The sequence below is a fragment of the Actinomyces sp. oral taxon 849 str. F0330 genome (assembly GCF_000239715.1).
Lineage (GTDB): Bacteria > Actinomycetota > Actinomycetes > Actinomycetales > Actinomycetaceae > Actinomyces > Actinomyces johnsonii.
This window is the reverse complement of record NZ_JH470351.1, coordinates 88,989-144,793: the sequence shown is the minus strand read 5'-3', so window position 1 is coordinate 144,793 and position 55,805 is coordinate 88,989. Positions and strand designations below refer to the sequence as shown.

General features: G+C 67.0%; 53 protein-coding genes (1 of these 53 only partly in view). 22 read left to right on the top strand and 31 right to left on the bottom strand.

What is annotated here, in order from left to right:
- A protein-coding gene (locus HMPREF0975_RS06475; RefSeq protein WP_009233335.1) for a sensor histidine kinase crosses the window boundary here: on the top strand, positions 1-458 show its final stretch. The gene continues 871 nt to the left of window position 1, outside the view; only the last 458 of its 1,329 coding nucleotides appear in the window; its start codon lies off the left edge, out of view; it ends in the stop codon at positions 456-458.
- Positions 455-1,174: a response regulator transcription factor gene (locus HMPREF0975_RS06470; RefSeq protein ID WP_009233334.1), complete on the top strand. Its 720-nt coding sequence runs from the start codon at positions 455-457 to the stop codon at positions 1,172-1,174. Before HMPREF0975_RS06475 ends, HMPREF0975_RS06470 begins: the two co-directional genes overlap by 4 nt.
- Positions 1,175-1,189: 15 nt before the next feature.
- On the opposite strand, the gene HMPREF0975_RS06465 is transcribed toward HMPREF0975_RS06470, so the two are convergent.
- Entirely contained in the window at positions 1,190-1,699 is a 510-nt protein-coding gene (locus tag HMPREF0975_RS06465; protein WP_009233333.1) for a GtrA family protein, read from the bottom strand.
- Between the two features lie 115 nt (positions 1,700-1,814).
- Complete coding sequence (locus HMPREF0975_RS06460) at positions 1,815-2,381, bottom strand: ribonuclease H family protein (RefSeq protein WP_009233332.1); 567 nt, start codon at positions 2,379-2,381, stop codon at positions 1,815-1,817.
- 135 nt (positions 2,382-2,516) lie between these two features.
- Here HMPREF0975_RS06460 and HMPREF0975_RS06455 point away from each other — a divergent pair, with 135 nt between their 5' ends.
- The 3 genes from HMPREF0975_RS06455 (at position 2,517) to HMPREF0975_RS06445 (ending at position 5,351) form a co-directional block, all read left to right on the top strand.
- Positions 2,517-4,235: a sodium:solute symporter family protein gene (locus HMPREF0975_RS06455; protein ID WP_009233331.1), complete on the top strand. Its 1,719-nt coding sequence runs from the start codon at positions 2,517-2,519 to the stop codon at positions 4,233-4,235.
- Positions 4,236-4,265: 30 nt separating this feature from the next.
- Complete coding sequence (locus tag HMPREF0975_RS06450; RefSeq protein WP_009233330.1) at positions 4,266-4,496, top strand: hypothetical protein; 231 nt, start codon at positions 4,266-4,268, stop codon at positions 4,494-4,496.
- Positions 4,497-4,658: 162 nt separating this feature from the next.
- Positions 4,659-5,351 carry a DUF6891 domain-containing protein gene (locus tag HMPREF0975_RS06445; RefSeq protein ID WP_009233329.1) on the top strand — a complete coding sequence of 231 codons (693 nt, stop codon included), beginning with the start codon at positions 4,659-4,661 and terminating at the stop codon, positions 5,349-5,351.
- 352 nt (positions 5,352-5,703) lie between these two features.
- Here HMPREF0975_RS06445 and HMPREF0975_RS06440 read toward each other — a convergent pair whose 3' ends face one another.
- Both HMPREF0975_RS06440 and HMPREF0975_RS06435 read right to left on the bottom strand, forming a co-directional pair.
- Positions 5,704-5,970 carry an HPr family phosphocarrier protein gene (locus HMPREF0975_RS06440; protein WP_009233328.1) on the bottom strand — a complete coding sequence of 89 codons (267 nt, stop codon included), beginning with the start codon at positions 5,968-5,970 and terminating at the stop codon, positions 5,704-5,706.
- A gap of 169 nt (positions 5,971-6,139) precedes the next feature.
- Complete coding sequence (locus HMPREF0975_RS06435; protein ID WP_009233327.1) at positions 6,140-7,264, bottom strand: GuaB3 family IMP dehydrogenase-related protein; 1,125 nt, start codon at positions 7,262-7,264, stop codon at positions 6,140-6,142.
- A gap of 135 nt (positions 7,265-7,399) precedes the next feature.
- On the opposite strand from HMPREF0975_RS06435, the gene HMPREF0975_RS06430 reads away from it, so the two are divergent.
- Positions 7,400-8,182 carry an exonuclease domain-containing protein gene (locus tag HMPREF0975_RS06430; RefSeq protein ID WP_009233326.1) on the top strand — a complete coding sequence of 261 codons (783 nt, stop codon included), beginning with the start codon at positions 7,400-7,402 and terminating at the stop codon, positions 8,180-8,182.
- A gap of 33 nt (positions 8,183-8,215) precedes the next feature.
- Here the strand turns inward: HMPREF0975_RS06430 and guaB are convergent, their stop codons facing one another.
- On the bottom strand, positions 8,216-9,778 hold the full coding sequence (guaB, locus tag HMPREF0975_RS06425) for an IMP dehydrogenase (RefSeq protein ID WP_009233325.1): 1,563 nt from the start codon (positions 9,776-9,778) through the stop codon (positions 8,216-8,218).
- Between the two features lie 380 nt (positions 9,779-10,158).
- Here guaB and HMPREF0975_RS06420 point away from each other — a divergent pair, with 380 nt between their 5' ends.
- On the top strand, positions 10,159-10,461 hold the full coding sequence (locus HMPREF0975_RS06420) for a WhiB family transcriptional regulator (RefSeq protein ID WP_003781130.1): 303 nt from the start codon (positions 10,159-10,161) through the stop codon (positions 10,459-10,461).
- A 182-nt stretch (positions 10,462-10,643) separates the two neighbouring features.
- On the opposite strand, the gene groES is transcribed toward HMPREF0975_RS06420, so the two are convergent.
- Positions 10,644-10,940: a co-chaperone GroES gene (gene groES, locus HMPREF0975_RS06415; protein WP_009233324.1), complete on the bottom strand. Its 297-nt coding sequence runs from the start codon at positions 10,938-10,940 to the stop codon at positions 10,644-10,646.
- A 250-nt stretch (positions 10,941-11,190) separates the two neighbouring features.
- On the bottom strand, positions 11,191-12,003 hold the full coding sequence (locus HMPREF0975_RS06410; protein WP_009233323.1) for a SanA/YdcF family protein: 813 nt from the start codon (positions 12,001-12,003) through the stop codon (positions 11,191-11,193).
- Between the two features lie 169 nt (positions 12,004-12,172).
- Between HMPREF0975_RS06410 and HMPREF0975_RS06405 the strand changes: the two genes are divergently transcribed.
- The gene (locus HMPREF0975_RS06405; protein ID WP_009233322.1) at positions 12,173-13,471 is read left to right on the top strand and encodes a class I SAM-dependent methyltransferase; all 1,299 of its coding nucleotides are present in this window, start codon (positions 12,173-12,175) and stop codon (positions 13,469-13,471) included.
- Between the two features lie 52 nt (positions 13,472-13,523).
- Positions 13,524-14,753 (top strand): glutamate--cysteine ligase, encoded by a 1,230-nt coding sequence (locus tag HMPREF0975_RS06400; protein ID WP_009233321.1) that lies wholly within the window; start codon positions 13,524-13,526, stop codon positions 14,751-14,753.
- Positions 14,754-14,908: 155 nt separating this feature from the next.
- Here the strand turns inward: HMPREF0975_RS06400 and HMPREF0975_RS06395 are convergent, their stop codons facing one another.
- Positions 14,909-15,184, bottom strand: a complete 276-nt coding sequence (locus HMPREF0975_RS06395) for a hypothetical protein (RefSeq protein WP_009233319.1) — start codon at positions 15,182-15,184, stop codon at positions 14,909-14,911.
- A 359-nt stretch (positions 15,185-15,543) separates the two neighbouring features.
- On the opposite strand from HMPREF0975_RS06395, the gene HMPREF0975_RS06390 reads away from it, so the two are divergent.
- The 3 genes from HMPREF0975_RS06390 to HMPREF0975_RS06380 all read left to right on the top strand — a co-directional run bounded on the left by HMPREF0975_RS06390 (position 15,544) and on the right by HMPREF0975_RS06380 (position 17,583).
- Positions 15,544-16,152, top strand: a complete 609-nt coding sequence (locus HMPREF0975_RS06390; protein WP_009233318.1) for a hypothetical protein — start codon at positions 15,544-15,546, stop codon at positions 16,150-16,152.
- A gap of 216 nt (positions 16,153-16,368) precedes the next feature.
- Complete coding sequence (locus tag HMPREF0975_RS06385; RefSeq protein WP_009233317.1) at positions 16,369-16,899, top strand: hypothetical protein; 531 nt, start codon at positions 16,369-16,371, stop codon at positions 16,897-16,899.
- A gap of 57 nt (positions 16,900-16,956) precedes the next feature.
- Positions 16,957-17,583 (top strand): hypothetical protein, encoded by a 627-nt coding sequence (locus HMPREF0975_RS06380; RefSeq protein ID WP_009233316.1) that lies wholly within the window; start codon positions 16,957-16,959, stop codon positions 17,581-17,583.
- Between the two features lie 51 nt (positions 17,584-17,634).
- On the opposite strand, the gene HMPREF0975_RS14805 is transcribed toward HMPREF0975_RS06380, so the two are convergent.
- Positions 17,635-21,429 (bottom strand): ABC transporter ATP-binding protein, encoded by a 3,795-nt coding sequence (locus tag HMPREF0975_RS14805; RefSeq protein WP_009233315.1) that lies wholly within the window; start codon positions 21,427-21,429, stop codon positions 17,635-17,637.
- 118 nt (positions 21,430-21,547) lie between these two features.
- On the opposite strand from HMPREF0975_RS14805, the gene HMPREF0975_RS06365 reads away from it, so the two are divergent.
- Entirely contained in the window at positions 21,548-22,276 is a 729-nt protein-coding gene (locus HMPREF0975_RS06365) for a TetR/AcrR family transcriptional regulator (protein ID WP_009233314.1), read from the top strand.
- On the opposite strand, the gene tsaD is transcribed toward HMPREF0975_RS06365, so the two are convergent.
- Positions 22,260-23,306, bottom strand: coding sequence for a tRNA (adenosine(37)-N6)-threonylcarbamoyltransferase complex transferase subunit TsaD (gene tsaD / locus HMPREF0975_RS06360; protein ID WP_009233313.1), 1,047 nt, complete (start codon positions 23,304-23,306; stop codon positions 22,260-22,262). The two genes, HMPREF0975_RS06365 and tsaD, sit on opposite strands and share 17 nt — an antisense overlap.
- A 148-nt stretch (positions 23,307-23,454) precedes the next feature.
- Here tsaD and HMPREF0975_RS06355 point away from each other — a divergent pair, with 148 nt between their 5' ends.
- The 3 genes from HMPREF0975_RS06355 to HMPREF0975_RS06345 all read left to right on the top strand — a co-directional run bounded on the left by HMPREF0975_RS06355 (position 23,455) and on the right by HMPREF0975_RS06345 (position 26,010).
- Complete coding sequence (locus tag HMPREF0975_RS06355) at positions 23,455-24,066, top strand: DNA-3-methyladenine glycosylase I (protein WP_009233312.1); 612 nt, start codon at positions 23,455-23,457, stop codon at positions 24,064-24,066.
- Between the two features lie 105 nt (positions 24,067-24,171).
- Positions 24,172-25,245 carry a hypothetical protein gene (locus HMPREF0975_RS15550; protein ID WP_009233311.1) on the top strand — a complete coding sequence of 358 codons (1,074 nt, stop codon included), beginning with the start codon at positions 24,172-24,174 and terminating at the stop codon, positions 25,243-25,245.
- A gap of 81 nt (positions 25,246-25,326) precedes the next feature.
- Complete coding sequence (locus HMPREF0975_RS06345) at positions 25,327-26,010, top strand: HAD-IA family hydrolase (protein WP_009233310.1); 684 nt, start codon at positions 25,327-25,329, stop codon at positions 26,008-26,010.
- An 80-nt stretch (positions 26,011-26,090) separates the two neighbouring features.
- Here HMPREF0975_RS06345 and HMPREF0975_RS06340 read toward each other — a convergent pair whose 3' ends face one another.
- The 9 genes from HMPREF0975_RS06340 to HMPREF0975_RS06300 form a co-directional block, all read right to left on the bottom strand.
- Complete coding sequence (locus HMPREF0975_RS06340) at positions 26,091-26,861, bottom strand: succinate dehydrogenase/fumarate reductase iron-sulfur subunit (protein ID WP_003785183.1); 771 nt, start codon at positions 26,859-26,861, stop codon at positions 26,091-26,093.
- Complete coding sequence (locus HMPREF0975_RS06335) at positions 26,858-28,858, bottom strand: fumarate reductase/succinate dehydrogenase flavoprotein subunit (RefSeq protein WP_009233309.1); 2,001 nt, start codon at positions 28,856-28,858, stop codon at positions 26,858-26,860. Before HMPREF0975_RS06335 ends, HMPREF0975_RS06340 begins: the two co-directional genes overlap by 4 nt.
- A gap of 12 nt (positions 28,859-28,870) precedes the next feature.
- Positions 28,871-29,590, bottom strand: a complete 720-nt coding sequence (locus tag HMPREF0975_RS06330) for a succinate dehydrogenase cytochrome b subunit (protein WP_198009151.1) — start codon at positions 29,588-29,590, stop codon at positions 28,871-28,873.
- Between the two features lie 392 nt (positions 29,591-29,982).
- Entirely contained in the window at positions 29,983-30,555 is a 573-nt protein-coding gene (locus HMPREF0975_RS06325) for a GNAT family N-acetyltransferase (protein ID WP_049939534.1), read from the bottom strand.
- 18 nt (positions 30,556-30,573) lie between these two features.
- Entirely contained in the window at positions 30,574-31,356 is a 783-nt protein-coding gene (gene tsaB, locus HMPREF0975_RS06320) for a tRNA (adenosine(37)-N6)-threonylcarbamoyltransferase complex dimerization subunit type 1 TsaB (RefSeq protein WP_009233306.1), read from the bottom strand.
- 9 nt (positions 31,357-31,365) lie between these two features.
- Positions 31,366-32,439, bottom strand: a complete 1,074-nt coding sequence (locus HMPREF0975_RS06315; protein ID WP_009233305.1) for a hypothetical protein — start codon at positions 32,437-32,439, stop codon at positions 31,366-31,368.
- Complete coding sequence (gene tsaE / locus HMPREF0975_RS06310) at positions 32,436-33,074, bottom strand: tRNA (adenosine(37)-N6)-threonylcarbamoyltransferase complex ATPase subunit type 1 TsaE (protein ID WP_009233304.1); 639 nt, start codon at positions 33,072-33,074, stop codon at positions 32,436-32,438. The genes HMPREF0975_RS06315 and tsaE overlap by 4 nt, the downstream gene beginning before the upstream one ends.
- Before the next feature lie 80 nt (positions 33,075-33,154).
- Entirely contained in the window at positions 33,155-34,498 is a 1,344-nt protein-coding gene (gene alr, locus HMPREF0975_RS06305; RefSeq protein ID WP_009233303.1) for an alanine racemase, read from the bottom strand.
- A 114-nt stretch (positions 34,499-34,612) separates the two neighbouring features.
- Positions 34,613-36,598, bottom strand: coding sequence for a bifunctional ADP-dependent NAD(P)H-hydrate dehydratase/NAD(P)H-hydrate epimerase (locus HMPREF0975_RS06300; protein WP_009233302.1), 1,986 nt, complete (start codon positions 36,596-36,598; stop codon positions 34,613-34,615).
- Between the two features lie 172 nt (positions 36,599-36,770).
- Between HMPREF0975_RS06300 and HMPREF0975_RS06295 the strand changes: the two genes are divergently transcribed.
- Positions 36,771-37,250, top strand: coding sequence for a holo-ACP synthase (locus HMPREF0975_RS06295; RefSeq protein ID WP_049939531.1), 480 nt, complete (start codon positions 36,771-36,773; stop codon positions 37,248-37,250).
- Positions 37,251-37,327: 77 nt separating this feature from the next.
- Here the strand turns inward: HMPREF0975_RS06295 and glmS are convergent, their stop codons facing one another.
- Entirely contained in the window at positions 37,328-39,232 is a 1,905-nt protein-coding gene (gene glmS, locus HMPREF0975_RS06290) for a glutamine--fructose-6-phosphate transaminase (isomerizing) (RefSeq protein ID WP_009233300.1), read from the bottom strand.
- 230 nt (positions 39,233-39,462) lie between these two features.
- On the opposite strand from glmS, the gene coaA reads away from it, so the two are divergent.
- Positions 39,463-40,446: a type I pantothenate kinase gene (gene coaA, locus HMPREF0975_RS06285; RefSeq protein WP_009233299.1), complete on the top strand. Its 984-nt coding sequence runs from the start codon at positions 39,463-39,465 to the stop codon at positions 40,444-40,446.
- A gap of 536 nt (positions 40,447-40,982) precedes the next feature.
- Here coaA and HMPREF0975_RS14800 read toward each other — a convergent pair.
- Positions 40,983-42,059, bottom strand: a complete 1,077-nt coding sequence (locus HMPREF0975_RS14800; RefSeq protein WP_232212475.1) for an alpha/beta fold hydrolase — start codon at positions 42,057-42,059, stop codon at positions 40,983-40,985.
- Between the two features lie 16 nt (positions 42,060-42,075).
- The gene (locus HMPREF0975_RS14795; RefSeq protein WP_010614554.1) at positions 42,076-42,516 is read right to left on the bottom strand and encodes a helix-turn-helix domain-containing protein; all 441 of its coding nucleotides are present in this window, start codon (positions 42,514-42,516) and stop codon (positions 42,076-42,078) included.
- Positions 42,517-42,796: 280 nt separating this feature from the next.
- Between HMPREF0975_RS14795 and HMPREF0975_RS06280 the strand changes: the two genes are divergently transcribed.
- Positions 42,797-43,819, top strand: coding sequence for a ketopantoate reductase family protein (locus tag HMPREF0975_RS06280; protein WP_009233297.1), 1,023 nt, complete (start codon positions 42,797-42,799; stop codon positions 43,817-43,819).
- 192 nt (positions 43,820-44,011) lie between these two features.
- Entirely contained in the window at positions 44,012-44,788 is a 777-nt protein-coding gene (locus HMPREF0975_RS06275; protein ID WP_009233296.1) for a transposase family protein, read from the top strand.
- A gap of 18 nt (positions 44,789-44,806) precedes the next feature.
- Here the strand turns inward: HMPREF0975_RS06275 and HMPREF0975_RS06270 are convergent, their stop codons facing one another.
- The 3 genes from HMPREF0975_RS06270 to HMPREF0975_RS06260 all read right to left on the bottom strand — a co-directional run bounded on the left by HMPREF0975_RS06270 (position 44,807) and on the right by HMPREF0975_RS06260 (position 46,259).
- Positions 44,807-45,298, bottom strand: coding sequence for a hypothetical protein (locus tag HMPREF0975_RS06270; protein WP_049939528.1), 492 nt, complete (start codon positions 45,296-45,298; stop codon positions 44,807-44,809).
- On the bottom strand, positions 45,295-45,684 hold the full coding sequence (locus HMPREF0975_RS06265) for a helix-turn-helix domain-containing protein (RefSeq protein WP_009233295.1): 390 nt from the start codon (positions 45,682-45,684) through the stop codon (positions 45,295-45,297). The genes HMPREF0975_RS06270 and HMPREF0975_RS06265 overlap by 4 nt, the downstream gene beginning before the upstream one ends.
- A gap of 95 nt (positions 45,685-45,779) precedes the next feature.
- The gene (locus tag HMPREF0975_RS06260; RefSeq protein WP_009233294.1) at positions 45,780-46,259 is read right to left on the bottom strand and encodes a hypothetical protein; all 480 of its coding nucleotides are present in this window, start codon (positions 46,257-46,259) and stop codon (positions 45,780-45,782) included.
- Between the two features lie 199 nt (positions 46,260-46,458).
- Here HMPREF0975_RS06260 and HMPREF0975_RS06255 point away from each other — a divergent pair, with 199 nt between their 5' ends.
- Positions 46,459-47,496 (top strand): daunorubicin/doxorubicin resistance ABC transporter ATP-binding protein DrrA, encoded by a 1,038-nt coding sequence (locus tag HMPREF0975_RS06255; RefSeq protein ID WP_009233293.1) that lies wholly within the window; start codon positions 46,459-46,461, stop codon positions 47,494-47,496.
- Positions 47,493-48,329, top strand: a complete 837-nt coding sequence (locus HMPREF0975_RS06250; RefSeq protein WP_009233292.1) for an ABC transporter permease — start codon at positions 47,493-47,495, stop codon at positions 48,327-48,329. The genes HMPREF0975_RS06255 and HMPREF0975_RS06250 overlap by 4 nt, the downstream gene beginning before the upstream one ends.
- A gap of 16 nt (positions 48,330-48,345) precedes the next feature.
- Here HMPREF0975_RS06250 and HMPREF0975_RS06245 read toward each other — a convergent pair whose 3' ends face one another.
- The 6 genes from HMPREF0975_RS06245 to rplM all read right to left on the bottom strand — a co-directional run bounded on the left by HMPREF0975_RS06245 (position 48,346) and on the right by rplM (position 55,349).
- The gene (locus tag HMPREF0975_RS06245) at positions 48,346-51,543 is read right to left on the bottom strand and encodes an ATP-binding protein (protein WP_009233291.1); all 3,198 of its coding nucleotides are present in this window, start codon (positions 51,541-51,543) and stop codon (positions 48,346-48,348) included.
- Positions 51,544-51,641: 98 nt separating this feature from the next.
- Complete coding sequence (locus HMPREF0975_RS06240) at positions 51,642-52,103, bottom strand: hypothetical protein (RefSeq protein ID WP_009233290.1); 462 nt, start codon at positions 52,101-52,103, stop codon at positions 51,642-51,644.
- Positions 52,100-52,486 (bottom strand): DUF7718 family protein, encoded by a 387-nt coding sequence (locus HMPREF0975_RS17300; protein ID WP_442852328.1) that lies wholly within the window; start codon positions 52,484-52,486, stop codon positions 52,100-52,102. Before HMPREF0975_RS17300 ends, HMPREF0975_RS06240 begins: the two co-directional genes overlap by 4 nt.
- A 226-nt stretch (positions 52,487-52,712) precedes the next feature.
- On the bottom strand, positions 52,713-54,074 hold the full coding sequence (glmM, locus tag HMPREF0975_RS06235) for a phosphoglucosamine mutase (RefSeq protein ID WP_009233288.1): 1,362 nt from the start codon (positions 54,072-54,074) through the stop codon (positions 52,713-52,715).
- A 293-nt stretch (positions 54,075-54,367) separates the two neighbouring features.
- A complete protein-coding gene (gene rpsI / locus HMPREF0975_RS06230; RefSeq protein WP_009233287.1) occupies positions 54,368-54,862 on the bottom strand; it encodes a 30S ribosomal protein S9 in 495 nt (164 codons plus the stop codon).
- Positions 54,863-54,905: 43 nt separating this feature from the next.
- Positions 54,906-55,349 (bottom strand): 50S ribosomal protein L13, encoded by a 444-nt coding sequence (gene rplM / locus HMPREF0975_RS06225; protein WP_009233286.1) that lies wholly within the window; start codon positions 55,347-55,349, stop codon positions 54,906-54,908.
- Between the last annotated feature and the right edge of the window lie 456 nt (positions 55,350-55,805).

The following is a 55,805-nucleotide window of genomic DNA, read 5'->3' as shown; positions in this document are numbered from 1 at the left end:
AAGTCGTCGCAGACGTACGCGGCTGGGATCAGCTGGGGGACCTGCTGACCACGGTACGAGCGACCGGCCTCAGCGCGGCCCTGACCGAGACCGGCCGGCGCCCCAGTAACACGGCCGTGGGCCGAGCACTCGGGGAGCTTGTCTACATCGTCATCCGGGAGGCTCTCACCAACGTCATGCGGCACGCCGAGGGCGCCACGCGTGTTGTCGTCTCCCTGGACCACACCGGCTCATCCACCCGGGTCACCGTATCCGATGACGGACAGGTCACCGTCCACGCCGACTCCTCGCAGGACTCCCATGAGCCATCGACCGGCCACGGACTGACCAATCTGGCCTCCGTGATCCAAGAGCGTGGCGGTGCGCTTGAGGTCGGCCCCAGCATCGCCCCAGGATCCGGCGGGTGGGTGCTGCGTGCCGTCGTCCCGGTCTACGTTCCTATTCAGGAGGGAGCATGACACCTATCTGCTCTCCTTCCTCCCCGCTCCCCCTGGGGCGTCCTGCCCCGATCGGGGTCATGATCGTCGATGACCAGAGGGCGACCCGCATGGGTCTGTCGCTCATCATCAACCGGGCCGACGACCTGAAGGTCGTGGCCGAGGCGGTCCATGGCCAGGACGCCCTCGACCAGCTCGTCGTCCTGTTTCAAGAGCGCCGGCCGCTTCCCGACGTCGTCCTCATGGATGTGCGTATGCCGGTTCTCAACGGGATCGACGCCACAGCGCGCATCACCCAACTCTACCCCTCGATCCGGACACTGGTGCTGACCACCTACGACCAGGACGAGTTCGCCTTCGGGGCGCTGTCCGCGGGCGCCTCGGGCTTCCTGCTCAAGGACACCCGCACGGCCGAGCTCCACCAGGCGCTGCGGGCGGTCAACTCCGGGGACGCGATCCTCACCCCGCGCATCACCCGCGAGCTGCTCAACCGGCACATGCTCAGGCCCGTCGCCTCACCCCAACAGCGCGCGGCGCGGCGACGTCTCAACCATCTCAGCCCGCGTGAACGAGAGGTGTCCGAGCTGGTGGCCGAGGGACTGACGAACGCGGAGATCGCTCAGCGACTCGTCCTGGCCCCGGACTCGGTCAAGAAGAACGTCACCCGGATTCTGACCAAGCTGGACCTGCGCGACCGGGTCCAGCTCGTCATCCTCATGCGCGACGCCCAGTCCTGAGCCGTAGTCGGCTCCTCAGGCCGCTGTCGCCAGAGCCTGCACCGGTACGGGCCGCTCTGCCGGGGCCGGAGCCCGGTAGACGAGGCGGGACTGGGCCAGGTAGTTGACGATGAAGAGCGTGGAGTCCACCAGCACCTTGGCCAGCCACAGGGGCGCCCCTGCCCCGGCGAGGACCGCGATACCGGCGTACGACGTCGCCGCGACCCCGCCCTGAACCGCCGCATAGCCGCCGGCCGAGCGCCAGAAAGTCTCCGGAGCAGCCCGGAACAGGCGCCGGTTGAGCAGGAATCCCAGGGTGCAGGAGACAACCCGGGCTCCGACGACGGCGTAGAGGACCGAGCCGGTCAGCGAGTTGAGGATGAGCACCAGGGCGTAGTCGATCGTCCAGCCGGAGAAGGACACGGCGGCGAAGAGGACAACCGTCGGAATGCGAGAACGCAGGCTCGCCAACCGGTTCAGGACGGTGGGTCGGGAGAAGGGAAGGTCGGCCGATGCGGGGAGGGCGGGGCTCGTCGTCGTCGTCATGGCGATAAGCCTGGCTGCAGGCCTCATGCCACCTGTTTGACGTGCCTGTGCTGTTCCTGTGAGGGTGTGCGGTGATGGTTCCGGGGAACGGGGAAGAGGCCTCCGGAGCCGCGACTCAGAACAGGGCGTCGGTCCGCGGCGCGCCGCCAGGAGCGCTCGACGGCGCCGCGTCCAAGACCACGTCGGGTGCCGCTTCCTGTGCACGGCCTGCCCGGGTCCAGCCGGGTCCGGAGGGCACCGGGCGACCCTGCTGGTAGGCGGTCGCGGCGCCGCGGGCCCGAGAGTCGGCGGCCTCGTTCATGGGATGGCCGACGTGCCCGCGCACCCACTCGAAACGCACCGTGCGGCCCGCGAGCGCGGCGTCGAGGTCCTTGACGAGGTCGGCGTTGAGGACCGGCTTGCCGTCGGCCTTGCGCCAGCCGCGTTTCTTCCACCCGTGGCGCCACTTGGTCAGGGAGTTGATGACGTACTGGGAGTCGCACTGAATGAGGAGCTCCTCGCCGGCGAGTCCAGCGGCCTCGGTGGCCCGCAGGAGTTCCAGGACGGCGGTGAGCTCGCCGCGGTTGTTGGTCGAGCTCTCCCAGCCTCCGGCGGCCCAGCAGTCATCGTCCACGTACCAGGCCCAGCCGGCCGGTCCCGGGTTACCCAGGGAGGAGCCGTCGGCAGCAGCAATCAGAGTCATGGAAAGCACTCTACCCAGCGACGCCGATGGCCCCGGGCAGGCACAATCATCTATGCCGATGTCGCCGTCGTGCTAGTCTGCCAAGCAGCAAGAATGAGCTTGCTCACCTGAAACAGATCCTCGAGAGGTACACAGATGTCCTCCACGCTGCACGCTCTGTCAGCCTCGTCAGCGTCATCCGGCACACTCATTGCCGCACGCTGGTACGACTACATCCCCATCGCCATCTACTTCGCCTTCGTCATCGGCGTCGGACTCATCGCCCGGTCCAAGGCCGCCACGGCGGACGGCTTCCTCACCTCTGGCCGTTCCCTGCCGGCCTGGGTGACCGGTATCGCCTTCGTGTCGGCGAACCTCGGCGCGGTCGAGATCATGGGAATGTCCGCCAATGGCGCCGAGTACGGCATGCCGACCTTCCACTACTTCTGGATCGGCGCGGTCCCGGCCATGATCTTCCTGGGACTGGTCATGATGCCCTTCTACTACGGCTCCAAGGTGCGCTCGGTACCCGAGTTCATGCTCAAGCGCTACGGCACCGCTGCCCACCTGGTCAACGCGCTCAGCTTCGCCCTGGCCCAGCTGCTCATCGCCGGCATCAACCTGTACCTGCTGGGCAAGATCATGAACTGGCTGCTGGGCTGGCCCCTGTGGGTGGGACTCATCGTCGCCGCAGTCATCGTCTTCTCCTACATCACCATGGGTGGGCTCTCCGCGGCGATCTACAACGAGGTCCTCCAGTTCTTCGTCATCGTGGCCGCGCTGCTGCCCCTGACCCTCATCGGCCTGCACCGCGTGGGCGGCTGGCACGGCCTGACCGACAAGATCACCGCCGCCGCCAAGCTCGCCGGCACCGACCCGGCCCAGCAGCTGCACTCCTGGCCCGGCAACTCGATCTCCGGCTTCGACTCCAATGTGATGTCGGTGATCGGCCTGGTCTTCGGCCTGGGCTTCGTGTTGTCCTTCGGCTACTGGACGACGAACTTCGTCGAGGTACAGCGGGCCATGGCCTCGGACTCGATCTCCTCGGCCCAGTCGACCCCGATCATCGGCACCTTCGTCAAGATGTTCGTACCCTTCCTCGTCATCATCCCGGGCATGGTCGCAGGCGTCCTGGTCACTGAGGTCCAGCAGCTCAAATCCGGGGCCAACACGAGCTACCAGTACAACGACGCGGTCCTCTACCTCATGCGCGACCTACTGCCCAACGGTCTGCTGGGCCTGGCGATCACGGGTCTGCTGGCCTCTTTCATGGCCGGTATGGCTGCGAACATCTCCGCCTTCAACACCGTGTGGGGCGTAGACATCTATCAGCACTACCTCAAGAAGGACGCCGACGACGCCCACTACCTCAAGGTCGGCAAGCTCTCGACCCTGACGGCCTCCGTGGTCGCAATCCTCACCGCGATCATCGCCGCGAGCTACTCCAACCTCATGGACTACCTCCAGATACTGTTCTCGATGTTCAACGCGCCGCTGTTCGCGACCTTCATCATCGGAATGTTCTGGAAGCGGGCCACGTCCCAGGCCGGTTGGACCGGGCTCGTCGGCGGAACCCTGGGCTCCCTGGTGGTCAACATCCTCATCAAGACCGGGACCCTGGTCATGCCGGGTCAGGGCGGCGCCTTCCTGGCGGCGGGTGTGGCCTTCACGGTCGACGTCGTCATCACGGTGCTGGTCTCCCTGTCCACTGAGCCGAAGCCCGACTCCGAACTCAAGGGCTTCGTCTACGCCCTGACCCCCAAGAGCGAGCGCACCGACCCGCACCTACACGAGCTGCCCTGGTACCGCCGTCCGATCCCGCTGGGGATCATCGCCGGGGCCCTGGTCATCACACTCAACAGCATCTTCCACTAGATCCGCCCGGACACACGAAGGAGAATACTCATGAGCAATCGTTCACTCACGGACATCCGGGCGGTCATCACCGGGGCACTGGGGCTCATCGGCCTGTACCTGGTGGTGTGCTCGGTTCTGTTCAACAGCGCCGACGAGATGGACAAGACCGGAGGCATCAACGCCAACCTGTGGGCTGGCCTGGGCCTGCTCGCCATCGCTGCCGGTATGGGCCTGTGGTGGTGGATCAAGCCGACCCCCTCTGGGGACGAGCAGGAATGAGCGCGCCTGAACCGGGCTGAGCCAGTCCCGTATCCGGTCCAGGGTCAGCCCGGCCATCAGAGTTATCCGGGCCAGAGCCCTTGGCAGCGAGAGGTGTCGTCTAGGGGCCGGGCAGAGCCGCCAAACCCCTTTTCGTCGGTGGTGATTGTTAGGGTCTCGACCATGACCGAACTGAACGCCCAGCCCGACGGACTGAGAATCCCCGACGAGCTGCTCAGGGGCGTGGTTGACCCCGAACTCGAGGAGTACATCCGAGACCTCGTCTGGATGCAACTCGTGCGCGGGAACGATTGCATCAACGACCACGCCTTCGAGATCGCCTCCGCGGTGGAGGACGCGGAGGGCGACGACACGCTGTCCGACGAGCAGTGCCGCGCCATCGCCCAGTACCTGATCGATGCGCGCCGCGCCCAGCAGGCGGGATTCGGGGATGTGCCCGCCACCAAGCTGGACCGCGCCTTTGAGGCGCTGCGGAGGGCCCACGTCGTCGCGGAGCAGGATTTCGCCTGCTGCAACACCTGCGGACACGCGGAGATCGAGGGCGGCCAGGGCGACCTGGGGTACGTGTTCTTCCACCAGCAGGACACCGAGGGCCTCGTGGAGAGCGGCAGCACCTACCTCAGCTACGGCATCTTCTGGCCCGCTCACATTAGCGAGGAGGAGTACAAGGCCCTGAACAACTCCCGACGCAAGGAGCTCTACGACGCCACGACCGTCAAACTGATGAGGACCATCGTCATCCCGATCCTCCAGGAACACGGCATCGGCGTCAGCTGGGAGGGAAACGTGGACACCCGCATCCTCCTCACCGGCGTCCAGTGGTACGTCCCGCTGCTCCCAGCGGGGCAGGGCTGAGGACGGGAGCCCAGCCCGGGAAGGGCCCCACGGGCTCGGGGCGAAACTTCTCCGTCAGGGCCGGCAGCTGGGCCAACAGTTCCGGCTGATTGAGTTCCCCGGACACGATCCACGGGTTCCTGCTCGTGCGCGGCTGGGTGGTGCGGCGGGGCTTCTCGCCGTCACTGAACCAGCCGGTTCGTCCAGACCTGCGACACCAGTCCCGTCAGTTCCAGGGCGACGACGGCCGCCACGATCCCCACTGCGATGTCCCGATGTCCACGGCACTGTCCGTCACGGGTGCTCCTGAGCGTCCCAACATGAACGGGGCGCGCCCCGCAGTGGAGCGCGCCCCGTCAGGCTGGGCCTGTTCTCAGGCGTCCAGGTCGGTCTCCAGGAGAGCCTTGAGCTCCTCGAGGGCGGCGTCAGCGCCGTCGGCGTCGGAAGCCAGGGTGACGACGTCGCCGAAGCCGGCGCCCAGAGTCATCACGCCGAGGATGGAGGAAGCGTCGACCGCAGCGCCGCCTTCCTTGGCGATGGTGACCGGGACGCCCTTCTCGGCGACGGCCTTGACGAAGGTGGCGGCGGGACGGGCGTGCAGACCGACCTTGGAAGCGATGGTGGCGGTGACCTGGGCCATGTGAAGCTCCTTATGACACATGTGGGGGCTAACGGCACGGGAACCGGACATGGCCCCGCACCGGTGTGAGCAGCGCGACGGCTGCCGTCTCGGCCGAGACTACCCGAGATCATGGCTCAGTTGCACTGTTCCGACCCTCAGAAACACCGCCGGGCATGGCGGGGTCCGCTCAGGAACCCGCATAGGGGGCCAGAACGACCTCGACCCTCTGGAGCTCCTTGACGTCAGCGTAGCCGGTGGTGGCCAAGGTGCGACGCAGGGCACCCATGATGTTGAGGGTACCGTCGGCGCGGTCGGAAGGACCGTTGAGGATCTCCGCCATAGTGCCAACCGTGCCCACATGGCTGCGGAAGCCCCGTGGCAGGCGCTCGTGGCGGGCCTCGGCACCCCAGTGGTAACCGCCGCCGGGAGCCTCCTCGGCCCGGGCGAGGGCGGCACCGAGCATGACGGCGTCGGCGCCGCAGGCGATGGCCTTGACGACATCGCCGGAGTTTCCCACCGAGCCGTCGGCGATGACGTGGACATAGCGCCCCCCGGACTCATCGAGGTAGTCGCGCCGGGCCCCGGCGACATCGGCCACGGCGGTGGCCATGGGCATGTGCAGGCCCAAGACCTGGCGCACCGACGAGGAGGCGCCGCCGCCCTGCCCCACGAGAACCCCGGCCGCGCCAGTGCGCATGAGGTGGAGGGCGGCAGTGTAGGTAGTCACCCCGCCGACGACCACGGGCACGTCGAGCTCGTAGATGAAGCGCTTGAGGTTGAGGGGCTCAACGGCTCCGGAGACGTGCTCGGCCGACACGAAGGAGCCGCGGATGACCATGAGGTCCACGCCCGCCTCGACGACGGTGCGCCAGTGCCGTTGCGTCTGGGCGGGGCTGAGCCGCCCGGCGACGACGACGCCGGCGGCGCGGATCTGCATGAGCCGCTCGGTGATGAGCTCGGGGCTCACGGGTGCGCGGTAGACCTCCTGCAGAACGCTGGTGGCCCGGGACGGGGCCGCCTGACGGATGCGTTCGAGGGCCTCAGAGGGATCCTCGTAGCGGGTCCACAGGCCCTCCAGATCCAGCACGCCGATCCCGCCCAGGCGTCCGACCATGATGGCGGTCTCGGGGCTCATGACCGAGTCCATGGGCGATGCCATGACCGGCAGGTCCACGTGGTAAGCATCGATCTGCCAGCCCACGCGCACCTCGGAGGTGTCGCGGGTGCGACGAGCCGGCACCAGGGCGATGTCATCGAAGGAGTAGGCGCGCAGGGCGCGCTTGGAGCGTCCGATCTCGACCTCTGTGCTCATGGCCCGATCCTAGTGGGCCCAGCCCACATCTACCGGAGCGACCGGCCCCGTAGCAGAGAGACGCGACAGCGGACAACAGGCAGGGGCAACTTGGCAACTTACATAGGCGTCGCACCCCGGTGGCATGCTGGGGGCATGAGCACCCACCGGCCCGCCCCCGCATCCGACGCCGCCCCCGCCGCTTTCCCCGCCTGGCCCTTCGGTCCCCTGCTCGGTTTCGACACCGAGACCACCGGCGTGGACCCCGGCCAGGACCGCCTCGTCACGGCGGCGCTGGTCTGGCGCGGCGAGCGGTTGTCCGGCGGGGACAGGCGGCAGTCGGTGACCACCTGGCTCGCCGACCCCGGTGTGGAGATCCCCGAAGCGGCCTCCGCGGTCCACGGTGTGACCACCGAGCGGGCCCGGGCCGAGGGGAGGCCGGTGACCGAAGTGCTGGCGGAGGTGAGCGATCTTCTGGTGTCCGCGATGGCAGCAGGCACCCCGGTGGTCATCTTCAACGCCTCCTACGACCTGACGCTCATGGAGTCCGAGCTCGCCCGCCACGGCCTGCCCACGATCCGCGAGCGCCTGAATCGTGAGCCGGGTCCCATCGCCGATCCCCTGGTCCTGGACCGGGCCGTGGACCGTTACCGCCGGGGCAAGCGCCGCCTGGGCGACCTCTGCGAGGTCTACGGCATTCAGCTCGATGAGGCCCTGCACAGCGCGGATGTGGACGTGGCCGCCACCCTCGACGTGCTCGAGGCCCTGGCCACCGCGCACCCGCAGGTAGCGGCTCTCGGGCCGGAGGAGCTCGTGGCCTTCCAGGCCCGGGCCCACCGTCGCTGGGCCGAGTCCTTCAACGAGTGGCTGGCGCGCAAGAACCCCTCGCGTGCCCCGGCCCAGATCGCCTGGCCCCTGCCGGACTCCCCCGCGTGCTGAGCCGCTGAGCTCGCGGAGGAACGGCCCGCGGGCTCAGGCGCTGTCGCGCCCGGTGTAGTTGGGGGCCTCGACGGTCATCTTGACGTCGTGGGGGTGGGACTCCTTGAGTCCGGCGCTCGTGATACGCACGAACTGCCCGCGCTCCTTGAGCTCGGGGATCGTGCGCGCACCCACATAGAACATGGACTGGTGCAGCCCGCCCATGAGCTGGTAGACGACGTCGCCCAGCGCCCCGGAGTAAGGGACCTGGCCTTCGATGCCCTCGGGGACGATCTTGGAGTCGGAGGAGACATCGGCCTGGAAGTAGCGGTCCTTAGAGTAGGAGGTGCGCCCGCGCGAGCTCATGGCGCCCAGCGACCCCATACCGCGATAGCGCTTCCACTGCTTGCCGTTGACGAAGACGAGATCCCCGGGAGACTCCGTGCAGCCGGCCAGGAGGGAGCCGAGCATGACCGTCTCCGCACCGGCCACGAGGGCCTTGGCGATGTCCCCGGAGTACTGTAGTCCGCCGTCGGCGATGAGCGGGACACCGGCGGGGTTGCAGGCGCGGGCGGCCTCGTAGATGGCCGTCACCTGGGGCACGCCCACGCCGGCCACGACGCGGGTGGTGCAGATGGAGCCGGGCCCCACCCCCACCTTGACGGCGTCGACCCCGGCGTCGATGAGCGCCTGGGCACCCTCACGGGTGGCGACGTTGCCGCCGATGACCTCGATGCCGCTGAAGGCGGAGTCGGACTTGAGGCGGGAGATCATCTCCAGCGCCAGCTTGGCGCCGCCGTTGGCGGTGTCGACGATGAGGACGTCCGCACCGGCCTCGGCCAGGGCTCCGGCGCGGTCCCAGGTGTCCCCCCAGTAACCGACTGCGGCGCCCACCACGAGGCGCCCCTCGGCGTCCTTGGTGGCGTTGGGGTACTGCTCGGTCTTGACGAAGTCCTTGACGGTGATGAGGCCGGTCAGGCGCCCCTCGGAGTCGACGAGGGGGAGCTTCTCGATGCGGTGCTCGGCCAGGAGAGCCTTGGCGTCCTCCCGCGAGATTCCAGTGGCTCCGGTGATGAGGCGCTCGCGCGGCGTCATGCACTCGCGTACGGTCAGGCGCGCCCAGCGCTCCGGCGGGACGAAGCGCAGATCGCGGTTGGTGATGATGCCCTGAAGGTTGCCGGCCGCGTCGACGACCGGCAGTCCCGAGACCTTGTAGTGGCCGCAGAGCTCGTCGAGCTGGGCGATGGTGGCCTCGGGCCCGACGGTCACCGGGTCGGAGACCATGCCGGACTCCGAGCGCTTGACGCGCCTGACCTGCTGGGCCTGCTCCTCGATGGACAGATTGCGGTGAAGGATGCCGATGCCGCCCTGACGGGCCATGGCGATAGCCATGTCCGACTCGGTGACGGTGTCCATGGCGGCTGAGAGCAACGGAGTGGCCAAGCTGATCCGCGGCGTCAGTCTGGAGGTCGTATCGACCTCGGAGGGGATGACGTCGGTCAGCCTGGGCAGCAGGAGCACGTCGTCGTAGGTGAGTCCGGTAGGGGCGAAGGCGTCAGGGCTGGTGATCGAGTCGCTCACGGGAACATCGTAAGACGACCCGAGCGCCCCGTGCATATCCCCCGCCCGTTCATCCGTCGCCTGCCCGGCACCGGGCGTCGGGCAGGGCCGAGGGGGCTTCCGAGCCGTCTCCGAGACCACGGCGACGACGTGACCTCCGCCCCAAACATAAAGCAAAAAATGAACGCGGAACGTTTCAGAAAAAAGATGTTCCACATGCATAAATCATTCACAAAACGTTTCTGCTATTCGAGTGCCACAATATGACGCACGTTTCCAGATAACCAGAACACGGATACTTCAGCAAATCTGGAGATAATTTCGTTGTGAGATAGAATGATTCTTCTTGATTAACGCCGCGCGCGATCTTATCGTTACGTATAGCGCATCAAGTTCGGTGTGCCCAACCGCCGTATCCAAAGGAGGGGAGGGAGGCAATGCACGACTCATCGCGTCTGCCCGGCCCGATCTCCACCCTCTGGGAGTGGCAGTACCGGGGGGCCTGTCTCGGCATGGATTCCTCGGTTTTCTTCCACCCCGAAGGAGAGAGAGGCGGTTCCCGTCGACGACGGGACGAACGAGCAAAGGCCATTTGTCAGGACTGCCCCGTCCTGGAAGAGTGCCGGGAGCACGCTCTAAGCACTCGCGAGCCCTATGGCGTCTGGGGAGGCATGAGCGAGGAGGAGCGGCGCGCTTACTACGAGCAGCAGGCTCGCCGTTTCGCCAACGAACCGGCCTGACGCTCCGCCCTGTTTCAGGGAATCGACAGCACAGACGTTCCCAGTTCACGTCCGGACATTCTTCCGGACGCGGCGCACACATGCAGCAGGCATATTGCGCACATGTGTTGAGGGGGAGGCACCATGCGGTGCCTCCCCCTCAACACGTTGCGGCGCCGTGCGGCGCGAGCAATTTCAGCGGATCACTTGGCGACGACCGCCAAGACGTCGCGGGCCGACAGGATCAGGTAGTCCTCACCGGCGTAGTTGACCTCGGTGCCCCCGTACTTGGAGTAGATGACGACATCGCCCTCGGCGACGTCGACCGGGACGCGCTTGCCGGAGTCGTCGACGCGGCCGGGGCCCACGGCTACGACCTTGCCCTCCTGGGGCTTCTCCTTGGCGGTGTCGGGGATGACCAGGCCGGATGCGGTGGTCTGCTCGGCCTCGAGGGTCTGGACGACGATGCGGTCCTCGAGCGGCTTGATGGAGATCGACATCGGAGACCTCCTCCTTCTCTTCAACGTGCAGTAGATCGGCTTGATCGCCCTCCCGAGGCGCGCCCGACCGCCGTCGCGGGTGCCGGTCCAGCACGAAGCAGGAGTGCGAGTCGCAGAAGGCGCCCGCCTGCGTCCCAGGACCAGTGCGAGCACTCCGCTGCGCCTGACGGAGAATCTACGACGGCGTTAGCACTCAGTCAACGCGAGTGCCAAAGCGCGGCGTCGGTTTCGCCGTGGGCGTCAGCCCTCGTCAGCGACGGTGCTCGCGGGTCCAGGCGATGGCCTCCCCCACGCTCGTCTCCCGGCGTCCCAGGGTCGGCTCGCGCCGGGAGACAACGTCGGCCACGGCCTTGATCGTGGCCGGACGCTCACGCACCCAGCTGACTGCCCAGGTGGTGCGGTCACCACGGGCCCGCGAGTCGCCGACGCCGTCGACGCTGACGCCGACCGTGCGGCAGATGGCGACCGCACGCGGCTCGTGGAAGTCCTGGGTCACGAGCAGGGCGCGTTCGATCCCGAAGATCCTGCGGGCCCGTACGCAGGTGTCGTAGGTGTCGAAGCCCGCGTAGTCCAGGGCGATCGCCTGGTGGGGGATTCCCTTGGAGACGAGGTAGTCGCGCATGGCGGTGGGCTCGTCGTAGCCGACGCGCCGATTGTCTCCGGATACCAGAATCGCCTCGACCCTGCCGCTGGTGTAGAGGTCGGCGGCGACATCGAGCCGGTAGGCCAGCCAGGGCGAGGGCCGCCCGTCGGCGTGCACGGCGGCTCCCAGCACGATCGCCACCGGAGCCCGTGCCGCGCCGTCATCATCGCTTTCACCGGCGACCTCGATATGCCCGGAGCTGACAGTCCAGGCCCAGATGCCGGCCCCGGCCGTGACGACGGTTAGAGCGCCGGCCAGGGAGAGAAGGACCAGTGTCAGCCGCCGCAGAAGAGCTCTACGACCACCTCCGGGACGAGAAGTCGGCTCCGGCTCCTCCCTGCCATGAGCACCGCGATCATCACCGCGGTCCGCGGTGTCAAAAGCGCTGGTAGCGCCGATCCGCGGCTCCTCATCAGCCATCGACTCCCCGCCCGTCCTTCCGTCCACCGTCGTGCGGCCCCGCCGGAGCGCGGGGCGTTACGCACAACACTACCCACCCGGCTCCCCGCCGGCTCTCCGGGGCCTCCTCGCACTCCACCCAGCGGACATCATGCGCATCGGCAGGTTCGCCGTGGAATGATCTGTCGTGATGGCTGAGAACCACGTAGCGCTCCTCCTGACGCCCGAGGGCTGGGAGCTTCTGTCCTCCCTGCCCCCTTACGACCCGGCCGAGGCCCTGTCGCTGGGACGCTCCCTGCGCGAGGAGGGGCACTCCCCCGCTCTGGTGGCGGCCGCCCTGACTCAGCAGCGCCTGCGCGCCCGGGCCGCAGCCAAATTCGGACCCTTCGCCCAGCAGATGCTCTTCACCGCCGATGGCCTGGAGCAGGCCACCCGATTGGCGGTCTCGGCCCACCACGCCGCTCGATACGCGGCTGCGGGCATCTCGAAGGTCGCTGACCTGGGCTGCGGGATCGGCGGTGATGCCGTCGCACTGGCCGGGCTCGATCTTCCGGTGCTCGCCGTCGACCGCGATGAGGCCACGGCCGCATTGGCCACCATCAACCTCATGCCCTTCCCCCATGCGAGCGTCGAGTGCACCGACGCCATGGAGATCGACCTGACCGAGCGGGGGGTGGACGCCATCTTCGCCGATCCGGCCCGTCGGGCCCAGGGGCGGCGCATCACCGACCCCGAGCAGTGGTCGCCGGCCCTGTCGCGTGTGCTCTCGCTGCGCGAGTCAGTACCCGCTCTCGGCGTCAAGGTCGCCCCCGGCATCGACCACGCCGCTCTGCCCTCCGACTCCCACACCCAGTGGGTGAGCGTGGACGGCGACGTCGTCGAGGCCGCCATCTGGTGCGGTCCTCTGGCCCCGGAGGGCCCCGGACGCTCCGCGCTGGTCCTGCGCTCGGGGGTCGACGGGGCGAGCGCCCATACGCTGACCGATTCCAGCGTCACCGATCCTTCCGAGCCACCGGTTCAGGTCGACCCGATCTCATCGCCCGACGATCTGGGCAGCATCATCCACGTGCCTGACGGCGCCGCCATCCGCGCCGGGGTCGTCGCCCACCTCTGCGAGGCAATGACAGCCCGGCCAGTGGGCCCGAGAATCGGCTACCTCACATCGGAGAGCCTCCCCGACGAGGCGACCGCACCCTTCGTGCGATCCTTCCGACTCACCGAGATCCTGCCGCTGAGGCTCAAGACCCTGCGTGCCCGAACCCGCGAGCTGGGGGTGGGAAACCTGGAAATCCTCAAGCGCGGAGTCGATGTCTCCCCCGACGCACTGCGCGCCTCGCTGAGGCTCAGCGGCCAGGAGTCGGAGACCTGGATCCTGACTCGCGTCGGGAGCAAGGCCAAGGGCGCCGTCCTCGTCGTCGAGCCCATCGCCGCCTGCTCATCAACCGACTCGCCGACGCGCCGGGAAGACGACGCCCTTTCCTGCGACTAGCCACCGCACCACCTGCCAGCACCCGTCAGGGACCCGAGGAGACGACCAGGACATGCAGGACACGCACCAGAGCACCGCATCCGCCGCCGGAACGACAACGGACCTGCCGCCGGCACGCCGGCCTCAGTCCCTGCCCTTCACCAGATCGGAGCGATCCACGCTGGGGGTGGAGTGGGAGCTGGCGCTCATCGACCGCGACAGCCTCGACCTGCGCCAGTGCGCCGAGGAGATCCTCCAGAAGGTGGGCCCAGATCCGCACGTGCACGGCGAGATGATGCTCAACACCATCGAGCTGGTCTCCGGGGCGCGCCGAACCGTCGCAGAGTGCGTGGAGGACATCGCCCTCGCCTTCGACCGCGTCCTTCCGGTCACCGATCCCCTACGCGTGGACCTGGCCTCGGCAGGCACCCACCCCTTCGCAGACCCGCTGGTGCAGAAGGTGACCAACGCCGAGCGCTACGCCCGCCTGGTGGACCGCACCCGGCTGTGGGGCCACCAGATGCTCATCTTCGGCACCCACGTGCACGTCGGGGTCGAGGACCGGGCCAAGGTCCTACCGATTCTCAAGGCCCTGCTCACGCGCACCGCCCATCTGCAGTGCCTGAGCGCCTCCTCACCCTTCTGGGCGGGTGCGGACACGGGATACGCGGACAACCGGGCCATGATGTTCCAGCAGCTGCCCACCGCCGGCGCACCCGAGCAGTTCAACACCTGGGAACAGCTGGAGAGCTACACCGGAGACCTGGTCCACACCGGCGTCATCGAGGATTTCACCGAAATCCGCTGGGACGTGCGCCCCTCCCCACGACTGGGGACCATCGAGATCCGGGCCTGCGACGCCGCTACAAACCTGACCGAGCTGGCCGGGATCGCGGCGCTGACCCAGTGCCTTGTGGAATCCTTCTCCCGCACCCTGGACCGCGGCGAGGAACTCGACGCGATGCCCGACTGGTACGTCGCCGAGAACAAGTGGCGCTCGGCGCGCTACGGCATGGACGCGATCCTCATCGTCAACTCCGCCGGCGAGGAGGAGCTGGTTGGCGACACGGTTGAGCGGATGCTCACTGAGCTCGCTCCCGTCGCCGAGGATCTCGGCTGCGCCACTGAGCTGGACTCCGTGCGCGCCACCCTGGAGACGGGAGCCTCCTACCAGCGTCAGATCGCCGCCGTCGGGGCCTACGGGGGGCAGAGAGAGGCGGCCGTCAGGCTGCTGCTGGCCGAGGCCCGCGCCGGCAGGCCCCTGCGCCCCACCGAGGTGCTCTCGCTGGCGGCCAAATCCTGACGACGCACGGGCGCCGCTCCCCTTTCAGGAGCGGCCCGTCCGCTTCCCTATCTCGTCGCGCAGGAGACTGGTCATGCTGGTGACGGGGCTCCCCAGCAGGGCGGGAAGCGAGATCGTCGTGTGGCCGTGGGAGAAGCTCCTCTCCATCCGGCGCGTCACCCGCCGCGGCAGCGCGGGGCGCAGGCGCTCCATGGTCGCCTGCGGCGCGCGCAAGTAGACCAAGACGAGTCGTTGTTGCCGACCTTGAGCCAGCCGTTGAGCGTGCGCACATTGAATCCCTCGATCTCCTCCCACCGGATAAGACCCACCGAGTCGCGGCTCAAGTGATCGTGCACGCCCGCGGCGTCGATGACCAGGGTCGGCCTGGGGCCGGAGAGATAGCTCCACAGATCCACCAGACTCAACGGCAGGCCGATGACGCACGCGACCATGAGGCTTATTCACAGGGTAAGAAGAACGGTTTCTGACCTGGGCAAACGCAGGGCTTTCTACGTCTGCGAATTACCCTCTGTGAGAGCTCACCAACGCCAGGTCACCGCCGTCGAGATCTATGGAGGGCGGAGAGTCAGCCATCAGATTGCTCTGACTGAGGCCCTTGCCGGCAGTCCCCTGCACCCCAATCGAGATCCTCTCGCCGGCGTCCAGCCCCTGAGGACACCGGAAGTCCAGCACCTCATCCGGTGACGACGACGCTGCTTTATCGTTTCCCCTTCTTGCCGGCGCCCTCCACCTCCTGAGAGAAGAAAGAATCCCCATTCTCATTGAGGACGCTCAACGCTAAACTCCCTCTATGACACTCCCTGCAGCACAGTATCCGAGCTCATCGCTTCCCAACACACTGGTCCTGCGGTCCCGAGACACCGAAACAAGGCTCATCATCTGCTTCATATTCTCCCTTATAATAAGCCTGCTCCTTGATCTGCTTATCGTCCTGTTGTTTACCATCCTGGGATTGAAGGGGCCTGCGGTAGCCATCTCGCCTCTGCTGCTGATCGCGATACTTTTAAACATTGCCGTTCCGTCCTTCTACCTATGGAAGATCGTCGAAGTACACAGGGCCTGCACAGTTGTCAACAGCCAGGGCCTGCGATTGCAACAGTCAAAACAGTTCGAGCGCTTCATTCCCTGGGAGGACGCGCACGGGCGCATCGCCGTCAAGACGGTGAGCCAGTACACACCTGGCGTCAACATGGCGATCATGAGCCTCATATTCCTCGAAATGGATCATGAGGAACTGGTTCTTCCCGGGACCCTTCTGAACTCGAACAGATCGTACGCCGCCACAGCGACGTCATATGCGATCGCGATACGTATCCTTGCCTATGACCCTTGGGGCCAGCACGAGCCTCTCATAGACTCTGAGAACACCTTCATGCAGGCACCCCAGAACATCATCTAAACAGGTCTCCAGGAGTACACAATCCACCACTGTGCGCAGATAAGCAAGGTTCCCATGGCCCATCAACGATCCAGGCCGAGGAACCAATGCGGCGCATGGGTAGACCATCCCGTGGACGCTCATCAGCGCGATCCCTACACTGAGGGCATGATCCCCGCAGCAGCATCCGCTGACTCCCCATCGACTAAGAGGCTCGTACTACGTTCACGTGCGACCATGGCAAAGTTCTACGCCTTCCTTATCACATCAGCCCTCTTGTCTCCGTTAGCAATCCCCTTGAACATCGTCGTGTTCACATCCTCCGGAAACGGCATCATCCTGTTTCAGATATTCTTCGGAATTCTACTGATCTGCTTCATCGGGGCGTTCTTCTCACTCGGGGCTATGGCAATCGGTATGCGCACCATCGTTGACGAACGTGGTATCGAGCTACGGCAGACGCGGCAGGCGCACCGGCTCATCCCCTGGCAGCAGGCTCACGGGCGCGTCATGGTCAAGACCACTACGCAGCACACCAGCAAACGTTCCACCACGATCAGCCTGATTGTGATCAACCTTGATCACGAGCAGGTTGAGATTCCGGAGACTCTGCTACGAAGCGACGGCCCCAGCGGCATCGCTCAACAGAACTATCGGACTGCCGTGCGGATTCTGTCGCACGATCCTTGGGGGCAAACAGAGCCCCTTGTCGAGACGGAGAACGCGCTCACCCCTTTGGTCCGTCACTCATTTCCTCTCAACCCGTAGTCTCATTGGGGAGCACACCCCTTTGCGGGGCCTTGGGGATCTCCCTACACTCGAGATATGTCCTCCCCCTACGTCTCGCCCCTTCTCCCACCACAGCCTCTCGAGGTTCGCTCCCGCAATATCGACAGGCAGTTCATTCCTGCCGCCATCGCCATCATTATGCTGGCTTTGGTTGCTCTTCCCATCTCCCTGCCGTTTCTCCTTTTTCCTGGGCCGTACACAGTTGTCGGCCTGCTCCTTCTCGCCACGCTCGGATTCCTCACCTGGTTCGTGCTCTGGAGGTATCGCAATGTCACGGCAGTGCGAACCGTCGTCGACGGGCGCGGCCTGTGGCTTCAACAGATGAAATCCTCGGGCCGTTTCATCCCCTGGGACAACGCCAGCGGGCGAATCACCGTCAAGACGGTCAATCAGTACACCCCCGGATCCTCCGGGCCCACGACGATGAGTCTCGTATGCCTCAAGTTGGATCAGGAGGAGCTGGTGCTTCCCGGAACCGTTGTGACCGCGAACAGTTCGAGCAGCGCAGTCCAGCAGTCGTACACCACTGCGATGCGGATTCTGGCCTATGACCCCTGGGGGCAGCGCGAGCCTCTCATGGAGTCCACGAATACTTTCGCGCCTCAGGCGCCCCAGGCGACCGTCATCTACAACGGGTACCCCGGATACCACTCGTTCGGGTAGTAGCCGTCGTCCGGCCCGCGACGCGCGGCTCGCCGCACATGTCTTGTGTCCTTACACGAGCGCCCATCCGCGGGCCCGGTTGCGCTGCTCCCAGAAGCCCCGGTAGGGACCGTCGACCTTCACGAGGTCCTCGTGGCGCCCGCACTGGGAGACGTGCCCGGCGTCGTCGAGAACGATCACCTGGTCGGCCGCTGCGATCGTCTCGAGCTTGTGGGCGATGACGATGAGTGTCGAGGTGCGCCGTAGCTCCTGCATCGCGGCGACGATATTGGCCTCGTTCTCCGCGTCCAGGGCGCTGGTGGCCTCGTCGAGCAGCACGATCGGTGCGCGCTTGAGCAGAGCTCGGGCGATGGAGACACGCTGGCGCTCGCCGCCGGACAGTGCCCGTCCTCCCTCGCCTACACGCGTGTCCCAACCGTGGGGCAGACGGTTGACGATCTCGGTGACGCCGGCGAGGTCCGCTGCCCAGCGCACCTGCTCGTCGTCAGCCGCAGGGTTGCCGATGCGGATGTTGGCGTCCAGGGTGTCGTCGAAGAGGTAGACGTCCTGGAAGACCATCGAGAGCTGCTCCATGAGCTGAGCGGTCGGCATGTCGCGCACGTCGGTGCCGCCCACGCGCACGGTGCCGGAGCCGGCGTCCCAGAAACGGGCGATGAGGCGGGCGATGGTCGTCTTACCACTGCCGGAGGGGCCCACGATGGCGCACATAGCGCGTGCGGGCACGCTCATCGATACTCCGTCCAAGACGGGTTCGTCGGCACGGTAGCCGAAGACGACGTCGTCGAGTTCGACGGCGCCCGGGTCGGGTAGCTCGGCACGGACCTGTGGCTCGGCCATGAGCTCGGCGTCCATGACGGCGTCGAGGTGGTTCATCATCTGACGCCGTTCCTCCAAGCCCATGACGGATGCGCCAATGTCGTCGAGCATGGTGGTGAAGCGCAGGCACATGCCAATGATGGCGACGGCCACGAGGGGCTCCATGGTGCCAGAGACCGCGAAGGAGGCGGTCAGGGCGATCATGGTGACGACGATGACCTGGCTCAGTGCCCCGTTGACGAGGTTGCCGGCGGTCTCCCACCACAGGGCGCGCCTCGAGACGCGGTTCCCGTCATCGAAGGCGGAGGTCAGGCGGCTGTAGCCGGTGGCGGCCCTGCACGAGCGCAGAGCGCCCTGGCAGCGGGCGATCTCGACGACGCGGGTGGCCAGCTCGCGCTCGGCGGGCTCGGAGATGGACTTGCCGCGGTCCAGGAGGCGGCGCGCGGCACGCACCAGACCCGCGAACAGGGGCGCAGCCACGGTCAGCAGCAGACCCAGGCGCCAGTCCCAGGCCCAAGCTCCGGCCCAGACGATCACACAGGCAGCGGTCGTGGAGGAGAGCATGTACATGAAATGGGCGGCGGACTCCCCCAGAGCCACCATCTCCTGGCTGACGGCCCGCGACAGGATTCCGGCGGAATCGGCGTCGAACCAGCGCAGGGGCAGGCGCGCGATCCGGTCACCGACCGCATGATGAACATCGTGCATGAAGCCGAGGGCTCCGGACATTCCTCGCCGCTGCCCCTGGAACTCCGTGACGGCGGCGACGACGCCGCAGATGACGAAGACGATGAGCCAGCCGCCGAAGGACAGCCCCCACCGGGGCGCACCGGCGCCAAGGGCGACCGAGGCGGGCAGGAGTGAAACCAATGCGGCCCCGGAGGCGATACCGTTGGCCGCTGCCAGAATGAGACAGCTGCGCGTCTGACGCCAGGAGGAGTCCAGCATGAGCCTGCGGAAGCGGGACAGCAGGGAGCTCACGGCCCGGGGGGCGTCGGCAGCCGGCGTCGGGACCGAAGGAACAGGCCGTGGACGATCGGCTTCGTCGACGGCTTTCGGACTGACAGCGGTGGGAGTCTCCTTCTCTGCCCCGATATCTGCCCGGGTGAGTCCGTTCGGCACGGCGACGGGTTCCTGGCCGGAAGGAGCGGTGGCCTCGTCGAGCTCGCCGGTCTGGCGCAGAAGGGCGCGGTAATAGGGCTCGTCCACGAGGTCGTCGTGGCTGCCGGAGGCGACGATGCGCCCGTGCTCCATGACGGCGATGCGGTCGGCGCCGCGCACGGCCGCCGGGCGATGGGCGATGACCAGAACGGTTCGGTCCTTGACCAGGGCACTGAGCGCTTCCTGGATCTCGGCCTCGGACTCGGGGTCGGCCATGGCGGTGGCCTCGTCGAGCAGGATGACGGGGGTGTTCAGCAGGATGGCACGGGCAATGGCGATGCGCTGCTCCTGGCCGCCGGACAGAGCCGTGTCCTGCCCCAGAACGGTGTCGTAGCCGCTCGGCAGGGCCATGATCTCCTCATCGATGCGGGCCACGCGGGCGGCGGCGCGCACCTGGTCCAGATCGGCGTCGGGACGCCCGAGCGCGATGTTCTCCCGCACGGTGGTGCCGAGCAGCTGGGCGTCCTGGAGGACGAAGGAGACGGTGGAGTACAGGGTGGCCTCGTCCATGTCCCGCAGGTCCACGCCGCCGATGCGCACGGCGCCGGCGTCGGGGTCGGCGAAGCGGGCGATGAGAGTGGCCAGTGTCGACTTGCCCGAGCCGGAGGGGCCCAGCAGAGCGGTGACGGTGCCGGGCTCCAGAGTGAGGGAGGCGTTATCGACCGCGAGGGTGTCCCCGTAGGAGAAGGAGACACGACTGATCTCGACGAGCGCCGAGCGGGGCCGCTCGGGCCGCTCGGCGGCGGGCAGAACGGGGGTGTCGAGGACCTCGCACAGGCGCAGGGCCGCGGCGCCGGCCAGCTGGTAGGACCAGGAGATCGAGGCGATGGTGATGAGCGCAGCGGGCAGGACCAGGGCGATGAGAGTCGTGGCTAGGACCTGGGGCAGGGTGACGGCGCCGGCGTGGATGAGCAGCGCCCCGCCACCGAGGTTGACCAGGAGTAGCACAGGGATCGAGACCCAGGTGAAGGACAGGCAGGTGACGGTCACCAGGGGCATCGCCCAGGCGCGATAGAAGGCGGAGAACTCGTCGGCTGCGGCGAGGTAGGCCGAGTGGGCGCGCCCCACGCGCCCGAAGGCCTTGACCACGCCGATACCAGAGACGAACTCGACCATGGTGGATGAGATGGCCGCCAGCTTGCGGTCCATCTCGACGGTCTTCTCGTTCATGCCGCGCATGGACACCGAGTAGGTGAGTACGTAGAGGACGAGCGTGGAGACCGCCAGCAGAGCCAGGCGCCAGTCGATCCAGATGGCGCACACCAGCAGCGCCAGCGGAGTGACGACGGCGTTGAGGCGCTCGACGGGGCCGTGGGCGATGACGGTGTGAACGAGGGTCGTGTCGTCCTGGACCGCCTTGCGGATGCGCCCGGAGGTGGAGGCGGTGAACCAGGCCAGTGGAGCCTGGGAGATGCGCTCGACGATGTCGCGGCGCAGACGGTCGCGCAGGGACAGGTCGGCCAGGTGGGTGATGAGCAGCGCCAGGAAGTACAGGAACAGGCGGGCGGAGTAGGCGCTCACGAGCATCATGACGGCCGAGCGCACCTGCTGCGGGTCCGGACTCACGCCCGCTCGGTAGGCGCGCAGGAGGATATCGCCGAGCTGGACCAGTGCGATATAGGGCGCCACCGCCAGGACCGCGGAGAGCAGGACAAGAATCTGGCCGATCCGCAGGCGGGTGCGCACGGGGGATCCGAGGCGGGCGATGGCGGCCTGCCCCTGGCGGGAGCGCTGGGTATTGCTCCGACGGGCCTGCTCGCCGAGGTTCTCCGCCCCACCGGCGCCTTCCGAGACCTGCGACTGCAGCAATGCCTGTGACGACGACTGCGACGACGTCCCTGGTGCTGACCGATGTACCTGCGTGCTCATCAGGTTCCATCCCTCCGTCGACCCTAATTATGAATGAGTTTCAGAACTCGATAAGGTACACCTTACTCTTACCGCTGAAGCGGGGGCAACCGCCGTCGCAGCGCACTACGGTACTGTCATGGCATCACCAGCACGACTGGGCAGACCGACCGGACCGAAACCCGGTTTCTCGCGCGACGACGTCGTCGACGCCGCTCTTGAGCTCGGCATCGCGGACTTCACGCTCACCGCAGTGGCCAAGCGGATGGGAGTGGCGGCCTCCGGGCTGTATCGCACGATCTCCTCGCGCGAGGATCTGCTGGCCGCCTGCCTGGAGAGGATCGCCGCCGAGGCCGACATCCCGCCCGTCGGGGAGAGTTGGCCCGATGCGGTCAGGGCGCATGTCGAGGCCGTCTGGGGGATGCTGGAGCGCTACCCGGGCCTGGCCGGAGTCATCATGGGTGTGCCGTGGGCGCACCAGCTCTTCGCAGGCCCCATGGTCAGGGCCTGCCAGTGCCTGGTCGACGGCGGACTGGGAGCGGAGGAGGCCGGCGTGGTCCTGGACTTCGTGGGCGACACCGTCATTTCCACGCACGCGCAGATCGAGGTCATGCGCTCGCCCGTCGCCCGCGCCGGGCGAGGCGCCTCCACGGGGCTGGAAGAGGCGAGCCGGTTCGCCACCGCAACTCGGGCGCCAGATCTGCCCGAGGCACTGACCCCGAACAAGAGTTGGTTGGACCGGGGCGGATTGGACCGCAAGATCGAGATCATTATCCGGGGCGTTGCCGCCGGCCTCCCTGCCGGCAGCGACAGCGCAGTGGACAAGCCGCCGTCCAGCACGCCGGCGGACGTCAGTGAGCGACGCTGACGTCCAGCGACATCCCTGAGTCCGGGGCGAAGTCCATGGGGCTGGGGGCGACGCCGGCACGCACAGCGGCCGATCCCAGGGCGGCGATCTGGGCTCCGTTGTCGGTGCAGAAGCGCAGCGGCGGCAGGCGCAGGGTGATGCCTGCGGCTTCGCAGCGCTCGGCCGCCAGGGAGCGCAGGCGGGAGTTGGCGGAGTAGCCACCTCCGACGACGAGCGTATCGCAGCCGGCATCCAGGCAGGCCTGGACCGCCTTGGCCGTCAGGGAGTCGTTGACGGCCTCGGAGAAGGCGGCGCACACGTCGGCACTGGGCACCTCCTGGCCGGCGTCCTCCAGGGACTCGACGTAACGGGCCACCGCTGTCTTGAGCCCGGAGAAGGAGAAGTCGTAGCGGTGACGCTCCTTGTCCTTGCCGGCGGCCAGACCGCGGGGGAAACGGATGGCACTGCGGTCGCCCTCCTGGGAGAGACGATCCACGTGCGGACCGCCGGGGTAGGGAAGCCCCAGGAGTCGGCCGACCTTGTCGAAGGCCTCTCCGGCGGCGTCGTCGAGTGTGCCGCCGAGCTCAACGACGTCGGTGGCGATGTCGCGGATGCTCAGGAGGTTGGAGTGCCCGCCGGAGACGATGAGGCCGATGAACTGCTCGGGCAGTGGGCCGTCGACCAGTTCGTCGACTGCCAAGTGCCCGATGACGTGGTTGACGCCGTAGATCGGCCTGCCCAGGCTCGCGGCCAGGGCCTTGGCGGCGGAGATGCCGACGGTCAGGGAGCCGATGAGTCCGGGACCGGCGCACACGGCGACGGCGTCGACCTCGCCCAGCTCGACGCCTGCTCTCTCCAGCGCGGCATCGAGGGTAGGCAGGAAGGACTCCAGGTGGGCTCGCGAGGCGATCTCGGGGATGATTCCACCGAAGCGCGCGTACTGGTCCATGGAGGTGGCGGTGACGTCGGCGAGGAGCTCGCGGCCGCGCACGAGGGCCACACCGGTCTCGTCGCAGGTGGACTCGATGCCGAGGATGAGGGGGGCGCTCACAAGCCCCCAGCCTATCGCCTGCCGACGCGGACGGAGGACAGCCCCTCACCGGGCCCCTGTGGGGCGGGCCAGCAGGTTCAGCCCGGGCTACCGTTGAGGCGAGCCGACCGAGCTGCGATACGGGCGCAACGGACGAGGAGGTACTGCGATGACCGAGCCCGACAACCCGGACCTGGTGACGGGCGATGACGGCCTGGCCCGGCCGGCCTGGGCCGCCACCGATCCTTTGCTGCGCGAGTACTACGACACCGAGTGGGGCATGCCGGTGCGCGACGAGAGGGGAGTCTTCGAGCGGGTGAGCCTGGAGGCCTTCCAGTCGGGCCTGTCCTGGGCGACGATCCTGCGCAAGCGCCCAGCCTTCCGCGACGCCTTCGCCGGATTCGACCCCGACGCGGTAGCCGGCTTCGGGGAGGCGGACGTGGACCGACTGCTGGCCGATGCCCGGATCGTACGTAACCGGGCCAAGGTCCTGGCCACCATCACCAATGCCCGCGCGACGGTGCGCCTCAGGGATACCGTCGACGGCGGCCTGGCGGGCCTGGTGTGGTCCTACCGGCCAGAGTCGACTCCGCGACCGCATCGGTTCGCGGACATCCCCACGCAGTCGGAGCAGTCGGTCGCCCTGGCCAGTGACCTCAAGCGCCGCGGTTTCCGCTTCGTCGGCCCGACGACGATGTACGCCCTCATGGAGGCGATCGGAATCATCGATACCCACCTGGTCGGCTCCCACCGCCGTGGCTCCTCCGGGGTCTGGAGCTAGGGATCCCGGGCGCTCCGACGCCAGTGCGCGAGCCCGACTTCGCCTGGCTCACGGCGGGGATCAATACCCCTACCTCTTACCCGCACGCACCCCTACGCTCCTGCCATGAACAGGCCCAGGCAGCACGCTCCTCTCCGCCACCTCAACGGCCCCGGGCGCAGCCTCCACACCCGGCGCGAGAAACGGCCGGCGGTATCCTTCATTGCCGTCATCGCCGTCACCCTGGCGGTCCTGCCGCTCTCGGCGTGCTCCGACGGCGGGGGCAGTATCATCCGCTCTTGGCTCCTGAAGCAGGACGGTGTTGAGAAGGTCGATGTGACTCATTCGAATTGCACTTTTCTCGACGGAGACGATGACTGCAACACTGTTGCCACAATCAGCCTTTCTCCGAACACGAGCCCAGATGCCGTATGCTCCCTGGCGCAGAAAGCGGATAAAGAGCTACCCAAGAAGAAACGCATTGACAGTTACAGCGCCACCCTTACCTTCACGTGGCAGTATCACGGAACAGAACTGACGCTTGAAGACCACGAAACCCCCATCGCGAACACGGCCAGCACAGAGAAGAACCCCTCACAAGAATGTGAGATGCTGAACACCGCAGCCGAATATACTGGAGAGGAGGTGGACAAGATCAGCACCTCCTCAGGTCGACTCGAAATCAACCGCGGAGACGTCGATAAAGTTCCAGACAACCTATTCACCCGAGCCCCCAGCCCGGACAAAGAAGTGGGAACAGAATCATGGGACTCTTTTAAACTCAATGACTGGGATACTACCGTGACTGCATCTTCGACCACTGCCGTATCAGAGCCGGCAACCAAGAAACTGCTTACGGAGATCACCCAAACGCCCGGTCCGAGTGATCGCTCCAAGCTTTTAATCTTCTTTCAACTCGGAGGATATCAGGGAGAAAGTTCTGAATCTGAAATCACAGTTGGAGGTCTGGGCGGCGCCCCGCTCGTCGGCCCAGACACCGATGCCGCCGCGCCGGTCCTTGCTATCGCCATGAAACAACCAAAGATATCAAAGATAAGCCTGTGCCCGTCATCCAAGAAAGGTTCTTCCATGGACAATTGCATCGTCTACTCCAAGAAGAACGGCTCCTTCGACACCGACAGCGAGCACTCCACTGGAAAAACTCGAGAGATCTATAAAGCCGCAAAGAAACTGTCGTAGGTTCCCCTTGCTCCTGTCGAACGCGGTCGGAGTAGACTGAGACTCGCACCATTATTCGGCTCGAGCTTTCCAGGAGGCCCCATGTCCGTTCAGCTCCTGTCGTCGGACGGCTCCGCCGAAGAGCCGGTCCCCCTGGCCCGAGCCGAGGCGATCCTGTGCGACATGGACGGCACCCTGGTGGACTCCTCGGCGGTCGTGGAGTCGATGTGGAGCTCCTTCGCCCGAGATCACGGCATGAGTGAGCGATTCGACGAGATCATGGCCTATTCCCCAGGCCGTACCGGCATCGACACGATCCGCCGGTTCCTGCCGGACCTGACGGCGGAGGAGCACGACGCGATTCATGAGCGCTTCGCCCGCGAGGAGATCGTGCGCACGGCGGGGCGTATGGCGGATATCCCCGGGGCCGCGGCTCTGGTGACCGCGCTGCTCGAGGCCGATGTTCCGCTGGCCCTGGTCACCTCCGCCCCAATGGAGCTCATGCGGGTGCGTATGGAGGAGGCCGGGGTGCCCATCCCCTCTATCGTCGTCTCCGCCGACGACGTCGAGCGCGGCAAGCCCGATCCTGATGCGTACCTCAAGGCCGCCGAGCTCCTGGGGGTACCGATTGCCTCCTGCCTGGTGCTGGAGGATGCCGCCTCCGGCTACACCGCGGCCCGGCGGGCCGGTGCCCAGGTCCTCCTCGTGGGCAACGGCGTTCCTGAGGCCGATCCAGGGACTCTCCAGATCCCGGACTTCACCGGGGTCACCTTCACCATCCACTAGCCCCTCACGTCGAGTCGGGCATTTTTCGCGTAGGACTACGCGAAAAATGCCTGACTCGGCGTATGGAAGATGGGAGGAGGTCAGTGGGCGTGCTGGCCCTTCCACAGGGCGTGGCCCAGGTCCCGGTTGAGGCGCGAGATGACCTCGAGCGGCACCGACTTGGGACACACGGCCGCGCACTCACCGATGTTCGTGCAGCCGCCGAAGCCCTCGGCATCGTGCTGGTTGAGCATGCTCACCACGCGGGCGAGACGCTCGGGCTGGCCCTGCGGCAGCAGGCCCAGGTGCGAGATCTTCGCACCCGTGAACAGCATGGCAGAGGCATTGGGGCAGGCGGCGACGCAAGCACCGCAGCCGATGCAGGCGGCGGCCTCGAAGGCGGCATCGGCCTTCTCCTTCTGCACAGGCACCGAGTGGGCCTCGGGGGCGCCCCCGGTGTTGACCGAGATGTAGCCGCCGGCCTGGACGATGCGGTCCAGGGCAGAGCGGTCCACGATGAGGTCGCGCAATACCGGGAAGCCGGTGGAGCGCCACGGTTCGATCGTGATGGTGGAGCCATCCTTGAAGGAGGGGTCCTCCGCCAGGTGGCGCATGTGCAGCTGGCAGGTGGTGGAGCGGATCGGCCCGTGGGCCTGCCCGTTGATGACCACACCGCACTGACCGCAGATGCCCTCGCGGCAGTCGGAGTCGAAGGCCACCGGTTCCTTGCCCTCGGCGAAGAGCTGCTCGTTGAGCAGGTCGAGGACCTCGAGGAAGCTCATGTGCTCCTCGATCCCGCTCATGGCGTACTCCTCGAAGTGGCCCTTCGAGTCCTTGTTCTTCTGGCGCCAGATCTTGAGCTTGATGTTCACTTGTAACTCCGCTGCTTGAGCTCGATGTCCTTGTAGACGAGGTCCTCCTTGTGGAGGATCGGCGGGCGGTTCTCCCCGCCCCACTCCCAGGCGGCAACGTAGAGGAACTCGTCATCGTGCCGCATGGCCTCACCCTCGGGCGTCTGGGACTCCGCCCGGAAGTGACCACCGCAGGACTCACGCCGATGCAGGGCGTCGATGCACATGAGCTCGGCCAGCTCGAAGAAGTCCAGCAGCCGGCCGGCCTTCTCCAGGGCCTGGTTGAGCTCGTCGGCCTGGCCCGTGATACGGGCGTCGCGCCAGAACTCCTCCTTGAGGGCCTGGATCTGCTCGATGGCGTCGCGCAGACCGGCATCACGCCGCTCCATGCCGCAGTACTCCCACATGATGCGGCCCAGGGCCATGTGGAAGTCGTCCACGCTGCGGGTACCGCGCAGCGCCATGAGGCGGGCGACGCGTTCCTCGACGGAGCGCTTGGCCTCGGCGATCTCCGGGGCTTTCGGGTCGACCTTGCCCAGGCGCAGCATGTCCGCCAGGTAGTCGTTCATGGTGTCGGGCAGGACGAAGTAGCCGTCGGCCAGGCCCTGCATGAGGGCGGAGGCCCCCAGGCGGTTGGCGCCGTGGTCGGAGAAGTTGGCCTCTCCAGCGATGTAGAGGCCCGGGACGTTGGACTCTAGGTCGTAGTCCACCCACAGGCCGCCCATCGTGTAGTGCACGGCGGGATAGATGCGCATGGGCACCTCGTAGGGGTCATCCCCGGTGATGCGCTGGTACATCTCGAACAGGTTGCCGTAGCGGGCGGAGACGGCATCCTTGCCCAGACGGCCAATGGCCTCGGAGAAGTCCAGGTAGACGCCGCGGCGCATCATCCGCTCGTTGCCGTTGGCGTCGCGCTCCTTGATGGCTGGGCCCACGCCGCGACCCTCGTCGCACATGTTCTTGGCCTGGCGCGAGGCGATGTCACGCGGCACGAGGTTTCCGAAGGCCGGGTAGATGCGTTCGAGGTAGTAGTCGCGAGCCTCCTCGGGGATGTCGCGCGGGTCCTTGTCGCAGTCCTCGGCCTTCTTGGGCACCCAGATGCGGCCGTCGTTGCGCAGCGACTCGCTCATGAGGGTGAGCTTGGACTGGAAGTCCCCGGACTGCGGAATGCAGGTGGGGTGGATCTGCGTGTAACAGGGGTTGGCGAAGTAGGCGCCCTTGCGGTGCGCGCGCCAGATGGCGGTGGCGTTGCAGCCCATGGCGTTGGTGGACAGGAAGAACACGTTGCCGTATCCGCCGCTGGCCAGGACGACAGCGTCGGCCAGGTGGGTCTCGATCTCCCCGGAGACCATGTCTCGGGTGACGATGCCGCGGGCGCGGCCGTCGACGATGATGAGCTCGACCATCTCGTGGCGGCGGAACTCCTTGACCGTCCCGGCGTGGACCTGGCGCTCCAGGGCCTGATAGGCGCCGATGAGGAGCTGCTGACCGGTCTGGCCGCGGGCGTAGAAGGTACGGGAGACCTGAACACCGCCGAAGGAACGGTTGTCCAGCAAGCCGCCGTACTCGCGGGCGAAGGGGACGCCCTGAGCCACGCACTGGTCGATGATGTTGGCCGAGACCTCGGCCAGGCGGTAGACGTTGTCCTCGCGGGCGCGGTAGTCGCCGCCCTTGACTGTGTCGTAGAAGAGCCGGTAGGTGGAGTCGCCGTCGTTGCGGTAGTTCTTCGCGGCGTTGATACCGCCCTGGGCGGCGATGGAGTGCGCCCGGCGGGCCGAATCCTGGTAGAAGAAGACTTTGACGTTGTAGCCCTGCTCGCCCAGGGAGGCGGCAGCAGCACCGCCTGCCAGGCCGGAGCCAACGACGATGATGTCCAGCTTGCGGCGGTTGGCGGGGTTGACGAGCTTGGCCTCGAACTTGCGCTGCTCCCAGCGCCGGTCAATTGGGACGGAGTGGGGGGCCTTGGTGTCGGCGATCTTCTCGCCCTCGTAGTACAGGCCGTCGATGAGTTCAGTCATAGTCGTTCACTCTCAGTGGGAAAGGATGCCGGCCTTGGCAGCCTCGATCGCGTACTGGGCGCCGGTCATGGGCTCGGGCACCACGTTGAAGAGGATCGCCGTCGGAACGATCATGAAGGCGGCGAACAGGCCGAAGGCCACCACGAACGCGATCAGCCGGATGAAGGGGATGGTGCTTCCTCGCACCGCGCCCAGCGTCTGCAGGGCCGACCACACGCCGTGCCAGACGTGCAGGCACAGGGCCGCCAGCGCGATTGCGTAGATGAGCCACACCCACCACAGCTGGAAGCCGTACCACATGTTCATGTAGGCGCGTCCATGCTCGTAGTGCCCCCCGGGCGTCAGTGTCAGGGTGGTGAACTGCAGGATGTGCCAGATGATGAACAGCAGCAGGATGACACCGCCCCAGCGCATGGTGCGCATGGCGTAGCGGGAGGCGAAGTAGTCCGCGCCGGGCTTCTTGACCGCGTACTTGTCGTTGCCGCGGGCCCGCTTGTTGCGCACCCACAGGCAGAAGGCGCTGCCGGCGTGAGCCAGGAGGCAGACCATAAGGGTCACGCGCAAGATCCACAGGACGCCGCTGTAGGGAAGGATCGGCTGGAGGAGCGTACGCAGGAAGTGCGCGTAGTGATCGTAGGCAATCTCACCCTCGAAGTAGTGAAGGTTGCCGTAGGCGTGGAAGAGGACGAAGAACAGGAACACCAGCCCCGAGATCGCCATCATGCGCTTCATGAAGACGGTCGTGGAGAAGGCGGTCCGCCTCTTCAGGGAAGGAGCAGATGTTTTGGCCACGGCAGAAGGCTAGCCGGGCTCGGACTCCCGTTGGTCCCCTCCGCGCCGCCAGCAGCTCCGCTGTGCCGAGAATCCGCAGAAACGTGCGGATTTCGCAAGTCCTCCACTGCGGATTCAACGCTGCTGAATATGCTGACGACCTTGTCAGGGACCACCTTTTCGTCATGGGGGTGTCAGACAAATCTGTGAGGTCTCAAACAACAGGGCCACGCGAAGCCGGTGACCGTGTTTAAGGCCGGCGCCTGCCGCGGCTATCTGCCTCTTCGTCCCCGGCGCAATCCTCCCGGTCGGGAGTGATTGCCCGTCCGGGCCGGCAGGGCGCGCCGCTCACCTCAGTTCGAACTCGCCCTGCTGATCTCGTTCGCCCCGATCGGGCCCAGGCGCGGACTCAGCATCAGCCTCATGACCACCGCATCCTCGGGCGGCGCCTGGTAGTAGCGGCGGCGCCGCCCGATGGGGACGAATCCGTGTCTGGTGTAGAGCCGCTGGGCGACCTCGTTGGACTGGCGCACCTCCAGCAGGACGTCGGGACAGCCTGCCCGCCGGGCTGTGCCCACGAGCTCGGTGAGCATGCAGGAGGCCAGACCGCGCCCTCGTGCCGCCGGGATCGTGGCGATGGTCAGCAGGTCGGCGCTGGTCAGGCCGTCGGCGTGGTAGAGGCCGGCGTAACCCAGGAGTCCTGCCCGGAGCCCCGTGTCGCCGTCTGGATCGTCGGGACCCTCGACGACGATATAGCGGCGGTCGGCCCGGGATCCCCGGGAGGCCTCCAACTCGGCCGCCAGCAGGTCCCGGCTCCAGGCCTCGGCCCCGAACAGCTCGCCTTCGAGACGGGCAATCTCGTCCAGATCCTCCTCGGCCATCTCCCGCACTCCGAGGGCTCTGTGTGGTCCCGCCACCCCGGTCATCTGAAGAGGGATACCCGATCAGTGCACGCGCTTGCGCGCGGCGGGCATCTGCACGTCGGCGTGGCGCAGGTAGAGCGGCTCCGTGCCCAGCTCCTCGCCGCGGCCCAGGCGGGCCAGGGCGATGCGCACCTGGGTCAGGACATCGCCGGAAACGGGGGCGAGCGCCTCGCGGGACCGGGTCTGCTCCGTCAGCTCGGGGTAGAGGGCGGCGCCGGAGCCGGCCACGAGATCGACGGTTCCGATCCCGCCCGCCTGCTCGCTGATCCGCTCTACGACCAGGGTCGGAGGGCAGACGTCGATCTCGGTCAGGCGGGTGACGTCGTCGGGCCCGTTGGCGCGGAAGAGTGCTGCGTAGACCTCGCGCCTACGGGCGTCGGTGGCGACCAGGACCACGGGGTCCGGCTCACCGCCCCGGGCGGCCAACTCGTCCAGAGCCCGGCGGGCGACGGCGTCGAGACTGGAAACGCCGTGGACGGGTACGCCCCGAGTGCGCCCCACGACCCTGGCCGTCACCAGTCCGGCCCGCAGCCCGGTGAAGGGGGCCGGCCCCGTGGCGGCGACCACGGCATCCAGCGAACGGTCCGCCGCATCGGGGACAGACAGGGCCTCGGAGAGCATCTGCCCCAGGGATTCGGCGTGACGCCGGGTGTCGGTCTGTTCGGTCCGGCTCAGCACTCGCAGAGCATGATCGCAGGCGTCCGTATCGCGTCTGCCGGGGAGGACGGCGGCCTCGGCCGCTCCAGCGGTTTCGACGACCGCGAGCTGTGTCCCCAGGGAAGAGTCGATCGAGAGGATTCGCACCGGGCCAGCCTATGCCCTCGGGTCCCGGGGGTAGTCGGCACGGCTCTCCGGGATCGTGTCGCCCAGGGTCTCGCCACCGGTCGCACCCGCGGCGTCCTCGGCGCCATCGCCCAGGAGGGACAGGTCGATGGCCGCCCGCGGGATACCCCGGCGCACCGCGACGCCCTCGATCTCGGGCTGGTCCCGGCTCTGCCGGTCGGCGCGCTCGGCCATATCGGCGCGATTTCGGGCCTGGCGCAGCGGCGCTGTCACCTTGCGCTCGTGACGGACCGTGATGATGACGGTGATGACTCCGACGACGACGACCGCCAGGACAGGTCCCCAGATCGCCCAGCCCCCAGCGGAGGAGCGCGTCTCACTCTGGGTGGCGGAGGTCTTGGGCTTGGAGCCGGCGCGCTCGCGCAGAATCTCGCCGTAGTCGTTCAGTTCGATGGGGCCGGCCAGGCGCCGGGTGGCAGCCTCCCCGAGGGCCGTCACCGTGGTGCCGTTCAGCGAGTACCAGGCGTTGGCATTGCGGTCGTGAATAAGGTGGGCAGCGCCCATCTGGTCGACGTCGGTGGCCAGATCGTCGTCGAACATGGGGGTGCAGGTGGTGCGCCCCTTATCCGTGACCACCTCGAGAAGGCCGACGGGCTTGCCGGCGGCGGTGGCGGTCGCGGCCCAGTCTCCGGTGTCGACGGGCTGGGCGGACGGCTGGGAGCCGTCGAGGAAGCCGGGGGCCCAGGTGTAGACGCTCCTCAAGTCTCCGACCGTAATCTCGCCCTGCTCTCCGGTGCTCTGGCGCACCTGGGCAACGCAGTCGCTCTCCATGAGCGACTTGGCCGTGTTGCGCGAGTCCGCATCCGCAGGGGTGTCCGTCGAGCCGACTGCGCTGTCCGAGCTGTCCGGGGCGGCTGAGTCGCCTGCACCGGCCGTCGGCGGGTTGGTAGCGGCTCGGGCCGCCGCCGCGGCCAGGAGGGAGGCGGCCAGAAGGACAATGGCGAGGGCGAGAAGGAGGGCCGGGCCTGGCAGGCGCCCGCGGCTTAGGGCGCGCCGGATGGGGATGGCGTCGCGGACGGGAGCAATGGGAGAAGGAGTGTTCACAGCGGTGCTCCGGACTGGTGAGGGGTATCGGCCGCCAGAGGGCTCAGATCGACGTCGGCCCATCGCGGGCCGAGGGCGCGCACGGATACGCGCCGGTGACCGTCGTCGACCTCGGCCAGGTCGACGACGGAATCCTGCGCCGCCGAGGCGTCCTGCTGCCCGAGAACGGTCGGGGCGCCGTCGGGCTGCGGGGCGCCGGCGTGGATGGCGCCGTGAGGACGTGAGACCTCGATCTCCAGGCGATCGGGGCTCAAGGCCTCCACCTTGTCCTCGCCCCACTCGACCAGGGTAACCGAGCGTTCCAGGGAGGAGTCCAGGTCGAGGGCGTCGATCTCCTCCAGGGAAGTGATGCGGTAGGCGTCGACGTGGATGAGGTCGGGGCCGTCGGCCAATGATGGGTGCACGCGGGCGATGATGAAGGTAGGCGAGGAGACGCGGCCGCGTACCCCCAGGGCCGCCCCGATGCCCTGGGCCAGCGTGGTTTTACCGGCGCCCAACCCACCGGAGAGCATGACGAGGTCGCCTGCGCGCAGCAGGCGGGCCAGATCGGCGCCAAGCGCCCGGGTCTCATCGGCGTCACCGGTTGCGACGGTGATCTCGGAGACGGTCTCAGGTGTCTGGGGCGCACCGCTCACGTGTCCTCCTCATCCGTTCGTGGAGCCGGCCGCCGGCCCCTGCGGGTGCCGGGCCGGGGATATCCGACGTCTGCTGTTCTCTAGGGCAGAGCGTAGTCGCCGCCGGAGTCCGCTCCGACGTGGCAGCGCGGGATGCGGGCGCCAAGCCGGGTCACGATCTCGTAGTTGATGGTGCCACAGGCCTGCGCCCACTCATCCGCAGTGGGGATGGCCTCCTGCTCCGAGGAACCGGGGGCGCCCCAGAGCACGACGGTGTCCCCAACAGCGGCAGGCGCCGGAAGGGGCGCACCGGTCTCGTTCCGGGCCGGGCCGAGGTCGATGACCACCTGGTCCATGCACACCCGGCCCACGATGGAGGTCCTCAGGCCGCCCACGCCCACGGGCCCCGCCGAGCTTGCGGCGCGCGGGACGCCGTCGGAGTAGCCCAGGGGGACGAGGCCGACCCAGCGGTCGGCGGGTGCGCTCCAGGTGCCCCCGTAGGAGACGGCCTGCCCGGCGTCGATGCGCTTGACCTGCACCAGGGCGGACTCCAGGCGCATGGCGGGCCGCAGCCCGAGCTCGGCACTGGTGGCCACGCACGGGTCAGGGCTCAGCCCGTACAGGCCGATCCCCACCCGTACCAGGTCCATACGGGCCCCCGGGTGCCACAGGAGCCCGCCGGTAGCGGCAAGGTGGTGGATCGGCGGGTTCAGGCCCGCCTCCCGCACGATCCGCTCGGCGCCCCGGTATCGCCCGAGGTGCTCCTCGGTGGAGCCGCTGGTGGGTTCGTCGGCCCGAGAGAGGTGGGACCACAGGCCGACGACGTCGACCGTCCCCTCATCCACGGCCCGTTTCAGCGCGGCGGCCAGGGCCGGCAGGTCCTCCTCCATGGCGCCGCCGCGCGACATGCCGGTGTCGACCTTGAGATGGAGGCGCGCCGGTATCCCCTGCGCCCGGACCGCGGCCAGCAGGGCATCGAGCTGGGACAGGCTGGAGACCGACAGGTCCAGGTCAGCGGCCAGGGCGGCGCGCAGGGGCGAGTCCTGCGCGGCCGCCCGAGCCGGATCCATCACGGGCAGGAGCCAGGTGAGAACCCGGGGCGCCCGGCCGGAGGGCTCCCCCGCGGGGCGGGGAATGCCGGCCTCATCCAGGAGGGATCGCAGGGTCAGGGCCTCGGCGAGTTGGGCCACCCCCAGCCAGGAGGCCCCCGCCGACAGGGCTGTCAGGGCGACGGGGCCCAGGCCATGGCCATAGGCATCGGCCTTGACCACGGCCATCCACGGCACGCCGGCCGCCTGCGCCAGAAGACTGCCGTTGTGGGCGATCGCTCCCAGATCGATGACGGCGCGGGATGTGGCCGCGCCGGGCAGAGGGGACCGGGCCGTTGAAGTTGTCGGGGCGACGGAGGGCGGAGTCGGCGGCGTCGTGGTTGCCGCTGCCGTCATTGCTGCTGAGTCCGCGGAAGTGGTCACGGCGCGATTGTCGCACTGGGTAGCCGATGACGCGGCTGTTCGCTGGCACACTCCCCGGCCAGGTTGACATCGATCGGCCGACGCGTCTCAGTGATGCGGGCTCGCCTGAAACCAGTTGAGCCCGAGGCGGGCCGGGCCGAGGGCAGAGGCGATGTCGAGAGCTGCGATCGGGTGGCCTCCGGCGCCGCTGGCTGCCTGGGGAATCGCGGCGGCATAGGAGCCCGCGAGCGCGTGCAGCCTGACTCCGGCGGCCACCGAGTCGAGGACGGAATCAGGCGCGGGGCCGACTCCCGACGTCACCAACGCACCCTTACCGGCGACTGCGCCCGCCGTCTCCCGCTCCCGACGCGCGACCGCTCCGGCCAGGACGGCGCCGATGACCCCGGCCAGCACGTCCCCGCTCCCCGCGGTCGCCATCCAGCCGGGTCCGCAGTCCACGCTGACCAGGGGGCGGTCGGGGGCTGCGATGAGTGTTGTGGCGCCCTTGAGCAGGACGGTGCCACCAGTGAGGCGGGAAAGCTCGCGAACGGCACGGGCGGGGTGGGCCTCGACGCGCTCGCGGTTCCACCCATGGGCAGCCTCCGCCGATGTCTCCAGGACCGCCAGCGCCGTCAGGAGGGCGGCGGCCTCTCCGGCATGCGGGGTCAGGACGTGGAGCGGGGTGCAGGTCAGGCCCTGGGCCAGGAGCTCGGCGAGGATGCTCAGGGCCCCGGCGTCGACGACGGCGGGCGGCCCACCCGACGTCGTACCGGCGGCCGAGTTGCCGCCGTCAGTGCCATCGGCGTCCTCGGTCCCGCGTCCAGGGGCGCGGATGAGCGTGGGGCGCAGGACGGCTCGCAGCTCATCGGCCCTGGCGGCGTCGGCGGGGTCGATCCCCGGTCCCAGAACGAGTGCCTGGCTGCGTCCGGCGGTGGGGACGACCTCGGGGCGGGCCGCCAGGACGAGGTCCTCCACACGTCTGGGGGCAGCCAGGCGCACCATGCCAGCTCCGGCGCGTACCGCGCCGCTGGCGGTCAGGACGGCCGCACCGGGGTAGGTCTCGCTGCCGGCCCACAGGCCGACGACGCCGCGGGTGTACTTGTGGTCGTCGGTGCCCGGCTCGGGAAGGGCCCGTATCAGGTAGTCGCCCAGGCCCCCGTCGACGGGTCGGCGGGCAATGGGCCGGCTCGCGGGCGCGGGCAGCCCGAGGGGGACGACCTCGACGGCGCCGCACAGGTGCCGGGCCGGAGGTAGACACAGGCACCCTTTGAGGCAGGTGAAGGTGATGGTGCGGTCTGCGGCCAGGACGGGGCCCCCGATGGTGCCGTCGTCGACGCCGGTCCCGCTGGGCAGGTCGACGGCGATGACGCGAAGTGGGCGCCGCCCTGGCTCTCCGGCCGCAACGAGCGGGGCGATGAGGGCCGCGGCGTCGGGACGCAGCGGCCCATCGGCGCCGATGCCGGTGAGTCCGTCGAGGACGAGTCCGCCACGGGCGAGGAAGGCCTCGACGGCGACGATGGCCTCGGTCCCGCTCCGATCATCTGCGCTGTCGCTGCGGTAGCCGGCGCCGTAGACGGTCACGCCGTGGCTGCGGGCCTCCTCCAGTGCGACGGGATGGGGGTGCTCGGTGGCGAGCACGGCGCTGACCGCGCAGCCGCTGCGGGCGAGCAGACCTCCGGCCAGGAGGGTATCGGCTCCGTTGTGCCCGCCACCGACCAGGAGGAGCACCGGCGCCCCCGCAATCCATCCCGGGCTGACGTACGCCCCTCCCCTGTCGGCCGGCGTTCCCGTCGGCGTCACCGGTGAGCTCGGTGAAACGGGAAGCACCGGTGGCCCGGCGGGGCTCGCCGGGGCGAGGGGCGCATAGGCGGACCCGGCGGGGGGCGCCGCGGCCCCGGGAACAATGGGCCCCTGACGCAGCTCGCGCAGAGCGGCCCTTGCCACCGCATGGGCGGCGGCTCTCATGTAGCGGTCGGTGCCCGCGGTCAAAGGGGCTTCCGCCGCCGCGATCTCCTGGACGGGCCAAGCGCAGATGGTGGGGTCGGTGACGTCGTCGGAACGTGGGAAGTCGTTGAGGTCACTCACCCCTCCCATTGTCCTCCGCTCACAACGGCTCGCTTCCCCAACGAAGTTCTGAGACAGTTAGTCCCACAATATGAGACATGCTGTGAGTGGGTCCGCCTTCGTCGTTACAGAAAGTTGTCTTTTCCAGAACATGCGGCGCGTTCACCCCTTTCCGCTCCCTTCCACCCGGCACAATGGCCGAGTGATCCGCGCAGTAGGGACTGACCTGGTCGACGTCACCCGCCTCGAAGGCTATATGGACCGAGTGCCCGGCCTGCGCGAGCGCCTCTTCACCTCCGTCGAGCTGGCCGTCTGTCAGAAGCGCGCGGCCTCCCTGGGGGCGCGCCTGGCCGCCAAGGAGGCGGTTCTCAAGGCCCTGGGGTCGGCCTACGCCGAGCTGGGGCTGGACGCGCCCGAGGGATGGGCCTACAAGGATATCGAGGTGACCTCGACGCCCGGCGCACCGCCTCGCCTGCGCCTGACCGGGGCGGCGGCAATGGCGGCGCGCCAGGCGGGTATCGGCCACTGGCACCTCTCGCTGGCCCACGACGGCGGCATGGCGCAGGCCTTCGTGGTCGCCCAGGCCGACCACGTCGACAATGACGACGACTGGGCCCTTTCCTCCCAGCGCTCCGAGGCGCGCACCAAGCCGCAGGTCAAGTCCCTGCGCCCCGCCCTGTAGTCACCGGGCCCCGGAAAGTCCGGGGCCCGGTGTCTTGAAAGGCGGGGCAGAGGCGGGACGATGAATCGCCGTCGGAGCTACTCGACGGTGACGGACTTGGCCAGGTTGCGCGGCTGGTCGATGTCCAGCCCCTTGGCCCCGGCCAGGGCGGCGGCGAAGACCTGCAACGGCACCACGGTCAGCAGCGGCCACAGGATCGTGGGGGTGGCGGGCACCCGGATGATGTGGTCGGCGAAGGGCTCGACGTCGGCATCACCTTCCTCGGCGATGACGATGGTGCGCGCACCGCGGGCCCGGATCTCCTGGATGTTGGAGATGACCTTGTCGTGCAGGACGGGGCGGCGCGGGGTGGGCACGATGACGAAGACCGGCAGGCCCTCCTCGATGAGTGCGATCGGGCCGTGCTTGAGCTCGCCGGCGGCGAAGCCCTCGGCGTGGACGTAGGCGAGCTCCTTGAGCTTGAGCGCGCCCTCCAGCGCCACCGGGAAGCCGACGTGACGGCCCAGGAACAGGAAGGAGGACTTGTCCGCCAGCTCGGCGCCCAGGTCGCGCACGCTGGCCTCCTGGCTATCCAGGACGTGCTGGATCCGTTCCGGCATGGCCTCCAGATTGTCCAGGTACTCGGCGACCTCATCGGGCCACTTGTTGCCGCGCAGCTGGGCCAGGTAGAGGCCCAGCAGGTAGCAGGCGGTGATCTGGGCGAGGAAGGCCTTGGTGGAGGCCACGGCCACCTCGGGGCCGGCATGGGTATAGAGGACGGCGTCGGCTTCGCGGGCGATGGTCGAGCCATAGGTGTTGACGATGGCCAGGACCTTGCTGCCCTGTTCGCGGGCGTGGCGCACGGCCTGGATGGTGTCCATGGTCTCGCCGGACTGGGAGATGGCGACGGTCAGGGTCTTCTCGCTGACGACCGGGTCTCGGTAGCGGAACTCGTGGGCGAGCTCGACCTCCACGGGGATGCGGCACCAGTGCTCGATGGCGTACTTGGCGACATGCCCGGCATAGGCGGCGGTGCCGCAGGCGATGACGATGATCTTGTCGACGCTGCGCAGGACGGCCGGGTCGATGCGCATCTCGTCAAGCTGGAGCTCACCGCGCTCGTCGACGCGGCCGCGCAGAGTGTCGGCCACGGCGGTGGGCTGCTCGTGGATTTCCTTGTCCATGAAGGTGTCGTAGCCGCCCTTGACGGCGGCGGAGGCGTCCCAGGTGACCTCCCAGGTCTTGGGCTCGACGTCGTTGCCGTCCTTGTCCCAGACGCGGACGGCGTCGGCGGTAAGGAGAAGGACTTGATCGTCGTCGACCTCGGCGGCCCTCTTGGTGAAGGCGACGAAGGCGGCGACATCGCTGCCCAGGAAGTTCTCACCCTCGCCCAGGCCGATGACCAGCGGGCTGGAGCGGCGGGCGGCGACGATGGCCGCGGGGGCCAGGTCGCTGACGGCCAGAAGGGCGAAGGTGCCCTCGAGGCGAGCGGTGACGGCCTGCATGGAGGCGACCAGGATCTCGGCGACCCGGGCCGGGTCGGAGGCGGCGGCTGGGTCCTGGCGCAGGCGCTGGGTGAAGTCGATGTCCAGGACGTGGGCGACGACCTCGGTGTCGGTGTCGGAGAGGAGCTCGCGTCCGGCGGCCTCAACCTCCTCGCGCAGCGGCCGGAAGTTCTCGATAATGCCGTTGTGGACCACGGCGAGGTGGCCGGCGCGGTGGGGGTGGGCGTTGACCGTTGTCGGGCCGCCGTGGGTGGCCCAGCGGGTGTGGCCGATGCCGGCGGTGGCAGGGGCTGGCGGAGTGGCCTCCAGCAGCTCGCGCAGGCCGGAGAGCTTGCCAGCCTCCTTGACGACGTCCAGGCCCGAGGGACCCACCAGGGCGACGCCCGCGGAGTCATAGCCGCGGTACTCCAGACGGCCGAGGCCGTCCAACAGAACAGTCAGGGAACGGGAGGAACCAGTTTCAGTCAGAGGGCCGACGTGGCCGACAATTCCACACATGCTCCGATCGAATCATGCTGACGCGACGTTGACAACGAGCGCAGGACCACGTCGGTGTGATCTCAGTGTGATGTCGGTGTGTTGTCGGTGCTCGCTCGGAATCGCCCATCACGACCTCCGCCAGGTCCCAATTCCTCAGCCGGTATCCCGATCGACGTCTCGATTGATATGTCTCCGAGTCCTCTTCGTCTCCCGGGGATTATCCGACAAGCACCTCTTTTTGCGACACTGTGTCGGTGACCTCCGAGCTGAGTGACCCGAGCGACCCGGGTATCCCGGATGCCTCGCCCTATATCAAGCTGGACCGCGACCAGTGGTCCGCTCTGGCATCCTCGGCACCGCTGCCACTGACCCAGGCCGATGTCGAGAAGCTGCGGGGGTTGGGCGACCCCATCGACCTGGCCGAGGTGGACGCCGTCTATCGTCCCCTGACCGCCCTGCTGGAGGACTACATCGCCACCTCCCGTGAGCGCGCGCACCGTACCGGCACTTTCCTGGGCGTGGACGAGCCGCCCACGCCCTTCGTCATCGCGGTGGCCGGATCGGTCGCCGTCGGCAAGTCGACGACGGCGCGCCTCATCGCCCACCTGCTCAGCCGTTTTCCGGACACACCTCATGTGGACCTGGTGACCACCGACGGCTTCCTGCTGCCCAATCGGGTCCTCGAGAAGCGCGGTCTCATGGCCCGCAAGGGCTTCCCCGAGTCCTACGACCGCCGTTCGCTGCTGGACTTCGTAGCCGCCGTGAAGTCCGGCAGCGAGCGCGTCCAGGCGCCGGTCTACTCCCACACGGTCTACGACATCGTGCCGGGACGGCACGTCACGGTGGAGCGCCCCGACGTCCTGGTCCTGGAGGGGCTCAACGTCCTCCAACCCGCCCCGCGGGGGACGCGGCTGGGGGCCTCGGCCCTGGCGGTGAGCGACTTCATCGACTTCTCGATCTACGTCGACGCCGACCCGGGCGACATCCGCCGCTGGTACCTTGACCGGTTCCTCACCCTCAAGCACACGGCCTTCACCCAGCCGGGCTCCTACTTCCGGCGCTTCGCCGAGATCCCCGACGACGTGGCCCTGGCTGGGGCGAACGAGATCTGGGAGAGCGTCAACCTGGTCAACCTGCGCGAGAACATCGCCCCCACCCGAGGGCGGGCCACCCTGGTCCTGACCAAGGACGCCGAGCACCGCATGAGCCGGGTCCTGCTGCGCAAGTCCTGATTCCTCCTCGCGCTGAGACTCCAGTGGGGTGAGCTGCCTGGGGTGAAGTCATCAGCCGGTTCACCGGACATAGCGGACGCGGTCGCCCGTAGCCGCCTTGCCAGCCTTGGGCGTGCACTGCACGAGGGTCGGGTGCTACTGCGGGAGGGTTGGGTGTACTCCAGGTAGGTAGGACCTTCGTGCAGTGCGCACAACCCCTGGCCAGTAGATCCCCATCCTCGTGGAGTAGACCGCACCAGAAGAGGGACATGCCCGAACCGGCATCAGACATGCACCGTCAGCAACCCGAAGAGGGGCCAAGGATGTCCACATCGGTGACAAAAGGCCCAGACCGTTCTCGTGGTGACGAAGCAAAACCGCATGATTTCAAGGTTCTCGTTCACGCGACCTGGAGTTCGAACATCCCTTTGTCACCGATATGGACACCAACAGGCCGATTCCCCGAAGAGTCCAGTGCAGCACCCAGTGTTAACACCGTGGTGTCGGCACCGATTTTAATTTTCAGAAAACACTCCTATCCCACTCCTGCAACAAGGTTAACGAAGATCATCGACGGCCTTGATAAAAACCTCAGGCCGCTCAGAATGAATATTATGACCACTTTTAACGTTGTCGACTAGAGTGTTACGAGAGAGAAGCGAGTGGACACGCGACGCGTCACGATCATCCATAGCACCGAGCAGTACCCCACGATCATCATAGTAGCCCCGCATATTCGACGGATGAGCAGCATGCAAAAGAATTGACGGACAGCGCACAGCCTTCAACATCTCCACCTGATCAAAACCTGCAAACCACGAGAAATCATAAAAGGTCTCACCGAATCGCAAATCATAGGAGCCCGTACCATCCTGCAAGTTCGCCGTCAAATCGAGGAATTCATTGACATGCAGCTCAGGAGGGTAGTACCAAAGACGCGGTATTTCGCCGGGATGACGCCTCATGTAATCGAGGGCAGGCCGCTTAACAAACACATCAAAGTTCTTTTTCCCAAGAACCTGCGCAAGATAGGTGTGCTCAAGTGAATAACGGGTGAAATTTCGTTCACCACCGTGCAAGAAATGATGCATGTCACGAAACCCGAGCCAAGCAAATGTCTTCTCAGCCCTTCCAGGTTCAGTCGCAAAGAACGGCGCATCCTCAATCAATAAACCAGTAACAAGCTGTGGAGCCTTGGCGGCAACGATGGTCGCCAACAGACCTCCCGAAGAGTGACCGGAGATCAAGACAGGAGACTTGACAACGTGCTGGATAAACCACACGAAATCAACTGCATTCTTGATCGCCGTATAATCTGCGAGATTTTTGCTCGACCCACCATGGCCATAACAGTCGACCGCAAACACGTGATAGCGTTGAGATAGTTCCCCGAGCACCGCACTATAGTCCCTCCACATTGTTTGCTGACCGTGAACCAACATGAGCGGTGAACCATTGTTCGGTCCCTCACCATAGTGAATGATTGCACCGCTCGGCAACGTTACACGCCTTTCAACAAAACCAGCACGACGAACAACCGTTTCAGCAGCCCGATCATAGGTCATATTTCGATGAGCATAATAAGTCACACCTCCCCCGAGCAAGCCAAGCACGACGCAAATGATTATCAGCACACGCACCCTCTTTCGCTTAGTTTTCAGTATTATCATGTGCCGCACGATGATCTCCCTCCACGTGACGAGCAGCCTGCACAAAGAACTGCGCATCCATCAAAGCGAGCCCCTGATCGATGTCGCCAATAAGTAGGAGCTCGTCGCCAGACTTGATATTGAATACCTTTCTGGCTCGCACTGGAAGCGTGAGTCTCCCATCCTGATCGATCACAACGGTGCCAAATATGTATTTGCCGGGGCGATCAAGCATGGAAACAAATGAAGTGTCACCGTTGACAAGATCGTCGATCGCAACATCGAACGCCTGCGCTAACCGAATACATGAGGAAATGTCGGGATTACCACCCGGAGCCTCCCACTTGGCAATGGTCTGCCGAGAGACGCCAACCTTGTTTGCCAATGCTTCCTGAGTCCAGCGATGCTTTTTACGCAAGGCGGCGATGTTACTACTAATCATAAATGAATGATAAAACGACACACTATGGTCGTCAATCAAACAAAACAGACACGATGAGGTTTACATGTTAAAAATAGTGGCATCCACGCCTGTTTGAATCACACCAGAACCCGCCCTTCACCGATCCTGATCTGATGACCTTCCCGGGGCGGGCAGCCCTGGTCCCGGCCAAGGACGCCGAGCACCGCATGAGCCGGGTCCTGCGGCGCAAGTCCTGAGCGGACCTTGAGCACCAGACACTGAAACCGGTCTGAAACCGGAGGACCACAGGCTCACGGTCATGACAACCCAGGCAACACCTACAGCTCCCATGAACGTCCTCGTCGTCGGTCTGGGGGTGATCGGGACGACGTACGGATACCTCTTTCAGAAGGCCGGTCACCACGTCGAGCACCTGGTGCGACAAAGCAGCACGAGGGCCTCAGTCAGCTCGCTCGAGGTCGAGATCCTCGATGGCAGGACTGACCCGAAAGGCTCGCTGACCCGCGATCAGTACAACGCTCATCACCAGAGACGCACCAGCTACGACCTCATCGTGGTCTCAGTGCCGCAGGGCAGGATCGCCGAGGTGATGGCCGACCTCCGCACAAGCGGGATCGAGGGACCTGTGCTTCTGTTCTGCGGGTTCTGGGGAGAACGCGAGGAACTCGACCGTTTGATGGCCGGCCGCGACGTCCTCCTGGGGTACCCGGTGGCGGGTGGGAGCATCACGGGGAACCGACTCGCCTGCTGCGTCTTCGACCACGTCATGCTGGAGCGGCGCGACAAGGCCCGTTTCCCGGGCTACGAGAGGGTGGAGACGCTGTTCGACTCCTGCAGCATCAGCCTCGAGCGCCCCCATGACATGCTCGAGTGGATCTGGCTGCATATGGCGATCAACGCCGGCGTCGGCGCCGTCGCGGGGATGTACGGCGACGTCGAGGACACGACGCGCGCAGCCGAGCAGCTCATGGGCTCTTCCAGGATGCTCGCCCGGGTGGTTAAAGCAATCCGGGAGACGTCGAGGATCGTGGCCTCGCGAGGTGTTGATCTGAGGCGCTACCGCGGCGAGCTGCTCGCCTACCGGCTGCCGACGGCCGTGTCCGCGCCGCTCATGAAACGCATGTTTGCCAGGAATCTCCTCACGCGCCGGATCATGACGCTGCACGGCAATACCGACGACCTGCTGTTCGTGTGCCGGACCGTCTACGAGCAGGGCCGGGCCAGCAGGATTCCCGCCCCCGTCTTCTACGAGAGCTACGAAGCGGCCCGCGACAAGGCCACCCGCCGAGGCTCCGGCACCACCGACATCGCCCGACTTTGAAAGGCCGTCGTCCGAAACGGGTGCCTCGCCGGATAGGGTAGCCGCCTAATGACGCAATCGCTCACTCATCGAGGCTTATTCATAGGGGTGTTTAGGGTGTTTAAAGGGGGGTGTGTCGCTAAGTAGGGTGGCGGCTTGCTCTTGAGAGAGTTTTGGTGTCTAAGCCAACTCAACCAAGAACAAACCGCCGACATGAATAGTAGCACGAGGATCACTCGCAGCGAGGTTGTGGACCTGTGCGAGACCATTCACGCCGCGAATCCCGACCTGCCGGCGTTCGGGGCGAGGGTGCTGGGGTTGTTCCTGTGCGTGCGCCTGACACTGACATACCTGAGGCACAACCTACCCCAGGAGCTACTCGCCGAGCTCTACGGCGTCTCGCAGGCCACCGCCTCCCGAGTCCTCACCGCCTACACACCCCTGATTGCCCGGGCTTTGGAAATCAGTGTGCCGACTGTGGAGGATCTGGATCCCACCGTGCAGCTGATCGTCGATGGCACCCTCCTTCAGTGCTGGTCCTGGGCCGAACACCCTGAGCTGTACTCCGGCAAGCACAGGACCACCGGACTGAACGTCCAGGTCGCCTGCACCCTCACGGGCCACCTGGCCTGGGTGTCCGACCCCCACGACGGAAGGGTCCACGACACCGAGGCCTTACGCCGCTGCGGACTGCTTGACGTGCCACCCGCCGACCTCCCGGAAGGGGCATCACCACCGCGGCATATCGGCGACAAGGGCTACATCGGGTTGGGCATGATCACCCCGAAAAGAAAACCCGCGAACCTACCGCTCCACCCTGATGACAAGGCCTACAACACCACCGTCAACCAGGTCCGCTACAAGATCGAAAGAGTCATCGCCAACATCAAGACCTGGAGAGTCCTGCACACCGGCTACAAAAGACCACTAGAAACCTTCAAGACAACCATCACAGCAGTCCTCGGAATCATATTCACCTACACCCTATGAATAAGCCTCATCAAATCACTACTCATCGTTCGTGGTACGACCGGTCTGCCCAGCAGGAGACGGATAGGTGACATCCGGCATGTCCCCAGGGATATCGATGCACCCCGCGCTCCCAGGACAAAGTGCCGACACTGTACGTGCAGCCGCTGAGACATGATCCCACAGGACACGTGCAGCCCAAGGGCCGTAGCGCTGCGCGACAGCAGTGAGATCTTCTCGCATCGCGGTCTCGTCAACTTCATCGTCAGAAGCAGCGAACACCATACTGGCGGTAGCGCCGACGAACCATTCACCAGCGCCGACGGCAAGATCACCGACGAGAGCGTGGATCGGAGCAGTTTCCTCCGGCGCCATCTGCACTTCAATCGGGCTGATGCGCCACTGAACAAAGTCCTCCTCTATGTCCTGTGGCTGACAGATGACACGGAAGGTCTGAAGCTGCAGGACGGTGGCCGATCGCAGCGAGAAGCGTTGATCGCTCGTCTCGTCAGAACTCGGCGCGGACATCATGCCCCCACCAGCTTGCCCGTGGATACTCGTCGCGCCGCTTCCGTAGAGGACGAGGCCCACCTGTATTCAGGCATACCTGCGTTGCAGGCGGCACGACGAACGTCATGCTCACCGACAGCAATCACCTCGTGGCGGATGAGCGCGCCCACTGCCTTGGCATAGCGACGCACTGTGGACAGGTGAGCATCCGAGTGGCCTGACTCGAACCGGGAGACGGATGCCTGACTGGTGCCCATAGTGCGCGCAACGTCAGCCTGAGTCATACCGCTGCGGTCGCGCACGGCGACGAGATCACGGACCAACGCATGGTCGGCAGCGACCAGGCTGCGCGCATGCTTGTGTCCAGGGGCGTCTGGGTCCTCGCCGAGAAGCTCGTAGATGTCCATGTCTCTCACCGCCTTGTGGGATATATCGGTAGCGACATACTAGTCTCTGCTTCGATCCTGCGGGGAGCGCATCGTTGCATCTCACACCACCTCATTCACGGCGTCTGCGCCCAGGACTCGAAACGCCTCTGAGCTTCGGCAATGTGCTCGTCCTGCTCCTCCAATCCGCGCTTTCCGCCTCGCTTGTGGCGGAAGCTGAGCGAGAGCAGCAGACGATCCTCGTCATCCGGTTCAGTGAAGTACAGCCGTAGATGGCGCTGCTCTCCGTCGAGGTTGACGGTCAGTTCCAGGCGCGCCTCGAGTACGTCATGCGCACTTTGAGCCTTGCAGACGACGCCCTTGGTGTAGCTGTTGTCGTAGTTGAGACGACCGGCTTCTGCATCCCGGAGCAGCTGCTGGACCTCGGCCAGGAGCATCTGCCACTCGTCTTCACTGATGTTGCGTGCCCGTAGCTCACTCATTTCCTTGGTCAGATAGGGGCGCCCACGGTTATCGACAGCGTTCTTCCAGTACCCACCACAACGACACGAACGAGCCCCGTAGCCGTAGACCTTGTGGTGGAGAAGGGCGGTCATCGTGACCACACTCGCGACGAGAACGTTGTCATCGGGACTCCTCGGGGTGCTGTGGAGTGACTCATGAGGATATTAGCCCTACCGCCCGACCCGACAGCGTCATCAAACCGAGCACGGACGCAGCCCCGTCTCAGGCCGTGAAACCCGACGGCGTCGAGATGAAGCCGCTGTGAAACCGCCGGGGGCCAGCCTTGCCGGCATGACATCGCGAACAGCAACCAGAGCACCTTCACCATCCCAGTCCCCGGCGATCAAGACCGATGGCCTGACGCGGACCTTCGGCTCCTTCACCGCCGTCGACTCCCTGAATCTGGAGATTCCCGCCGGCATCGTCTACGGCCTGCTCGGCCCCAACGGAGCCGGCAAGTCGACGGCGCTGCGCATGATCACCACCCTGCTGGCGCCCACCCGCGGTCGGGCGACGGTCCTGGGGCACGACGTCGTCCGCGAGCGCCATGCCGTACGCAGCCTCATCGGGGTCACGGGCCAGTACGCAAGCGTCGATGAGATGCTCACCGGGGTGGAGAACCTGCGGCTCTTCGGGCGTCTGCTGGGACTTGGCCGACGTCGGGCGCGTGAACGGGCCGACGAGCTGCTGGCCGCCTTCAGCCTGACCGAGGCGGGCGGCAAGCGGGTGAACAGTTACTCCGGTGGGATGCGGCGTCGGCTGGACCTGGCCGTCTCCCTCATCGCCCAGCCCCCGCTCATCTTCCTGGATGAGCCCACCACCGGCCTGGACCCGCGCACGCGTGAGCAGATGTGGGACGTCATCCGCTCCCTGGTGGAGGGCGGCTCGACGATCCTGTTGACCACCCAGTACCTGGAGGAGGCCGACCGCCTGGCCCATCGGGTCGGCATCATCGACACCGGACGGCTCATCGCCGAGGGCACTCCCGATGAACTCAAGGACCGGGTGGGCAACAGCTCACTCGTCCTAACCCCGACGACCCCCGAGGACCAGGCCGCCACCGCCGCGATCATCGAGCGGGTGACCGGTCACGCTCCGGCGGTCGTCGACCAAGGTACTCATCTGCAGACACCGCTGAGCGAGGCGTCGGTGGCCACCGAGGTGCTCGTAGCCCTGCGCGACGCCGACCTGTCCCCCAGAACCGTCTCGGTGGACCGCCCCAGCATGGACTCGGTCTTCATGGCCCTGACCGACCGTCCCCGAGACAACGAGGCGCCCTCGCCCACTTCCCCATCCGCCCGTCCTTCAGACGTCAAGGAGCAGTCATGACCGCCCCAGCAGCAGCCGCAACCACCTCGACCAGTACCGCCCTCTCCCCCGCCGTCTCCCGTTTCAGCGAGGCACGGCTCGTCCCGGACACCCTCGCCATGGCCTGGCGCTCGCTGATCACCATGGTGCGCAACCCCGGGGAGTTCTACGACATCCTCATCCAGCCGGTGATGTTCACCGTCCTGTTCGGCGAGCTCTTCGGCGGCGCCATCGCCGGCGACGTCAAGGCCTATCTGCCCACGATCGTCCCGGGGCTCATCATCATGAATGCCCTGACCACGAGCCAGAGCGTGGGCGTGGACCTGCGCGAGGACATGGACAAGGGCGTCTTCGACCGCTTCCGCACCATGCCGATGTCCCGTATCGCGCCGGTCCTGGGCCCGATGGTCTCCGACGTGCTGCGCTACCTCATCTGCACCTCGCTGACCGTGCTCACCGGCTACGTCCTGGGCTACCGGCCTGAGAACGGCTGGTCGGGGACGGTCGGCGCCATCGCCCTGGCGGCGGGCTGCGCCTGGGCCATCGCCTGGATCTTCCTGCTGCTGGGGACGATCTTCTCCTCAGCCCAGGCGGTCACCTCCTTCACGGTAATCGTCCTGTTCCCGCTGACCTTCCTGTCCAACGCCATGGTGCCCACCTCGACGCTGCCGGGCTGGCTCAAGACCTTCGTACGCCACAACCCGGTCTCACACATCGTCGACGGCGGCCGCTACCTGCTGGACGGAACAGCGGGCTCGGCCGGGGACGTACGTGCCGCGATCATCGGCTCGCTCCTGGTCCTGGCTGTCATGGCGCCCCTGACGGTCTTTCGCTACCAGCGGCGCAACGCCTGAGCCGCATGTTGAGGACTCAGCCGACCTCGCCCGCCAGACGGCCGGCGAGGTCGGCGGCGTGAGCCACAAGCTCGCTGCAGCCCAGGGGCCGGATCCTCTCCTCGGCCTGAGCCAGCGCCCGGGCGTCGAGCTGCTCGGTGCGGCTGCGCAGGTAGTCGTGGGAAAGCAGGCGGCAGGTCTGGTTGGTGCCCACGGCCAGGGCGGTGGCGACCAGCTCGGCCCCCACTGCCCGCCGGTCGGAGCCCACGTCCTCAGCAGCCACGATGGACAGGCCGACGGCCGCGGCGAAGGCCATGATCGTAGGAATGTCGCGCTGCCGTGGAGCCGGGTCGGAGAGGATCTCACGCAGCAGGGAGGTGGCTCGGGCACGGATGGCTCGGGCATCGAGCTCGACGGCGTCGTCGGGGCTGAGCTCGACGTCGGTGACCAGGCACATGCTCAGGATGTAGAGCTCCCACTGGGAGCCGGATCCCAGGATAGAGCGCCAGTTCCCGGCATAACGCAGGCTCACGCGCTGGATGAGGGCGGCGGTGCGCGCGTTCCCACGGGTGAGCTCCAGCTCGCCGCGCACAGAACGGGCGATGAAGCGCATGGTTCCCGGCAGGTCGACGGGCTCCAGGCTCTCCAACAACCTGTCCGCAGTCTCGGGACGCGGATCGAGATAGACCGCGCAGTAGGCCCCCTCCATGTGCAGTGTTGTGTGGAAGAACTCGCCCCAGCTGGGCAGGACCCTCTCCAGGAGCACCTGGGCGCGCGAACAGGCGTCAATGACCTGGTTGTAGCGCCCCAGTGACATGAGAACCTGCAGCCGGTGGAGGTGGAGCTCGAGCAGGTGAATGCCGGCCAGGTCCGTCCTGCGGAGCCGGTCCAGAAGGGTCTCGATGGTTCTCAGTGAGGCCTGGGGGTCGCCGTCGTCCTCCTGCTGGGCGGCCAGGCAGCGGGTCGCCGCCCAAGCGACCCAGGGGTCGGCGTCGTCTATCAGTTCGGGCCACTGCGCGTCGCTCGCACGCAGGAAGCGCCTCACCCGGGAGAACGGCCCCTCGCCGTCGAAGGAGGCCGGCAGGAGTGAGCGGACCTGTGCGGGCACGTGGCTCAGGAGTCCGAAGAGGGTGACGCACAGGGCCAGGACGCTCAGGCCGGCCTCGTTCCCACGCGGGTCCTGGGCCGGTTGCGCGGCGGGACCGATGAGGCGCGTTCCGTAGTCGGCGATGCGCTCATAGCTCCAGGTGACGCTCCACAGCCGCATGAGTGCGGCGCCGATGAGGCAGATCGCGTCGCGCAGCTCCGCCGGCAGGTGATCTGCGCCGTGGCCGTCGGCCTGTGCCAGGAGCCGGTCGAGCTGTTGAAGGATGACAGCCTCATCGTGGGCGACCTGCTGGAAGAGGCGGTCGTGGTGGCGCGACTCAGGGTGACTGGCGTCGCCGAAGTCGCCGGCGTCGATGGGGAAGCGGATCTGGGAACACAGGTCCACCGCCCACTCGTGCAGGGCCGCCCGGGCCGCGGCCTCGTCGCCGGAGGCGGACAGCTGCTCCAGGGCGAAGTCACGGACAGTGACGAGCATGTGGAAACGGGGCAGACCGTGGTCACGCACCACGAGCAGGGAGTGGGAGACCAGGGCATCGAGGAGGTCGGCGGCCTGCGCACCGACGAGCGCCTCCACGGCGGCGAGGGTGAAGCCGTCGGCGAGCAGGGCCAGGCGCGCCATGGCGCGGCGCTCGGCGGGGTCGAGTAGGTTCCAGGACCACTCGATGACCGCTCTCAGGGTGCGCTGACGGGCCGGCACGTCACGTGCGGCGGTGAGCAGATCGGGTCTGCCGGGCAGCCGCTCGGCGATCTGGCCGACCGACAGGCTGCGGGTGCGCGCGGCGGCCAGCTCGATGGCCAGGGGGATGCCCTCCAACCGCGCTAGGAGCTCGTCCAGGTCATCGTCGTCGATGACCTGGCCGGGACGGGCGGCCAGAGCGCGGGCGCGGAACAGCTCGGTCGACGATGCGGTATCGAGCGGTTCGAGGCGGTGGACGTGCTCCGCGGCCAGGTCGAGGGGGCGGCGCGAGGTCGCCAGGACGCGCAGGCCGGGGCAGGCGCCCAGGAGCGGCCCGACGAGGTCGGCGACCTGGTCGGCCAGGTGCTCGCAGTTGTCCAGGACCAGGACGGTTCCGGGCTGGGCGAGGGTGGCGGCCAGGGCGCGGCGCGGGTCACCGTCGGCCGCTCCGGGGCCTCCGACGGCGTCGAGCAGGACTCTGATCAGATTGGCTCCGGGGGATACCTCGGCGAGGGCGACGACGTAGACGGCGGGGCGGCGGCAGCGGGCCGCCACCACCTGGGCCAGGGTTGTCTTGCCGACCCCGCCGGGACCGGTGAGCGTCACCAGACGGTGGGTGCTCAAGGCCTTGAGAACACCGGTCACGTCCGCCTCCCGCCCCAGGAAATGCTCAGGCTCGGGCTCCAGGCCGCGGCGTACAGGGCTCTCAGCGGCTAGAACGGCCTCGTGGGCGGCGCGCAGGGCGGGTCCCGGCACAGCTCCCCGATCGCGCAGCCGGCGGCGGTACTGCTCATAGATCTCCAGGGCGGCCGCAGGTGAGCGAGACCATGACTCGGCGCGCATGAGAGCAGCCAGGACGGTCTCGTCACCAGCATCGCGCCCGGCGGCCTCGCGCAACAGCTCCGCAGCCCGCTCGTGCTCACCAGTTGCCTCCAGGGCGAGCCCCCGGTCGCAGCGGGCCGCCTCGGCCAGGGCAACGGCGCGTTCCCGCAGGCGGGACAGAGGAGAGGGTCCGGCTCCGACGGCATCATCGGCCTCGCAGTGAGCGGGCACCTGGGGCAAGGAACCGGTGAGGTCCAAAACCTGGTCCCACTGCCCCTCAACGGCACGGGTGCGGGCCCGCTCCGCCCGGTCCGCCAGGTCGCAGGCATCGATCTGCGCCGTCGGCAGTGCCAGTCGGTACCCGTCGCCGATGCGCTCGACGACGTCCTCCCCCACCGCCGCCCGAACCCGGGAGACGACGACGTGCAGCGCCCGCAGGGGCCGGGCCGGGACGTCGTCGGGCCACAGGGCCTCGATGAGGGAGCCGTCGCTCACCCGGGTTTGCGGGCTCGCGGCCAACACAGCGAGCAGATCGAGGGTCCTCCCGCTCAGGACCGTGCCGCGCCAGGTCGGCGGATCTGTCAAGAGAGCCAAGCGGTACGGGGAGGTCACGGGCCTATTCTCCCCCATCGCCGTGAGGCGGTGTTCCAGCGGTCAAGATAGGCCGCGAGACCCACCACCATCATGACAGCGCGCCGACGTCGAGAGCTTCAAGTGAGACTCAGGTGTTAGGAAGCAGCAAACGCTTTGGATGACATGCGCTTGAGCAGGGCAGACACGGCCGGGACATCATCGTGATGACCATCGTCAGAAAGAGTAAAACGTTGAGCCTTCATCGTATCCATCACAGCGCCGATGGACGATGTGTGGCCCTGAGGCCCGGTACCCAGCGTCACCCCATCGGCAGTGCCCCACCCTTCGGGGGCCTGCCTTGAAGGCATCTCCCACCTGAAGAAGCCGAAGCGCTTGCTGCCCTGACGGTCGGGGAAGAACACGGCGACTATCGTGTCAGCACCGTGGTCGAGGTGATCGGCGATCACGGAGTCGATGGGCTCGGACTCAGGCACCGCAAGGATCCTGGTGTCATTGAGGTAGTGGTTGCGCCTGAACAACTCCCGCCCCTGAGTCGTACCGAGGAAGAGCCCCACAGCGCGCGCCGCGTCACGCCGCGTCGTCTTGGTGTCACTCATCTCTGCCAGCTCCTGAAGTGCTGTTCCATCCAGTCGATTACCTGCTTGTATGACTCGTCGTAAGACGCCCCCAGTATGGCATGGTCGTTCCTCCCTAGTACTTGGATGGGACGGGTCTCACGGTCTCGGTCCCGATGGTATTGGTGAGAGTGGATGCAACCATGACGTGTGTCAATCCGAAACACGGGCTGCCAATCATTATCCGGGCCGGAGCGCCACTCGTGCTGGAGCGCATAGTCAACCACTCGCCCTCTGTAGGTCCTCAGCCGTATGACTATTCGGTGGCACCCTGGCCCGGAGATCGGGCCAACATCGATCGGGTAGGTTTCGTCCTCACATACGTGGATCGGCGGAGGACGGTATCCGCCATCGGGCAACTCCATGCTCGCTCCGCTCGATTTGATAGACGCTGTATCCCAAAAGTTATATCAGAAGTAGATCGGCAATAACATTGAGGCTGAGGCATAGCCGTCGACCACTACACGGCTACGACGTGTGCCAGCAGTCCCAGAAGGTTCAATACCCTGTGCCCCGCCCATAGGTTCTGGGCGGGGCACATAGGTTGGACATAATGGCCTTCTGAAGACCGACGAGAAACCTTCCGTCAGCTCACAGGCTGAGGTTGTTCTTGACGGTGTCGGCCAGGGATCGGGCCACGCGGTCGGCCTCCTCCTGGGACGCGGCCTCGACCATGACGCGCACGAGAGGCTCGGTGCCTGAGGGCCGCAGCAGGACGCGGCCGGTCTCGCCCAGCTCCTTCTCCGCGGAGGCGACAGCATCCTGCACAGACTGGTTGGTGCTGGCGGCGGCCTTGTCCACGTTCTTGACGTTGATGAGCGTCTGGGGCAGGCGGGTCACGACGCTGGCGAGCTCGGCCAGAGTCTTGCCGGTGCGCTTGACGCGCGCGGCCACGCGCAGGGAGGTGAGCACGCCGTCGCCGGTGGTGGCGTGGAGGGTGTCGATGACGTGCCCGGACTGCTCGCCGCCCAGGGTGTAGCCACCCTGGAGCATGCGCTCGAGCACGTAGCGGTCGCCCACGCCGGTCTGGACGGTGCGGATGCCGTGCTCGCGCATGGCCAGGATGAGGCCGAGGTTGCTCATGACGGTGACGACGAGAGTGTCGGAGCCGAGGGTGCCATCGGCCTTCATGCCGATGGCGAGCATGCCCATGATCTGGTCGCCGTCGACGAGCTGTCCGTCGGCGTCCACGGCCAGGCAGCGATCGGCGTCGCCGTCATAGGCGACGCCCATGTCGGCGCCGACGGCCTTGACGTAGTTCTGCAGCTGCTCGGGATGGGTGGAGCCGCAGTTGTCGTTGATGTTGAGGCCGTCCGGGGAGGCGTTGATGACGATGACCTCGGCGCCGGAGGCGCGCAGCGCGGCCGGCCCGACGACGGAGGCGGCCCCGTTGGAGGCGTCGACGACGATGCGCAGCCCGGACAGGTCGGTGGCGGCGGAGTCGACGAGGTGGTTGATGTAGTTCTGGTCGGCAACGGTCTCGCCCTTGATGACACGGCCGACGTCGGAGCCGGTGGGGCGGTCGCTGACCTTGCCCAGGAGCGCCTCGATCTCGTCCTCGACGGAGTCGGCGAGCTTGTAGCCGCCGCGGGCGATGAACTTGATGCCGTTGTCCGGGAAGGGGTTGTGGGAGGCGGAGATCATGACGCCCAGCTCGATGTCCTGGGTGGCCGTCAGGTGGGCGATCGCCGGGGTGGGTAGGACGCCCACACGGGTGACGTCGATCCCGGAGGAGGCCAGGCCCGCGCTGATGGCGTGGTCGAGAAACTCTCCGGAGGCGCGGGTGTCGCGACCCACGATGGCACGGGGGCGGATGCTGCGCGAGCGCCGGGTGGCGGGCGAGTCCTTGGTCAGGACGCGGGCCGCGGCCTCACCGAGCTGTACGGCCAGGGTGGGCGTGAGCAGGTCGTTGGCCAGGCCGCGTACGCCGTCGGTTCCGAAGAGACGAGCCATGGAAATCCTCCTGATGGATGACGAAACAGCACCATCCTGCCACGGGCCGCCCGCTATGGGGACATGACGACCGCAGGGCGAGCAAGGTCTGATGTCCTCGGGGGCGGCTCCGCTTCAGCTCTACGCCGTCGTTGCACCCAATCGCGCCACCGGCCGATTCCCTCCATCGAGAACGGAACCGATCGCAGCGACCCCTGACGGAACGACGGCGGCGGCCGCCCCGGTGAGGGGACGGCCGCCGTCGTACGAGGCGGACGGGCGGTTCCGACCTGCCCGGCCGGTACCGCGCCGGATCAGCGCTTGGAGTACTGGGGGGCGCGACGGGCCTTGTGTAGACCGGCCTTCTTGCGCTCCACGATGCGCGAGTCGCGGGAGAGGAAACCGGCCTTCTTGAGGGTGGCGCGGTTGGCCTCGCGGTCGATCTCGTTGAGGGCGCGGGCGATCCCCAGACGCAGGGCGCCGGCCTGGCCGGAGACGCCGCCGCCGTTGATGCGGGCGACGACGTCGAAGCGGCCTTCGAGGTCCAGGATGGCGAAGGGCGCGCGCACGAGCTGCTGGTGCAGCTTGTTGGGGAAGTAGTCCTCTAGGGAGCGGCCGTTCAGCGTCCACTGACCGGTGCCGGGCACGAGGCGCACGCGGGCGATTGCCTCCTTGCGGCGTCCCAGACCCGAGCCGGGGGCGGTGATGGACTGGCCGCGACCCGGAGCGGACTCCTCGGTCTCGGTGGTGTAGCTGGAGGGGGCGTTCTCCTCGTCCAGCGCGTCGATGTCGACAGTGGTCTCAGCCACGATGTGTCCTTTGCTTGTCGCGAGGTGCCGAGCGCTGGAGCGCTTACTGGGCGACCTGGGTGATCTCGAACGTCTTCGGGTTCTGGGAAGCGTGCGGGTGCTCGGCACCCGCGTAGACCCTGAGCTTCTTGAGCTGGGCGCGACCGAGCTTGGTGTGGGGCACCATGCCCTTGACGGCCTTCTCGACGGCGCGCTCGGGGCGGGTGGCCAGCAGGTCGCGGTAGGAGACGGCGGTCAGACCGCCTGGGTGACCGGAGTGGCGGTAGGCGAACTTCTTGTCGGCCTTGCCGTTGGTGAGGGCCACCTTGTCGGCGTTGATGATGACGACGTAGTCGCCGCAGTCCTCGTTGGGCGCGAACTGGGGCTTGTGCTTCCCACGGAGCAGGGTGGCGGCCTGGGCCGCGAGTCGACCCAGGACGACGTCGGTGGCGTCGATGACGTACCAGCTCTTCTCGACGTCGCCGGGCTTCGGTGTATACGTGCGCACGGGCGTTGCCTTCGTTTCTCTTGGCGAGTGGGCACGCCGAAGCGCGGCGAAGCGTTCGCGGTTCGGCGAGACCACCATGGTCAGGTGAGTGGTCGGAGCACAGGCGATCCGGGGCGAGTGGGACGGCACCGCGGACACGCGCACGCGTGCTGCACGACGATTGCCAACAGTACCGGCCGCCCTGCGGGAGGGTCAAAAGGTGCGGCTTTCCAGTTCCGTGAATCGCACCACGCGGCCCGCAGAGGCGGATCGGGGAGCGCGGCGCGGGCGGTTCCGGGGCGGTGGGAGTCGGGGCGGTAATGCGGTCAGCAGGTCAGGCGTCGGGTGGCGCGGGCACGCTCGGCCCGGGCGGCGAGATCGTCGTCGTCCGGGTAGACGACCTCCTCCAGGGTCAGCCCGTGCGGCGGGGCACGGGGGCGGCGCCATCGCGCGTGCGGGCCCCCACGGAGGCTCGCC

What these genes read in the sequence shown, in the direction of transcription:
- HMPREF0975_RS06470 (WP_009233334.1), top strand. Translation starts at nt 455, where the DNA reads ATGACACCTATCTGCTCTCCTTCCTCCCCGCTCCCCCTGGGGCGTCCT.
- HMPREF0975_RS06465 (WP_009233333.1), bottom strand. Translation starts at nt 1,699, where the DNA reads ATGACGACGACGACGAGCCCCGCCCTCCCCGCATCGGCCGACCTTCCC.
- HMPREF0975_RS06460 (WP_009233332.1), bottom strand. Translation starts at nt 2,381, where the DNA reads ATGACTCTGATTGCTGCTGCCGACGGCTCCTCCCTGGGTAACCCGGGA.
- HMPREF0975_RS06455 (WP_009233331.1), top strand. Translation starts at nt 2,517, where the DNA reads ATGTCCTCCACGCTGCACGCTCTGTCAGCCTCGTCAGCGTCATCCGGC.
- HMPREF0975_RS06450 (WP_009233330.1), top strand. Translation starts at nt 4,266, where the DNA reads ATGAGCAATCGTTCACTCACGGACATCCGGGCGGTCATCACCGGGGCA.
- HMPREF0975_RS06445 (WP_009233329.1), top strand. Translation starts at nt 4,659, where the DNA reads ATGACCGAACTGAACGCCCAGCCCGACGGACTGAGAATCCCCGACGAG.
- HMPREF0975_RS06440 (WP_009233328.1), bottom strand. Translation starts at nt 5,970, where the DNA reads ATGGCCCAGGTCACCGCCACCATCGCTTCCAAGGTCGGTCTGCACGCC.
- HMPREF0975_RS06435 (WP_009233327.1), bottom strand. Translation starts at nt 7,264, where the DNA reads ATGAGCACAGAGGTCGAGATCGGACGCTCCAAGCGCGCCCTGCGCGCC.
- HMPREF0975_RS06430 (WP_009233326.1), top strand. Translation starts at nt 7,400, where the DNA reads ATGAGCACCCACCGGCCCGCCCCCGCATCCGACGCCGCCCCCGCCGCT.
- guaB (WP_009233325.1), bottom strand. Translation starts at nt 9,778, where the DNA reads ATGCACGGGGCGCTCGGGTCGTCTTACGATGTTCCCGTGAGCGACTCG.
- HMPREF0975_RS06420 (WP_003781130.1), top strand. Translation starts at nt 10,159, where the DNA reads ATGCACGACTCATCGCGTCTGCCCGGCCCGATCTCCACCCTCTGGGAG.
- groES (WP_009233324.1), bottom strand. Translation starts at nt 10,940, where the DNA reads ATGTCGATCTCCATCAAGCCGCTCGAGGACCGCATCGTCGTCCAGACC.
- HMPREF0975_RS06410 (WP_009233323.1), bottom strand. Translation starts at nt 12,003, where the DNA reads ATGGCTGATGAGGAGCCGCGGATCGGCGCTACCAGCGCTTTTGACACC.
- HMPREF0975_RS06405 (WP_009233322.1), top strand. Translation starts at nt 12,173, where the DNA reads ATGGCTGAGAACCACGTAGCGCTCCTCCTGACGCCCGAGGGCTGGGAG.
- HMPREF0975_RS06400 (WP_009233321.1), top strand. Translation starts at nt 13,524, where the DNA reads ATGCAGGACACGCACCAGAGCACCGCATCCGCCGCCGGAACGACAACG.
- HMPREF0975_RS06395 (WP_009233319.1), bottom strand. Translation starts at nt 15,184, where the DNA reads ATGGTCGCGTGCGTCATCGGCCTGCCGTTGAGTCTGGTGGATCTGTGG.
- HMPREF0975_RS06390 (WP_009233318.1), top strand. Translation starts at nt 15,544, where the DNA reads ATGACACTCCCTGCAGCACAGTATCCGAGCTCATCGCTTCCCAACACA.
- HMPREF0975_RS06385 (WP_009233317.1), top strand. Translation starts at nt 16,369, where the DNA reads ATGGCAAAGTTCTACGCCTTCCTTATCACATCAGCCCTCTTGTCTCCG.
- HMPREF0975_RS06380 (WP_009233316.1), top strand. Translation starts at nt 16,957, where the DNA reads ATGTCCTCCCCCTACGTCTCGCCCCTTCTCCCACCACAGCCTCTCGAG.
- HMPREF0975_RS14805 (WP_009233315.1), bottom strand. Translation starts at nt 21,429, where the DNA reads ATGAGCACGCAGGTACATCGGTCAGCACCAGGGACGTCGTCGCAGTCG.
- HMPREF0975_RS06365 (WP_009233314.1), top strand. Translation starts at nt 21,548, where the DNA reads ATGGCATCACCAGCACGACTGGGCAGACCGACCGGACCGAAACCCGGT.
- HMPREF0975_RS06355 (WP_009233312.1), top strand. Translation starts at nt 23,455, where the DNA reads ATGACCGAGCCCGACAACCCGGACCTGGTGACGGGCGATGACGGCCTG.
- HMPREF0975_RS15550 (WP_009233311.1), top strand. Translation starts at nt 24,172, where the DNA reads ATGAACAGGCCCAGGCAGCACGCTCCTCTCCGCCACCTCAACGGCCCC.
- HMPREF0975_RS06345 (WP_009233310.1), top strand. Translation starts at nt 25,327, where the DNA reads ATGTCCGTTCAGCTCCTGTCGTCGGACGGCTCCGCCGAAGAGCCGGTC.
- HMPREF0975_RS06335 (WP_009233309.1), bottom strand. Translation starts at nt 28,858, where the DNA reads ATGACTGAACTCATCGACGGCCTGTACTACGAGGGCGAGAAGATCGCC.
- HMPREF0975_RS06330 (WP_198009151.1), bottom strand. Translation starts at nt 29,590, where the DNA reads ATGAAGCGCATGATGGCGATCTCGGGGCTGGTGTTCCTGTTCTTCGTC.
- HMPREF0975_RS06325 (WP_049939534.1), bottom strand. Translation starts at nt 30,555, where the DNA reads ATGACCGGGGTGGCGGGACCACACAGAGCCCTCGGAGTGCGGGAGATG.
- alr (WP_009233303.1), bottom strand. Translation starts at nt 34,498, where the DNA reads ATGACGGCAGCGGCAACCACGACGCCGCCGACTCCGCCCTCCGTCGCC.
- HMPREF0975_RS06300 (WP_009233302.1), bottom strand. Translation starts at nt 36,598, where the DNA reads ATGGGAGGGGTGAGTGACCTCAACGACTTCCCACGTTCCGACGACGTC.
- glmS (WP_009233300.1), bottom strand. Translation starts at nt 39,232, where the DNA reads ATGTGTGGAATTGTCGGCCACGTCGGCCCTCTGACTGAAACTGGTTCC.
- HMPREF0975_RS14795 (WP_010614554.1), bottom strand. Translation starts at nt 42,516, where the DNA reads ATGATTAGTAGTAACATCGCCGCCTTGCGTAAAAAGCATCGCTGGACT.
- HMPREF0975_RS06280 (WP_009233297.1), top strand. Translation starts at nt 42,797, where the DNA reads ATGACAACCCAGGCAACACCTACAGCTCCCATGAACGTCCTCGTCGTC.
- HMPREF0975_RS06275 (WP_009233296.1), top strand. Translation starts at nt 44,012, where the DNA reads ATGAATAGTAGCACGAGGATCACTCGCAGCGAGGTTGTGGACCTGTGC.
- HMPREF0975_RS06270 (WP_049939528.1), bottom strand. Translation starts at nt 45,298, where the DNA reads ATGATGTCCGCGCCGAGTTCTGACGAGACGAGCGATCAACGCTTCTCG.
- HMPREF0975_RS06265 (WP_009233295.1), bottom strand. Translation starts at nt 45,684, where the DNA reads ATGGACATCTACGAGCTTCTCGGCGAGGACCCAGACGCCCCTGGACAC.
- HMPREF0975_RS06260 (WP_009233294.1), bottom strand. Translation starts at nt 46,259, where the DNA reads ATGACCGCCCTTCTCCACCACAAGGTCTACGGCTACGGGGCTCGTTCG.
- HMPREF0975_RS06255 (WP_009233293.1), top strand. Translation starts at nt 46,459, where the DNA reads ATGACATCGCGAACAGCAACCAGAGCACCTTCACCATCCCAGTCCCCG.
- HMPREF0975_RS06250 (WP_009233292.1), top strand. Translation starts at nt 47,493, where the DNA reads ATGACCGCCCCAGCAGCAGCCGCAACCACCTCGACCAGTACCGCCCTC.
- HMPREF0975_RS06245 (WP_009233291.1), bottom strand. Translation starts at nt 51,543, where the DNA reads ATGGGGGAGAATAGGCCCGTGACCTCCCCGTACCGCTTGGCTCTCTTG.
- HMPREF0975_RS06240 (WP_009233290.1), bottom strand. Translation starts at nt 52,103, where the DNA reads ATGAGTGACACCAAGACGACGCGGCGTGACGCGGCGCGCGCTGTGGGG.
- HMPREF0975_RS17300 (WP_442852328.1), bottom strand. Translation starts at nt 52,486, where the DNA reads ATGGAGTTGCCCGATGGCGGATACCGTCCTCCGCCGATCCACGTATGT.
- glmM (WP_009233288.1), bottom strand. Translation starts at nt 54,074, where the DNA reads ATGGCTCGTCTCTTCGGAACCGACGGCGTACGCGGCCTGGCCAACGAC.